This is a genomic window from Kitasatospora sp. NPDC096128 (assembly GCF_040303105.1).
Lineage (GTDB): Bacteria > Actinomycetota > Actinomycetes > Streptomycetales > Streptomycetaceae > Kitasatospora.
This window is the reverse complement of sequence record NZ_JBEOSP010000012.1, coordinates 167853-216426: the sequence shown is the minus strand read 5'-3', so window position 1 is coordinate 216426 and position 48574 is coordinate 167853. Positions and strand designations below refer to the sequence as shown.

General features: G+C 74.5%; 49 protein-coding genes and 1 pseudogene (1 of these 50 running past the window's edge). 19 read left to right on the top strand and 31 right to left on the bottom strand.

The window, feature by feature from the left end; genetic code table 11:
• Positions 1–237: 237 nt before the first annotated feature.
• A complete protein-coding gene (locus ABTY61_RS16600; protein WP_350505693.1) occupies positions 238–903 on the bottom strand; it encodes a DUF6629 family protein in 666 nt (221 codons plus the stop codon).
• Positions 904–912: 9 nt separating this feature from the next.
• The gene (locus ABTY61_RS16595) at positions 913–1842 is read right to left on the bottom strand and encodes a DMT family transporter (RefSeq protein WP_350505692.1); all 930 of its coding nucleotides are present in this window, start codon (positions 1840–1842) and stop codon (positions 913–915) included.
• Between the two features lie 264 nt (positions 1843–2106).
• On the opposite strand from ABTY61_RS16595, the gene ABTY61_RS16590 reads away from it, so the two are divergent.
• Positions 2107–2370, top strand: coding sequence for a dsRBD fold-containing protein (locus ABTY61_RS16590; RefSeq protein ID WP_188302898.1), 264 nt, complete (start codon positions 2107–2109; stop codon positions 2368–2370).
• A gap of 64 nt (positions 2371–2434) precedes the next feature.
• Here the strand turns inward: ABTY61_RS16590 and ABTY61_RS16585 are convergent, their stop codons facing one another.
• The 3 genes from ABTY61_RS16585 to ABTY61_RS16575 all read right to left on the bottom strand — a co-directional run bounded on the left by ABTY61_RS16585 (position 2435) and on the right by ABTY61_RS16575 (position 4626).
• Positions 2435–2962, bottom strand: a complete 528-nt coding sequence (locus tag ABTY61_RS16585; protein WP_350505691.1) for a hypothetical protein — start codon at positions 2960–2962, stop codon at positions 2435–2437.
• Positions 2963–3096: 134 nt separating this feature from the next.
• A complete protein-coding gene (locus ABTY61_RS16580) occupies positions 3097–3564 on the bottom strand; it encodes a hypothetical protein (protein ID WP_350505690.1) in 468 nt (155 codons plus the stop codon).
• Positions 3565–3753: 189 nt separating this feature from the next.
• Positions 3754–4626, bottom strand: a complete 873-nt coding sequence (locus tag ABTY61_RS16575; RefSeq protein WP_350505689.1) for an alpha/beta fold hydrolase — start codon at positions 4624–4626, stop codon at positions 3754–3756.
• 142 nt (positions 4627–4768) lie between these two features.
• On the opposite strand from ABTY61_RS16575, the gene ABTY61_RS16570 reads away from it, so the two are divergent.
• A complete protein-coding gene (locus ABTY61_RS16570) occupies positions 4769–5206 on the top strand; it encodes a MarR family transcriptional regulator (protein WP_350505704.1) in 438 nt (145 codons plus the stop codon).
• Here ABTY61_RS16570 and ABTY61_RS16565 read toward each other — a convergent pair.
• The gene (locus ABTY61_RS16565; protein WP_350505688.1) at positions 5203–6129 is read right to left on the bottom strand and encodes an AEC family transporter; all 927 of its coding nucleotides are present in this window, start codon (positions 6127–6129) and stop codon (positions 5203–5205) included. The two genes, ABTY61_RS16570 and ABTY61_RS16565, sit on opposite strands and share 4 nt — an antisense overlap.
• Positions 6130–6303: 174 nt before the next feature.
• Between ABTY61_RS16565 and ABTY61_RS16560 the strand changes: the two genes are divergently transcribed.
• Complete coding sequence (locus ABTY61_RS16560) at positions 6304–6762, top strand: HD domain-containing protein (RefSeq protein ID WP_350505687.1); 459 nt, start codon at positions 6304–6306, stop codon at positions 6760–6762.
• A gap of 200 nt (positions 6763–6962) precedes the next feature.
• Here the strand turns inward: ABTY61_RS16560 and ABTY61_RS16555 are convergent, their stop codons facing one another.
• Both ABTY61_RS16555 and ABTY61_RS16550 read right to left on the bottom strand, forming a co-directional pair.
• Entirely contained in the window at positions 6963–7337 is a 375-nt protein-coding gene (locus ABTY61_RS16555) for an aggregation-promoting factor C-terminal-like domain-containing protein (protein ID WP_350505686.1), read from the bottom strand.
• Positions 7338–7899: 562 nt separating this feature from the next.
• Positions 7900–9462, bottom strand: a complete 1563-nt coding sequence (locus ABTY61_RS16550) for a carboxyl transferase domain-containing protein (RefSeq protein ID WP_350505685.1) — start codon at positions 9460–9462, stop codon at positions 7900–7902.
• 291 nt (positions 9463–9753) lie between these two features.
• Between ABTY61_RS16550 and ABTY61_RS16545 the strand changes: the two genes are divergently transcribed.
• The 3 genes from ABTY61_RS16545 (at position 9754) to ABTY61_RS16535 (ending at position 11743) form a co-directional block, all read left to right on the top strand.
• A complete protein-coding gene (locus ABTY61_RS16545; RefSeq protein WP_502895330.1) occupies positions 9754–10146 on the top strand; it encodes a ribonuclease in 393 nt (130 codons plus the stop codon).
• Between the two features lie 188 nt (positions 10147–10334).
• A complete protein-coding gene (locus tag ABTY61_RS16540; protein ID WP_350505684.1) occupies positions 10335–11006 on the top strand; it encodes a TetR/AcrR family transcriptional regulator in 672 nt (223 codons plus the stop codon).
• 203 nt (positions 11007–11209) lie between these two features.
• Positions 11210–11743 (top strand): universal stress protein, encoded by a 534-nt coding sequence (locus ABTY61_RS16535; RefSeq protein WP_350505683.1) that lies wholly within the window; start codon positions 11210–11212, stop codon positions 11741–11743.
• Between the two features lie 72 nt (positions 11744–11815).
• Here the strand turns inward: ABTY61_RS16535 and ABTY61_RS16530 are convergent, their stop codons facing one another.
• Both ABTY61_RS16530 and ABTY61_RS16525 read right to left on the bottom strand, forming a co-directional pair.
• Positions 11816–12541, bottom strand: a complete 726-nt coding sequence (locus tag ABTY61_RS16530) for an alpha/beta hydrolase family protein (RefSeq protein WP_350505682.1) — start codon at positions 12539–12541, stop codon at positions 11816–11818.
• Between the two features lie 462 nt (positions 12542–13003).
• Positions 13004–13894 carry an IclR family transcriptional regulator gene (locus ABTY61_RS16525; RefSeq protein WP_350505681.1) on the bottom strand — a complete coding sequence of 297 codons (891 nt, stop codon included), beginning with the start codon at positions 13892–13894 and terminating at the stop codon, positions 13004–13006.
• Positions 13895–14220: 326 nt separating this feature from the next.
• On the opposite strand from ABTY61_RS16525, the gene ABTY61_RS16520 reads away from it, so the two are divergent.
• The 5 genes from ABTY61_RS16520 to ABTY61_RS16500 all read left to right on the top strand — a co-directional run bounded on the left by ABTY61_RS16520 (position 14221) and on the right by ABTY61_RS16500 (position 18258).
• Positions 14221–15543 (top strand): extracellular solute-binding protein, encoded by a 1323-nt coding sequence (locus ABTY61_RS16520; RefSeq protein ID WP_350505680.1) that lies wholly within the window; start codon positions 14221–14223, stop codon positions 15541–15543.
• 90 nt (positions 15544–15633) lie between these two features.
• The gene (locus ABTY61_RS16515; protein WP_350505679.1) at positions 15634–16611 is read left to right on the top strand and encodes a carbohydrate ABC transporter permease; all 978 of its coding nucleotides are present in this window, start codon (positions 15634–15636) and stop codon (positions 16609–16611) included.
• A complete protein-coding gene (locus ABTY61_RS16510) occupies positions 16608–17456 on the top strand; it encodes a carbohydrate ABC transporter permease (protein ID WP_350505678.1) in 849 nt (282 codons plus the stop codon). Before ABTY61_RS16515 ends, ABTY61_RS16510 begins: the two co-directional genes overlap by 4 nt.
• A 122-nt stretch (positions 17457–17578) precedes the next feature.
• Positions 17579–17869, top strand: coding sequence for a hypothetical protein (locus tag ABTY61_RS16505; protein ID WP_350505677.1), 291 nt, complete (start codon positions 17579–17581; stop codon positions 17867–17869).
• Positions 17866–18258, top strand: coding sequence for a PIN domain-containing protein (locus ABTY61_RS16500; protein WP_350505676.1), 393 nt, complete (start codon positions 17866–17868; stop codon positions 18256–18258). The genes ABTY61_RS16505 and ABTY61_RS16500 overlap by 4 nt, the downstream gene beginning before the upstream one ends.
• Before the next feature lie 113 nt (positions 18259–18371).
• On the opposite strand, the gene ABTY61_RS16495 is transcribed toward ABTY61_RS16500, so the two are convergent.
• Positions 18372–19016 (bottom strand): alpha-ketoglutarate-dependent dioxygenase AlkB, encoded by a 645-nt coding sequence (locus tag ABTY61_RS16495; RefSeq protein ID WP_350505675.1) that lies wholly within the window; start codon positions 19014–19016, stop codon positions 18372–18374.
• An 81-nt stretch (positions 19017–19097) separates the two neighbouring features.
• Between ABTY61_RS16495 and ABTY61_RS16490 the strand changes: the two genes are divergently transcribed.
• Both ABTY61_RS16490 and ABTY61_RS16485 read left to right on the top strand, forming a co-directional pair.
• The gene (locus ABTY61_RS16490; RefSeq protein WP_350505674.1) at positions 19098–19688 is read left to right on the top strand and encodes a hypothetical protein; all 591 of its coding nucleotides are present in this window, start codon (positions 19098–19100) and stop codon (positions 19686–19688) included.
• Between the two features lie 134 nt (positions 19689–19822).
• Positions 19823–20341, top strand: coding sequence for a universal stress protein (locus tag ABTY61_RS16485; RefSeq protein ID WP_350505673.1), 519 nt, complete (start codon positions 19823–19825; stop codon positions 20339–20341).
• A 32-nt stretch (positions 20342–20373) separates the two neighbouring features.
• On the opposite strand, the gene ABTY61_RS16480 is transcribed toward ABTY61_RS16485, so the two are convergent.
• The 13 genes and pseudogenes from ABTY61_RS16480 to ABTY61_RS16420 form a co-directional block, all read right to left on the bottom strand.
• Entirely contained in the window at positions 20374–22017 is a 1644-nt protein-coding gene (locus tag ABTY61_RS16480; protein ID WP_350505672.1) for an amidohydrolase, read from the bottom strand.
• On the bottom strand, positions 22014–22856 hold the full coding sequence (locus tag ABTY61_RS16475) for a PaaX family transcriptional regulator (protein ID WP_350505671.1): 843 nt from the start codon (positions 22854–22856) through the stop codon (positions 22014–22016). The genes ABTY61_RS16480 and ABTY61_RS16475 overlap by 4 nt, the downstream gene beginning before the upstream one ends.
• 86 nt (positions 22857–22942) lie before the next feature.
• Positions 22943–23695, bottom strand: a complete 753-nt coding sequence (locus tag ABTY61_RS16470; RefSeq protein ID WP_350505670.1) for a maleate cis-trans isomerase family protein — start codon at positions 23693–23695, stop codon at positions 22943–22945.
• 16 nt (positions 23696–23711) lie between these two features.
• The gene (locus tag ABTY61_RS16465; RefSeq protein ID WP_350505669.1) at positions 23712–24605 is read right to left on the bottom strand and encodes a fumarylacetoacetate hydrolase family protein; all 894 of its coding nucleotides are present in this window, start codon (positions 24603–24605) and stop codon (positions 23712–23714) included.
• Positions 24606–24620: 15 nt separating this feature from the next.
• On the bottom strand, positions 24621–25736 hold the full coding sequence (locus ABTY61_RS16460) for a cupin domain-containing protein (RefSeq protein ID WP_350505668.1): 1116 nt from the start codon (positions 25734–25736) through the stop codon (positions 24621–24623).
• A 47-nt stretch (positions 25737–25783) separates the two neighbouring features.
• Positions 25784–26755, bottom strand: coding sequence for a carbon-nitrogen hydrolase family protein (locus ABTY61_RS16455; protein WP_350505667.1), 972 nt, complete (start codon positions 26753–26755; stop codon positions 25784–25786).
• Positions 26756–26757: 2 nt separating this feature from the next.
• A complete protein-coding gene (locus ABTY61_RS16450) occupies positions 26758–29139 on the bottom strand; it encodes an oxidoreductase (protein WP_350505666.1) in 2382 nt (793 codons plus the stop codon).
• Positions 29136–29738 carry an acyl-CoA thioesterase gene (locus ABTY61_RS16445; RefSeq protein ID WP_502895332.1) on the bottom strand — a complete coding sequence of 201 codons (603 nt, stop codon included), beginning with the start codon at positions 29736–29738 and terminating at the stop codon, positions 29136–29138. The genes ABTY61_RS16450 and ABTY61_RS16445 overlap by 4 nt, the downstream gene beginning before the upstream one ends.
• Positions 29718–31316 (bottom strand): annotated as a pseudogene (locus tag ABTY61_RS16440) (AMP-binding protein); the annotation flags it as partial. The pseudogene ABTY61_RS16440 and the gene ABTY61_RS16445, both read right to left, overlap by 21 nt.
• 188 nt (positions 31317–31504) lie before the next feature.
• Entirely contained in the window at positions 31505–32611 is a 1107-nt protein-coding gene (locus ABTY61_RS16435) for a hypothetical protein (RefSeq protein ID WP_350505665.1), read from the bottom strand.
• Positions 32612–32755: 144 nt separating this feature from the next.
• Positions 32756–34075 carry a hypothetical protein gene (locus tag ABTY61_RS16430; protein WP_350505664.1) on the bottom strand — a complete coding sequence of 440 codons (1320 nt, stop codon included), beginning with the start codon at positions 34073–34075 and terminating at the stop codon, positions 32756–32758.
• A 116-nt stretch (positions 34076–34191) separates the two neighbouring features.
• Positions 34192–34689 carry a GNAT family N-acetyltransferase gene (locus ABTY61_RS16425; RefSeq protein WP_350505663.1) on the bottom strand — a complete coding sequence of 166 codons (498 nt, stop codon included), beginning with the start codon at positions 34687–34689 and terminating at the stop codon, positions 34192–34194.
• On the bottom strand, positions 34686–36032 hold the full coding sequence (locus ABTY61_RS16420; protein ID WP_350505662.1) for a DUF6271 family protein: 1347 nt from the start codon (positions 36030–36032) through the stop codon (positions 34686–34688). Before ABTY61_RS16420 ends, ABTY61_RS16425 begins: the two co-directional genes overlap by 4 nt.
• A 381-nt stretch (positions 36033–36413) precedes the next feature.
• Between ABTY61_RS16420 and ABTY61_RS16415 the strand changes: the two genes are divergently transcribed.
• The 6 genes from ABTY61_RS16415 to ABTY61_RS16390 all read left to right on the top strand — a co-directional run bounded on the left by ABTY61_RS16415 (position 36414) and on the right by ABTY61_RS16390 (position 42030).
• A complete protein-coding gene (locus ABTY61_RS16415) occupies positions 36414–37613 on the top strand; it encodes a peptidoglycan-binding protein (RefSeq protein ID WP_350505661.1) in 1200 nt (399 codons plus the stop codon).
• A gap of 251 nt (positions 37614–37864) precedes the next feature.
• Positions 37865–38875 carry an LLM class flavin-dependent oxidoreductase gene (locus tag ABTY61_RS16410; protein ID WP_350505660.1) on the top strand — a complete coding sequence of 337 codons (1011 nt, stop codon included), beginning with the start codon at positions 37865–37867 and terminating at the stop codon, positions 38873–38875.
• 658 nt (positions 38876–39533) lie between these two features.
• The gene (locus ABTY61_RS16405; protein ID WP_350505659.1) at positions 39534–39917 is read left to right on the top strand and encodes a hypothetical protein; all 384 of its coding nucleotides are present in this window, start codon (positions 39534–39536) and stop codon (positions 39915–39917) included.
• A gap of 94 nt (positions 39918–40011) precedes the next feature.
• Positions 40012–41091: a hypothetical protein gene (locus tag ABTY61_RS16400; RefSeq protein ID WP_350505658.1), complete on the top strand. Its 1080-nt coding sequence runs from the start codon at positions 40012–40014 to the stop codon at positions 41089–41091.
• An 82-nt stretch (positions 41092–41173) separates the two neighbouring features.
• Positions 41174–41569 (top strand): roadblock/LC7 domain-containing protein, encoded by a 396-nt coding sequence (locus tag ABTY61_RS16395; RefSeq protein WP_350505657.1) that lies wholly within the window; start codon positions 41174–41176, stop codon positions 41567–41569.
• Positions 41570–41655: 86 nt separating this feature from the next.
• Complete coding sequence (locus tag ABTY61_RS16390; protein ID WP_350505656.1) at positions 41656–42030, top strand: hypothetical protein; 375 nt, start codon at positions 41656–41658, stop codon at positions 42028–42030.
• Positions 42031–42114: 84 nt separating this feature from the next.
• Here the strand turns inward: ABTY61_RS16390 and ABTY61_RS16385 are convergent, their stop codons facing one another.
• The 7 genes from ABTY61_RS16385 to ABTY61_RS16355 all read right to left on the bottom strand — a co-directional run.
• Complete coding sequence (locus ABTY61_RS16385) at positions 42115–42576, bottom strand: DUF6188 family protein (protein ID WP_350505655.1); 462 nt, start codon at positions 42574–42576, stop codon at positions 42115–42117.
• Complete coding sequence (locus ABTY61_RS16380) at positions 42557–43732, bottom strand: NUDIX hydrolase (protein WP_350505654.1); 1176 nt, start codon at positions 43730–43732, stop codon at positions 42557–42559. The genes ABTY61_RS16385 and ABTY61_RS16380 overlap by 20 nt, the downstream gene beginning before the upstream one ends.
• 139 nt (positions 43733–43871) lie before the next feature.
• Positions 43872–44756, bottom strand: a complete 885-nt coding sequence (locus tag ABTY61_RS16375) for an SGNH/GDSL hydrolase family protein (protein WP_350505653.1) — start codon at positions 44754–44756, stop codon at positions 43872–43874.
• The gene (locus ABTY61_RS16370; RefSeq protein WP_350505652.1) at positions 44731–45954 is read right to left on the bottom strand and encodes a glycosyltransferase; all 1224 of its coding nucleotides are present in this window, start codon (positions 45952–45954) and stop codon (positions 44731–44733) included. The genes ABTY61_RS16375 and ABTY61_RS16370 overlap by 26 nt, the downstream gene beginning before the upstream one ends.
• A complete protein-coding gene (locus tag ABTY61_RS16365; protein WP_350505651.1) occupies positions 45951–47207 on the bottom strand; it encodes a glycosyltransferase family 4 protein in 1257 nt (418 codons plus the stop codon). The genes ABTY61_RS16370 and ABTY61_RS16365 overlap by 4 nt, the downstream gene beginning before the upstream one ends.
• Positions 47208–47318: 111 nt before the next feature.
• Positions 47319–47507 (bottom strand): YegP family protein, encoded by a 189-nt coding sequence (locus ABTY61_RS16360; protein WP_350505650.1) that lies wholly within the window; start codon positions 47505–47507, stop codon positions 47319–47321.
• 88 nt (positions 47508–47595) lie between these two features.
• Positions 47596–48574: the 3' portion of an amino acid permease gene (locus ABTY61_RS16355; RefSeq protein WP_502895331.1), read on the bottom strand. 452 nt of this gene lie beyond the right edge of the window; only the last 979 of its 1431 coding nucleotides appear in the window; the start codon falls outside the window, past its right edge; its stop codon occupies positions 47596–47598.

Here is a 48574-nt window from a genome sequence, read left to right as displayed (position 1 = left end):
CCGTTGGCGGTCTGAAAATCACCCGTCACGCCCCTCTCCGCACCCACCCCCTCCACCGCCCCCTCCCGCAGCGCGTCCCTCTCGCCTGGGGCGGGGGAGGGGGTGGGGGGTGGTTGGGGTGGGTGGGGTGGTGCGGGTTGGGGCGGGGGAGGGGGGGAGGGGGTGGTGCGGGTGGGTGAGGTGGTCTGGGGTGGTGCGGGGTGGGTTGGTGTGGGTTTTGGGGGTGGGGCTGCCTGGTCAGTGGCGGTTTGTGCGTGGGTGTCCGGTCCAGTGGAGGAGTAGGAGGCTGGCCAGGGCGGCGAGGGCGCACCAGGTGGAGACGAAGGCGAGCCGCCAGAGCAGGGCGCAGGCGAGGGCGCCCGCTGCGGTGAGGAGGCCGAGCTGGCGGAGGAGGCGGTCGGGGCTGAGGAGGAGGGAACCGACGGTGGTGATGAGGTAGCCGGTGAGCAGCAGGGCGGGGTGCGGGATGCCGATGGAGTAGTCGAGGGTGTGGCCGTGCGGGGCGGCGGTCACCGGGTGGGTGGCGAGGGCGGTGGCGAGCGGGATCGCCACGGTTGCGCCGAGTGCGGCGAGGAGGGCCAGGCGGCGGTGGGCGGGGGCGGTCGGGTGTCCGGGTTCGCGGGCCGCGTACCAGACCCCGGTGGGGACCAGGACGGGCAGGAGCGGCAGGGCGATCACGGCCCAGGTGGTGCGGGCCGTCGCGGCGAGGGCGGAGGGCAGCTCGTCGTCCGTGCCGAGCCAGACCAGGGCCTCCACGAGTTGGTGGATGCCCAGCACCAGGGGGAGTGCGGCGAGCAGGAGGCGGTTCGGGTGCCCGGACCGGTGGGCGCGGACCAGGCAGGCCACGCCGGTGCCCGCGACCACCGTGCCGACCACGGCGTCCGCCGGGGCGCTCCAGCACATCGGGGGGGCCTACTCGTCCCGGCGGTTCGGGTCGGCGTCGTCCGAGGAGGGGTCCTCCGGTGGTGACCCGATGCTCTCCAGGGTGTCGCGCACGCTCCCGGGCATGGCCGGATGCCGGCCGATCACGATCACCCCGATCACGATCGCCACCAGCCCGGCCGCCTGCCAGGCCAGCGCCCCCGGGGTGACCCGCAGCCGGTCGCCGAGGAAGCCGACCGCGCAGGCGATCCCGGACAGCGGCTGGGCCGCGGTCAGGGCCGGCAGGGACATCCGCAGCGGGGCGGCCTCGAAGGCGCTCTGCACCAGCAGCAGCCCGACCACGCCGGCCACCACCACCGCGTACGGCTGCCAGGTGCGCAGCACCGCCGTGAGCCCGTCGTGGTCGAGGCGCTGGGTGGTGGTGCGGGTGAGCGCGTCCTGCAAGCCGTAGAGCAGTCCGGCGGCGAGGGCGAGCAGGGTGGCTTCCTCGAACAGGGGCAGCCGTCGGGCGAGCGTGACCAGCAGCAGGGTCAGCCCGACCACCGTGCCGACCACCAGCCAGTGGCGCAGCTCCCCGGCGGGCGCACCGCCGCCGGTGGGCTGCCCGGCCACGATGAACGCCGTCACCCCCAGGCCGAGCAGCAGCACCCCGGCCCAGCCGGAGCGGCCGAGGGTCTGACGGGTCAGCACCCGGGAGAGCGCCATGGCGAAGATCAGGTTGGTCGCCAGCAGCGGCTCGACCAGGGACACCTCGCCCTGGTTGAGCGCGAGCGCGGAGAGGAGCAGGCCGCTGACCATGAACCCGGTGCCGAGCAGCCACTCCGGCATCCGCATCAGGTCCAGCAGCAGGCGCCAGTGCAGCAGGTCGGCACGGGGGGCCCGCTGCGCCGCGTGCTGCTGGAGGACGAAGCCGAGTCCCAGACAGCAGGCCGCGCTCAGAGCGAGGAGGAAGACCGCCACGGAGGGACCACCAGGTTGTCGCTGCCCCGCGCCGCGCCGGCGGTTCCGGGGAGGGACGGCGGTCGCGGCGCGCTTCCGTCAGCGTACCGCCGGGGCGGCGGCCGGGCCGATCGGGCGCGGCCGTGGGGGCTGGGAGCGGGGGGTGGCCGCCGGGCTTGCCGGTACGGGCGGGGCGGGCGCACGCTGGTGTGAGCGGCCGCCACGGGCCCACCGTCCGGGCGGCCCGGACCGGCGCGACGGGGGTCTGCGCCAGGAGGTGTGGCCATGCACAATCAGTGGGACGTGGAGCTCAGCTTCGACGAAGACGGCGTGCACACGGTGTGCGACGCCAGGTTGACGGGCGCCCGGGCGCCGGGCCTGAGCGCGCACGGTGAGGCCGAGAAGAGCGCGGAGGACCGTCCGCTCGCCAGGATCGGCGAGGAGGTCGCGGCCTCCCGGGCCCTGGAGGAACTGTCCCGCAAGCTGCGGGCCCAGGCCACCGGGGAGATCGAGGACGAGGGGCACCGCCCGGGCTACCTGATCTACTGAGATCCGGCGCGGGCGCCCGGGGCGGTGGCGCGGGAACGACCGCCCCGGGGCCGGTCCGGCCGGGTCAGCTCCAGGGGTCGGCCGGCTGGTCGTCGATCGCGGTCCAGAACCGGGTGCCCACGGGGAGGATGCCGGTCGCCCAGAGCGACCAGCCCTCGCCGTCGTGGAACTCGGCCATCCGCCAGTCCCCTCCGAAGGTGTCCGCGCACAGCCCGTCGGCGACGTCGCGGCTGGTCAGGTCCGAGCCCGCGGTCGGGCCGGTCGCGGCGACCTCGCCGCCCGCCCAGCTGTGGAAGCCGGTGGCCGGGATGCCGTCCGGGGCCGGGCGGCCGTCCACCCGGATGCAGAGCACCGGCAGTTCGGTGCCGGGGTCGGTGTCGCCGAGGTACGGGTTGCTGGCGCTGTCGGTGCCGACGTGCACCGAGCTGCCGCGCTGCTCCAGGACCGTCCAGGTCAGCCCCAGGTGCGCGCCCGGCGAGGCGGCGGGCGTCGGGGTCGGCACGTCCGCGGCGGACGCACCGTTCGGGGCGACGGTCAGGGCGGCGAGCGCGAGCACCGCCGCGGGGGCGAGGCGTCGGAGGAACACGGCCATGGCTGCTCCAGGGGAGAGGCGTGGGAGTGGGGCGGCTGCGCGGCGACAGTGTGCCAGCGCCAAGTGTCCTCTGGGGCAAGAGACTTGAACGGTGGGTCGGTTTCCGGCCGCCGAATGCCGTGATGCTCCGTGCGCTACCGGAGCGGCGCCTCGGCGCGGCACAGCCGCGCGGCGGCCGAGCGGACCGAGTCCTCCCAGGCGAGGTACCGCTCGCTCGGTCCGTCCGTCAGGAGGTCGATCAGGTACTCGGGCCCGATGGCGTCGAGGAACTCCGCCTCGGCCCCGGTGCCACCCTCCATGGCGAGGAGCCAGACCTCGCCCGCCACGGTGGCCGGGGTGAGCTCCCCGGCCACCAGCCGGCCCGCCAAGTGGTGGATCAGGCAGCGCTCGGCCGTCCGCTCGTCGGGCAGGGCCGTGCCGAGCTCGGCCAGCGCTTCGCGGAAGACCTCGCGGGTGCCGTCGCCCCGGGCCCGGCCGGCCAGGTCCCGCAGGGCGGGGGAGTCGAAGCCTTCGACCAGCAGGTGGGCGGCCGCCATCGGAAGGTCCGCGGGATCGACGCGTCCGGCGACGTACTGCCAGGTCAGGGTCTGCAACTGGTCCACCCCGACATTGTGCCGAAGGCCGTCAGGTGCGCCACCGCAGGGCCCGGATCACGTCGTCCGGATCGCTCGCACCGTCGGTGCCGCTGGCCACCTCGTGGGCGCCCCGGCCGCCACGCCCCACCACACCCCGTTGAACGCCTCCACCACGACAGCAGGAAGTCGGCCGGGTCTACTTCTGGTACGGGCGGGTCAGGTGCGGCCCTGGGTGAGGAAGGTGAGGACCTGGTGGTTGACGGTTTCGGCGGCGGCTGTCGGCAGGGTGTGGTGGGAGACGTCGGGCACGGTGGTGACGGTGGCGTGGGGGAGGGCTCGGCGGGTGGCTTCTGCGGTGCGGTGGGGGTCGTGGGTGCGGGAGCGGGCGGCGTAGAGGGCGAGTACCGGGGTGGTGAGGGTGCTGAGCCGGGCGGCGGTGGGGCGGGGGCCGGTGATGACGGGGGAGGCGGGGAAGTCGGCGTACCCGAGGGCGTAGACCTCGCGCCAGTCGGGGTCCGGTCCGGGGCCGGGTCCGGATTCCCAGTCGAGGTAGGAGCGGGCCCGGTCCGGGGTGCGGCGGGGGAGGAAGAGGGGGAGGACGCGCAGGAGGTAGCCGGGGCGGAAGCCGGTGAAGCACTGGGTGGGGTCGAGGAGGGCGAGACGGCTGACCCGGGCGGGGGCGTGGAGTGCGTACTCGAGGGCGGTCCAGGCCCCGTAGGAGTGGCCGCAGAGGTCGGCTTCGCGCACGCCGAGGCCGTCGAGGACGGCGTCCAGCCAGCCGAGCAGGCCGGGGACGTTGCCGAGCGGGGTGCCGTCGTGGACGCTGCGCCCGGGGTCGCCGATGAGGTCGACGGCGAGGACGCGGTGGCCGGCTCCGGCCCAGGCGCCGGCGTTGGCGAACCACATGGCGGAGGTGGCGCCGCCGCCGTGGAGGAGGACGAGGGGGCGGCCGTCGGCGGGGCCGCAGGCGTTGACGCGGGTGGTGCCGTGGGCGGTCCGGACGGTGAGGGCTTCGACCGGGACGGGCCAGCGGGCGAGGAGGGTGTCGTAGGCGGCGAGGAAGGGGGAGGTGGTGCTGAGGTCGGACATCATGGGCCTCCGGGGGGCGTGGTGTGATCGCGTGCGGGATCACCGGCAGATCACTCGCTGGACAAGTATCTCGCCGAACGAGAGAATAGTGGCACGGGAGTGTCCGAGGAAGGACGACAGGGTGTCCGAGCTTGAGCAGTCGATGAGGCTGGTCCACCTGCTGCGCGGTCTGACGGTCGAACTCGACCTGTTCGGGGCCGAGTTCGCGACCCGTAGCGGTCTGCACCCGACCGATCTGCGGGCGCTGATCCACCTGTTGGACGCGGCCCGCGCCGGGGAGGTGGTCACCCCGGGGCGGCTCGGCGAGGCGCTCCGGCTGAACTCGGCCGGGACCACCGGTCTGGTCGACCGGCTGGAGCGGCTCGGCCTGATCCGCCGTGAGCGCGATCCGCGGGACCGGCGGAAGGTGCGGCTGGTGGTGGAGCAGCGCGCGATGGAGCTGGGCGAGGGCTTCTTCGGCGGGCTGATCGGCGACCTGGTCGCGGAGATGGGCCGGTTCGACCCGGCGGAGCTGGCGACGGCCCGCCGCTTCCTGGAGGCGATGACCTCCGTGGTGGCCGCCGCCCGGCAGGATCCCTAGGCGGGGCGCAGGGTCCAGGCGATCGCGGAGAGGGTGCCCATCGAGACCAGCGTCGACCAGAGCACCGTGTCCCGGGCGAGGTCGGTGCCCTGCCCGTACTCGCGGGCGTAGGTGTAGACGTTCTGGGCGGTCGGCAGGGCGGAGAACAGCACCACGGTGAGCAGTTGGTGGGTGGGCAGGTGGAGCACCGGGCCGGCCATGATCAGGGCGACGAGCGGCTGGACCAGGGTCTTCACCGCGACGGTCAGTCCGACCTCGGCGCGCAGCGATCGGCCTTCGGCGGCCGGGCGGTTGTGCAGTGACATGCCGAGGGCGACCAGGGCGGTGGGCACTCCGGCGGCGCCCAGCAGGTCGGCGGAGTGGTGGAGTTCGGCGGGCAGCCGCAGGCCGGTCGCGGAGGCGACGGCGCCGAGGGCGGTGGCGATCAGGACCGGGTTGCGCAGCGGCAGGGTGAGCAGGGCCCGGCGGCCGGCCGCGCCGCTGTCCAGGACGGTCAGCACGGCGGGGGTGACCACCAGGATCTGGAAGAGGACCACCGGGCCGACGAAGGAGGCGTCGCCGATGACCTGCATGGTCACCGGTATGCCGAGGTTGGCGGAGTTGACGTACCCGGAGGCCATCGCGCCGATCGCCAGTTCGCCGCGCTTGCGGCGGAACAGCAGCCGTCCGGCGAGCAGCCCGAGGGCGGTGGCGACGGTGGTGCCGGCCGCGAAGGCGAGCATCGACGGGTTGGCGAAGCTCCCCAGCGGGGTGCGGGAGATCATCAGGAACAGCGCGGCCGGCATCGCGACGTGGAAGACGAAGCGGGTCAGCACCAGCTCCGCCTGCGGTCCGAGCAGTCCGGCGCGGGCGACGACGTACCCGACCGCGGTGAGAGCCCAGATCGGGGCGAAGGCGGACAGCAGCGGGTGGAGGTCGGGCATGGTTCCTCGGATCGCTCGGACGGGTCTGCCGGGTGCGGCGGGGATCGCCCGCCGGAGGGCCCCGGACCACGGGCACCGCCAGAACCCCCCGAGGGAGTAAACCAGTGGCCGTCGAGGTGTTGATCAAGGGGTCCGGGCCCGCGGCGGCGTCGGGGGCGGACCTACGATGAGCGGATGGAGGACCAGTACCTGAGCCTGTCCGAGGTCGAGGCCGTCGCGCGCCGCGCCCACCGGGGGCAGCTGGACAAGAACGGTCACCCGTACGCCGAGCACATCGCGGCGGTCGCCGGCGGGACGGCGGCGCGCGGCGGCAGCGAGGCGCAGATCGCGGCGGGCTGGCTGCACGACACCGTCGAGGACGACCGGCTGAGCCGGGAGTGGCTGGCGGGGGCCGCGCTGCCGGAGGCGACCAAGGCGATCGTGGACGCGCTCACCCGGCGGCCCGAGGAGCCGGTGGAGGCGTACACCGCGCGCATCCTGGCCACGCCGGGCGCGCTGCTGGTCAAGCGCGCGGACCTGGCGCACAACTCCGACCCGGCCCGGCTGGCCGCGCTGGACCGGGCGACCGCCGAGCGGTTGGCCGCCAAGTACGCGCGGATGCGGGAGCTGCTGGGGCTCACCGGGGAGCTCTGAGGGCGTGGCCGCGGCTCGCGGGGCCCGGGAGGAGGCCGGCAGCGTCGGGCGGGGGGGAACGCACGGGAGGGCCCGGGCCACGCGGATCGCGCGGGCCCGGGCCCTCCTGGGTCACCCCGGTGGTCCCTGTCCGACCCCCGGGGTGAGGGGGGAGTGGTCAGGAGACGGGTGGAAGTTCGGTACGCCGGTGGTCGGTCGGCTTAGTACCAGTGGTGGTTCTGCCAGAAGGCCCAGGCGGCGTTCGGGCTGCCGTAGCGGGTGTTCATGTAGTCCAGCGCCCACTTGATCTGGGTGGCCGGGTTGGTCTTCCAGTCCGCACCGGCGGAGGCCATCTTGGAGGCCGGCAGCGCCTGGCCCAGGCCGTACGAGCCCGAGCTCGGGTTGGTCGCCGTGACGTTCCAGCCGGACTCGTGGGAGATGATCTGGCTGAACGAGGCCAGCTGGTTCGCCGGGACGATCTGGGCGGCGATGGCCTGCGGGGAGGCGGTGGCGGCGTTCGCGGTGGCGGGCAGGACACCCGCGCCCAGGGCGGTCAGACCAGCGGCGCCGGCGAGAATCGCGGCGGAAGTGCGCATGCGGAGCTTGAAAGTGGGCATGTAGAACAGGACCTCAATCAGGTTGGGCCGAGTCGTGCCCCACCCAGGACCACGGGCCGGACAGGGGCCGTTGCGGTTGTGGGGCGCGACTCGGCGGTAAGCCGTCGACCGGCGGGACAGGAGCCGGTGCGGCTGGCGACGAGAGCCATTGTTGGCAGACCGGATCGGCCGTCGCCAAGACCCCCTTGTTACGACGCACCGTCGTACCCGCGGCGGTGGCCGTGGATTCGAAGGGCTGCCCGGACGGGGCCGATCGGACGGGCTCCGAGTCGGGCGGGTGCGGGTCGGGCGTCGGTCCGGCGGCGACCGGCCCGGGGGCCGGGCGGGCACCCCGGATCACTACTAGGGCTCGTCGTAGCGGCTTTTCGCCTGTGAGCGCACTCACCGTTTGAGGGCGGCGTCAGTCACCCGACGATCCGGTCACAGCACTTTGGGTACTGACGATCTGTGCCCGGCGCCACAGGAATCGGTCACGCTCCGCAGTGGTTTCCGAGCCCGGGGTGATCCGGAGGTCACCGACGGTCGTCAAAGCCGCCGGGGATCACCGAAGGTCGCCGAGTCGCCGGTGCCGGAGGGCCCGGGCGGCCAGCCGGTCCGCCTCGCCGGCGGTCGACAGCGAGCCGAGCGCCGCCGCGACCGCCGCGCCCAGCCGCTCGCAGAAGGCCGCCGGCTCCTCGGCGGCGTCCGGCAGCTCGGGGACCACCTCGTCCACCAGCCCGACCGCCGCCAGCCGCCCGGCGCCGATGCCCTGCGCCCGGGCCAGCTCGGCGGCGTGGGCGCCGTCCCGGTGCACGATCGCCGAGGCGCCCTCCGGCGGCAGCGGCGCCAGCCAGGCGTGCCCGGCGGCCAGTACCCGGTCGGCCGGGAGCAGCGCCAGCGCGCCGCCGCCGGAACCCTGGCCGAGCAGGACCGCGAGGACGGGGGTGCGCAGCGCGAGCAGGGTGGTCAGGCAGTGCGCGATCTCGACCGCGATCCCCTCCAGCTCGGCCCGGGCAGACAGCTCGGCGCCCGCCGTGTCCACCACGGTGACCAACGGCAGGCCCAGTTGCTCGGCCAGGCGGGCGCTGCGCCGGACGGCCCGCAGGTCGGCGGCGGTGAAGGGGCGCTCGGGCCCGGCGCCCTGCCGCTGCTGGCCGACGACCAGGGCGGGGCGGCCGCCGAGCACGGCGAGCGCGCGGACCAGGGCGCCCTCGCGGCCGCCGGGGGCATCCAGCAGCACCAGCTCCTCGGCGGTGCGGCGCAGCAGCTCACGGGTGCCGGGGCGGTCGGGGCGGCGGGTGCGGCGGACGGAGTCCCAGGGGTCCGGGGGCGTGGTCCCGGCGGGCTCCTCGGGGGTGCCCTTGCCGGGGAGAGGGGTGCCCCGGTGGAGGGGGGTGCCCTGATAAGGGGGAGGGGTGCTGCCGAGGACGGCGAGTGTGCGGCGGAGCAGCTCGCGCAGTTCCTGCGGCGGGACCACGGCGTCCACCAGCCCGTGCCCGGCCAGGGTCTCGGCCCGCTGGACGTCCGGCGGCAGCTCCACCCCGCGCAGTTCCTCGTAGACCCGGGGGCCGAGGAAGCCGAGCCGGGCGCCCGGCTCGGCGAAGACCAGCTGGCCGAGGGTGCCCCAGGAGGCGAAGACCCCGCCCATGGTCGGGTTGCGCAGGTAGGTGAGGTAGGGGAGGCCGGCCGCGCGGTGCGCCTGGACGGCGGCGGTGATCCGGAGCATGCAGAGGAAGGCCGCCGAGCCCTCCTGCATCCTGGTGCCGCCGGAGACCGGCAGGGCGATCAGCGGGAGGCGTTCGGCGGTGGCGCGTTCGACGGCCCGGGTGATCCGTTCGGCGGTGGCGACGCCGATGGAGCCGCCGAGGAAGCGGAACTCGGAGGCGATCAGGGCGACCGGCCGGCCGTCGATCAGGCCGAGGCCGGTGAGTACGGCCTCGTCCAGGCCGGTGCGGTCGCGGGCCCGGTCGAGCGAGGCGCGGTAGTCGGGGTCGGCGGGCGGGGCCGGTGTCGGTCCGTCCCAGCTCCGGAAGCCGCCCGGGTCGACCAGCAGGCCGATCAGCTGGTGGGCGGTCGGCGAGGCGCCCGCCCCCGTACTGGTGCCCGTGCCCGCGTGCCTGTCCATGTCCACCCCGTCAGAGATCGTTCCCGCCCGACCCGGTGCGCCACTCTATGCGGCGCGGACGGGGTGTTGTGGGAGGGCTGTGAAGGTGTGAGCGGGGCGACAGCGGCCCACGCGATCAGTTCGACGGCGGTCGACCCATGGACGGTCCGGGCGGTTCGTGGACGGCCCCGGAGGAGCGGCCTCCGGGGCCGACGTACGCATGAAGTCGCTGGTGGGACAAGTGAGTTACCCGCCGGTAAAAAGTTGATTCAGGCCTTCCGGAGTTGTCCGTGGCTCGCCACACTGATGGGCATGACTCGCACTCTACGCGCGTGGAAGACCCGCGCCGCCGCCATCACCGCCGTCGCCATGATGACCCTCGCTCCCGTCGCCGTCGCCACCGACGCGCACGCCGACGTGAGCGGCACCGTGTGCCTGACCGCGCTTCCGCCGGAGGCCACCGACACCCTGAACCTGATCGCCTCGGACGGGCCGTTCCCGTACTCGCAGGACGGCGTGGTGTTCCAGAACAGAGAGAGCGTCCTGCCCAGCCAGTCGTACGGGTACTACCACGAGTACACCGTCATCACCCCGGGCGCGCCGACGCGCGGTGCCCGGCGGATCATCACCGGCCAGCAGAGCCAGGAGGACTACTACACCGGCGACCACTACGCCACGTTCTCCCTGATCGACCAGACCTGCTGATCCGTCCCGGTGAGCCCGCGGCCCCGGCGGCTCCTCCCGCCGGGGCCGCGGGCTCACCGGGAGCGGTGTCACAGCTCGGACGCCCCCCAGCCGCCCACCGTCGGTTCGCCCCCACCCGCAGCACGCCCGGGCGCCGGCCGTCGGGCCGGTGAGCGCCCGGGCAGTCGCGCGGTTGCTAGGGTCTGCCCATGGCACCGAGCAGCGCGAACCCTCCGGGACGGCTCCGGCGCGACGCCCAGCGCAACCGCGACCTGCTGCTCGCCGCCGCCCGCGGGATGTTCTCCCGGCAGGGCCTCGACGTCCCGCTGGACCAGATCGCCAAGGAGGCCGGGGTCGGCAACGCCACCCTCTACCGGCACTTCCCGACCCGCGAGGCGCTGATCGCCGAGGTCTTCGCGGACGCCGGAGCCGGGCTCGCCGAAGCCGGGCGGGAGGCGCTCGCCGCCGAGGACGCCTGGACCGGCCTCGAGGAGTACTTCGGGCGGATCTTCGCGCTCGTCGCCGCCGACCGCGGCATCAACGACCTGGTCACCCAGGCCATCCCGAGCATCCCCGGCATGCTCGAGATCAGCCGCGGGCACGCCGTCACCGTCGGCGCCCTGATCGCCCGCGCCCAGGAGCAGGGCACCATGCGGCGCGACGTGGTCACCATGGACCTGCTCTTCCTGCTCGGCCCGCTCTGCCGCGCCCTGCCCGCCACCACCGAACTGCGCCCCGACCTCTGGCGCCGCTACCTCGCCCTGCTGCTGGACGGCTTCCGCACCCAGGCCACCCACCCGCTGCCCGTCCCGCCGATCGGCGAGGAGCACCTGGACCGGATGTTCGCCGACCTGTGGGAGGCGGAGGCCCCCGAGGCCTGACCGCGCCCTCCCTCCCCGGCCCTCCTGTCGGCATCAGGGACGCGTACGGAACACCGGGCGGCGCGTCAGAGCCGTGTCAACGGGCTCGGCCGGCCGTCGCGGACCGTTTTTGCTGGGGTGACGCGCCGCGGAGCGCGGCGCGGTGGAACGACAGCAGGCGCGGACGGGCGCGGACGACGCGGGCGGAGAGACGGGGGCGGGCCATGACGGACACGGGTGCGGACGGTGCCGACGACGGCCGGATCGTGGTCGGCGTCAGTGGCTCGCTCGGCAGTCTCGCCGCCCTGCACCGCGCGGTGGCCGAGGCCCGGCGGACGGACGCCGAGGTGCTCGCGGTGCTGTGCTGGACCCCGCCGGGCGAGGAGCTCGGCTACCGCCGCTCGGTCTGCCCGCCCGTGGTCGGCGCCGGTCGCGACGCCGCCGTCGCCCGGCTGCGGCGGGCACTCGACGAGGCCTTCGCCGGACGCCACGCCGGGGCCCGGCTGCGCTGCCAGGCCGTGCGCGGCGACACCGCCTACACCCTGGTGCGCTGCGCGGACCGGCCCGGGGACGTCCTGGTGCTCGGCGCGGGCCGGGAGCGGAGCCGCCTCTCCCGGCTGATCCGGCCGTCGGTCACCGCCTACTGCGTCCGGCACGCGACCTGCCCGGTGCTCACCGTGCCGCGCCCGGCGTTGCAGCGGGACCTGGAGGCGCTGGAGCGCGGCTCCGGGCTGCGCGACCTGGTCGCGGGCAACTAGCCTTCAGGACAAGGTGGTCGGGCGGCGACTCATCGGGGACGACCAGCAGGGACAGCCGCCCTCCCGGATCGTCTAGCGGAGCCCGGCCGCCCGGGCGAGGACGGCGGCGGTCTGCCGCCCGGCCGCCAGGGCGGCGGGGTCGGTGGCGGGCACGCAGCGGCGGGCCCCGGGGTCGTAGACGGTCATCACCACGCCGGCGTGGTCGGTGGGGAGTTCGAGCAGCTCGACCGTCGACATGTGCTTGGTCAGAGCAGCGCTCAGCTGGTGGGTCGGCTCGGCGGGCACCACCTCGTCGGCCGTGCCCAGCACCAGCAGGACGGGCACCGGGGACCGGCCCGCCGCCAGCTGCTCGAGCGGGCTGTCGCCGGTGGTGGTCGCCGGGCGGCCGTACGCGGAGGCGATGCCGACGGCGGCGGTGGGGCGCAGCTCGGCCGCGGTGTCCGGGTGGGTGGCCACCGCGACGGCCTCCCGGCCGCCGAGCGACCAGCCGGCCAGTACGAAGCGGTCCGGATCCCCGCCGTACCCGGCGGCGTTGCGCCGGGCGAAGGCCAGCGAGGCGAGCAGGTCGGCGCGGCCGCCGTCGGCCAGGTCGGGGCGCCAGTCCGGAACGAGGACCAACAGGCCCAGCCCGGCGGCCTCCTGGGCGAGGGTGTGCAGCACGTCGCGCTCGTCGGGGCCCGAGCCGTGCCAGAGCAGGACGACGGGGGCGGGCCCGGAGGTGGCGGTGGAGGTGGGGCGGTGGACGTCCAACAGCCGTCCGTCCGCGTACGGAACGGTCTCCGGTCGAGCGGTCGCCATGCCGGGTTCGCCTCCGATTGGGTTCGTGATCACGGGGCTGCTACTGTACTTCCTGTCGCGAGGGAGATGATCTCTCGTCAGGCGTCAGCGGTGCTACCAGAGCACGTCCTACTTTCAGTAGGAAGAGTCCGTGCGATCCGGGCCTGGCGCTCCAATGTCGGACGGGGTCCGGCGCCTTCACGGGTGCCGGGCCCCGTCCGCGTTCCTGGGCCGTGACCGGGTGGACCGGGGTGGGTCGCGGTGATCGGCCGTGGTTCGTCGCACGGTCGTTGAGCTGCTAGTATTCCTTCTGTCGCGAGGGAGTTGATTCCTCGTCAGGCGTCAGCGGTGCTACCAGAGCACGTCCTACTTTCAGTAGGAAGAGTCCGTGCGATCCGGGCCTGGCGCTCCAAAGTCGGACGGGGTCCGGCGCCTTCACGGGTGCCGGGCCCCGTCCGCGTTTCCGGCTGTGGGGGCGGGAGTTCAGGACGGCTGACGGTCGGAGCCCAGTTCGCGGGAGATCCGCAGGCCGGCCTGGGCGACGACCGGGCCGAGGGCGCGGACCCGGGCGGCCGTCATCCGGGAGGTGAGGCCGGAGACGGAGAGGGCCGCCGTCACCTCGCCGGTGTGGTCGAAGATCGGTGCGGCCACGCACCGCACCTCGGGCTCGTTCTCCCGGTCGTCGATCGAGTAGCCGCGGGCGCGGATCCGGGCGAGGTCGGCACGCAGCCGGGGCTCGTCCGCGATGGTCCAGGCGGTGACCGGGCGCAGTCCGGCCTCGACCACTTCGGTGACCGCCTCCTCGGGCAGCCAGGCGAGGATCGCCTTTCCGGTGGCGGTGCAGTAGGCGGGCGCCCGGCTGCCGACCCGGGAGGCCATCCGGACGTTGGTCTCGTCCTCGACCTTGTCCAGGTAGACGATGCCGGGTGCCTGCCAGACGGTCAGGTGGACGGTCTCACCGGCCTCGCGCTGGAGCCGGCGCAGGTGTTCGGCGGCGACGCTGCGCAGGTCGAGGGTGGTCAGGTAGGCCTGGCCGAGCCGGAGCGAGCCGTGGCCGAGGCGGAACCAGCCGGTCTCGCGGTCCCGTTCGAGCAGGTGCTCGTCGAGCAGCGGGCCGGCCAGCCGGAGCACGGTGCTCTTGTTGAGGCCCAGCGCGTCCGCGAGTTGGGCGAGCGGGACGCCGCGCCCGTCGCCGTGGTCCCGGACGTGGCCGAGGACGGCGAGCGCGCGGCGCAGCGAGGAGGACTGGTTGCGTTCGGTCGTCGGCTTCGACCCGGGCGCGGGAGCTGCCGCGGGCGCGGGCTCCGCTGAGGCCGACTCTGTCGGGGCCGACTCTGCTGCTGAGCTGGGCTTCTTGGGTGACGTCTCCGTCATGGGTCCGTTCCCTGGTCCGGTTCCGCTGGTGTTCCCCCGCGCGTCGGCGGCGGTTGTCAGAAACTACCCCTTCGGGTCCGGAACGGCGCATCCTCGATACAACGTTGTGCAGTGCAAAACTTCGTGAACGGCCTCTTGTTGGGGCCGATCGCCCCCGCCTAACGTCCCTGCCATCGAGCAGGCGGCGTCGCCCACCCGAGGCGCTGCGCCCTGCCGTCCACCCCACCACTCACCCACCATCGGCCCCGGTCAGGGCCTGCTTCGACGCGCCCGTCCCCGGCGGAGCACGTCTCGGCGGCAGCTGTCGGGAGGGGAGGTCTCCACCCATGCGACTCATGCCGCGACTCACCGGTCGGGCCGCCGCGGCCGTCGTGCTCGCCGCCGGCTGCCTCGCCGCCACCGCCTGCGCTCCGGGCACCGCCGCGCCGGTCGGCGACCGGGCCGCCGACGACCGCACCGGCACGCTCCAGGTGTGGCTGTACAACGAGGCGGGCAACGCGGCCAAGGAGGCCGTGGTGGCCAGGGCCGTCAACGAGTTCCACGCCTCCCACCAGGGCGTCACCGTCAAGGTCGGCTACATCGACACCGACGCTTCGGCCCGCGCCGCCAAGATGAAGGGAGCCTTCAACGACCCCAACAGCGCTCCCGACCTGGTCGAGTTCGGCAACACCGACCTGCCCGGCTACGTCGCCGCCGGCGGACTGGCGGAGATCGGCGCCGAGTTGGACAAGTGGCAGGACAAGGGGGACCTCGACCCGGCGATCGCGAAGACCGCGGTGGTCGACGGCAGGACCTACGGACTGCCGTGGTGGGTGGGCGTGCGCGCCCTGTACTACCGCACCGACCTGTTCACCGAGGCCGGGCTCAACCCGCCCGCCTCGTACGCCGAACTGGTCGAGGCCGGCCGGAGGATCCACGCCGCGCACCCGGACACCTACGGCATCGCGGTCGGCGGCAAGTACACCTACGGCGCGCTGCCGTTCGTCTGGGACGCGGGCGGTGACCTCGCCGCCGCGAACGGCTCCACCTTCAAGGCCGCCATCGACTCGCCCGCCGCGCAGGCCGGGATCAAGCGCTACACCGACCTGTTCGGCCCGGACGGCTGCCCCGCCCAGCAGTGCGCGGACCTGACGGGCGGCAAGACCGTCGACCTGTTCGCGGCCGGCAAGTCGGCGATGGCGATCCTGGTCAACTCCAACCGCAGCAAGGTGGACGCGGGCCCGGTCAAGGGCAAGTACGGCGTGGTGCCGCTGCCCGGGGAGAAGGCCGGCTCGATCGCCCCCGCCTTCGCGGGCGGTAACCATCTCGGGGTGATGAAGGCGGCCAAGCACCGCACGCTGGCGGTGGAGTTCGCCGAGCTGCTGGCGAGCCCGTCGTACCAGGAGCAGATGTACGACGCGATGGGCAACCTGCCGACGCTCAAGTCCGTCAGCGGCAGGGTCGGGGCGAAGGACGCCTTCCTGAAGCCGTTCACCGACACCATCGCGGCCGGCACCCGCTTCGTGCCGCTCGACCAGGCGTGGGCGCAGATCGACGCCCAGGCGGTGATCCCGACCATGCTGCAGCAGGTCGTCACCGGCAAGGCGGACGTGGCGAAGGCCTCCGCCGACGCCGCGGCGCAGATCAACTCGGCCTTCGCCGCGCGCTGACCCCGCGCATTGACGCCGTGCGTGCTGACCCGCCGCGCGCACGGACCCGCCGAGCGCACCGACCCGCCGAGCAGAGAGCAGGTCCCGCACGTGTCCGCATCCACCACGACCGCCCCGTCGGCGCCGGCCTCCCCGCAGCGGCGCCGTGGCGGCAGGGCGCCGGCCGCACCCCCGGGCGGCCGGCGCCGACGGCCCCCGCTGCTGCTCCTGCCGGCCGCGGTCATCCTGATCCCGCTGGTGGCCTACCCGATCTACCAGCTCGGCCTGTTGTCCGTGCTGGACTTCGGGCAGGCCCAGGCCTCCGGCGGCGCCCCGACCTCCTTCGTCGGCCTCGGCAACTACGCCAAGATCCTTGAGGACGGCCAGTTCTGGACGGTGCTGTTGCAGACGGTCGGCTTCGCCGCCTTCTGCGTGGTCGCCACGCTGGCCGTCGGCGCGACCCTCGCGGTGCTGCTGACCAGGGTCGGCCGCTGGCCGCGGCTGGTGCTGACCACGGCGGCGATGGCCGCCTGGGCGGCGCCCGCGATGACCGGTTCGACGGTGTGGAGCTTCCTGTTCGACACCAACCTCGGGCTGGTCAACCACACCCTGGTGCGGCTCGGGCTGAGCGGCTTCCACGAGTTCAACTGGTTCTACGACAAGTGGACGGCGTTCCTGATCGTCGGCGCCGTGGTGGTCTGGCACTCCTACCCGTTCGTGATGGTCACCCTCTACGCCGGCATCCGCGCGATCCCGGAGGAGGTCATGGAGGCCGCCGCCCTGGACGGCGCCGGCACCTGGACCACCTTCCGCCGGATCACCGCGCCGATGCTGCGGCCGATCCTGACCATCGTGGTGATCCAGTCGGTGATCTGGGACTTCAAGGTCTTCACCCAGATCTATGTGATGACCGAGGGCGGCGGCATCGCCGGCCAGAACCTGGTGCTCAACGTGTACGCGTACCAGAAGGCCTTCGCCTCCTCGCAGTACGGGCTGGGCGCGGCGATCGGCGTGATCATGCTGCTGGTCCTGGTGATCCCGACGGTCCTGTACATCCGCACCCTGCGACGGACGGGGAACGAACTGTGAACTCCCGTACGCGGTGGCGGCTCGCCGCGAACGCCGGCGCGGTGCTGCTGGCCGTGGTCACCGCCTTCCCGATCTTCTGGATGGCGCTCTCGGCCTTCAAGCCCAAGGGCGAGGTGCAGTCGCTCGACCCGAGGCCCTGGACCGCCCACCCGACGCTGGAGAGCTTCCGTCAGGTGCTCAGCGTGGACGGCTTCGGCCGGTACTTCGTGAACAGCCTGGTGGTCGCACTGTCGGTGGTGGTGCTGTCGGGGGTGGTGGTGTTCCTGGCGGCCGTGGCGGTGACCCGGTTCAGGTTCCGGTTCCGTACCACGATCATGGTGATGTTCCTGATCGCCCAGATGATCCCGGTCGAGGCGCTGACCATCCCGCTGTTCTTCATGTTCCGTGACGCCGGCCGGTTCGCGCCGGGCCTCGGGCTGAACACCCTGGCCTCGCTGGTGCTGGTGCAGTTGGCGTTCTCGCTGCCGTTCGGGATCTGGATGATGCGCGGCTTCGTCGCGGCCGTTCCGGTCTCGATCGAGGAGGCCGCCCAGATCGACGGGGCGAGCCGGACCCGCATCCTGTGGCGGATCCTGCTGCCGCTGGTGGCCCCGGGCCTCGCCGCGACCAGCGTGTTCTCCTTCATCGCGGCCTGGAACGACTTCGTCTTCGCGAAGACCTTCATCATCAGCGCCACCCAGAACCAGACGCTGCCCTCCGCGCTGCTGGTGTTCTTCAAGCCGGACGAGAACGACTGGGGCGGGATCATGGCGGCGTCCACGCTGATGACGGTGCCGGTGCTGGTGTTCTTCATCGCGGTGCAGCGCAAGCTGGTGTCCGGGCTGGCGGGCGCGGTCAAGGACTGATGCCGGGCGGCGCCCTGGTGAGCGCACGCCTCGGACTGCCCGGCAGGCGAGGCCGGGTGGCCTTTCCGAAGCCGGGGACAGATCGGTACACCGCTGGTACACCAGCGGTGTACGATCTCGCTATGGCTGATGCGACGATCAAGGTCTCCCCTGATACGCGTGACCGTTTGGCCGCCCTCGCTGTGGCCCGCGGCACCACGATCGGTGCCCAGGTGGCCCTGCTGGTGGAGGCGCAGCCCACGGCGGAGCAGATCGCGGAGCGCGTCGCCGAGGGCCGTCGGCTGTTGCGGGAGCATTTCGGGATGACCCTTTCCGACGCGGAGCTGGACGAGGGCCCGGACCTGCTGCAGCGGGTGTACGAGATCGCCGCGGCGGACGCCCGTGCCAAGGTCGCCCCCCGGCGCAGCGCGTGATCATCCTGGATTCCAGTGCCCTGTCCGCACTGGCTGCCGGTCATCCGCGTCTGCACCGGATCGTGGACTCCGCCCTGCAGAGCCCGTTCCAGCATCTGCTGGTCCCGGTGCTGTGCGTGGTCGAGGCGGAGGTCAAGGGCGAGGGCGCCGCGCACGCGGTGATGGCTCTGCCCGCGCTGGAGTTCGAGCCGCTGGACGCGAGCACCGCCGTGGTGGTGGCGACGATGGTCCGTGACGGCTACGGAGGTGCGGATCTGGCGCATGCGATCACCACGAGTCTGCCGACGCCGGTGCGGCCGCTACAGCACCTGATCCTGACGGCCCGCCCGGAGCTGTATCCGCCCGGGATCGCCACTGTGGACATCGACGACTCCCGCCTGGAGCCGTAGGCGCCGCGGGTCACCGCGAAGGGCATCGGCGGCCCGGCAATGGTCGGGCACCTCGTACGGCTCCCGGCGATCCGCCCCCCGGACGGCGGCCGGGGGAGCGGCAAACGGGCCGTTCAGGCGACCCCGTGCGGACGGAACTGGATGCTGATCCGCGGGCCGACCGGGCGGGCGGTCTTCGGGACGGCGTGCTCCCAGGTGCGCTGGCAGGAACCGCCCATCACCACGAGGTCCCCGTGGCCGAGCGGCCGGCGGACGACCGCGCCGCCGCCGGAGCGCGGCCGCAGGGCGAGGACGCGCGGCTCGCCCACGGACAGGATCGCCACCATGGTGTCCTCGCGGGCGCCGCGCCCGATCCGGTCGCCGTGCCAGGCCACGCTGTCCCGGCCGTCCCGGTAGTAGCACAGCCCGAGGGTGCGGAAGGGCTCGCCCAGCTCCGGCGCGTAGTGCCGGCTCAGTGCCGTCCGGGCCGCGCCGAGGACGGGGTGCGGCGGTTCGGCGTCGGCGGCGTAGGAGGCGAGCAACCGGGGGACGTCGACGGTGCGCTCGTACATCTCGCGCTGTTCGGCCCGCCAGGGGACGGTCGAAACCAGCTGTTCGAACAGCCGGTCGGCCCCGCACAGCCAGCCGGGCAGCACGTCCAGCCAGGCGCCGTCGCCGAGGGGCAGGCGCTGGACGCCGTCGAGCGGGCCGAGCCGGATGTCGGCGGCTTCGTCGAGTTCTTCGAACAGCGAGGGCTGGAGGTGGACGGTGCCGTGCATGGCTCCAGCGTACGCCGTGAATCGAACAGGTGCGCGAATACAAGCGTTGGGGTGGGGTCGGAGACGCCTTAGCCTGCCGGTATGGCGATCAACGGGTTCGGGGTCACCGAGTTCCAGCTCTTCCTGCTGCGCCGGATGGCCGACTACCACCCCGGGCTGGTCGAGGACGCGGTGCGGCGGCTCGGTGCCACCCGGGCCTCGATGCGGGAGGCGAACAGGCGCTGGCAGGCGATGGTCCGGGCGCCCCGGTTCCCGCGCGGCGCGGCCCGGTACGCCGCCGTCCTCGGGCCGCCGGAGGCGAGCCCGCCGCGGCGGATCGGCGACCTCGCCTGCACCGCCCGGCAGTGGGCGCTGCCGCTCTGGCCGGAGCTGCGCTTCGAGGTGCTGGTCGGGCCGGCCGGGATCGGCGCGCCGGTGCTGAACGAGTGGCTGGTCCGGGCGGCCGGTGCCCCCGTGCCCGAGCTGCGCACGGTCGCCGACCTGGAGCCGTGGGGCTGCGTGGTGGACGACGTGGGAGTGGCATTCCCGGGGGCCGTGCCGCGGGAGGGGAGCGCGCCGACCCGCTTCCGGCTGGACTTCGCGGCGCCCGGCGCGGACGGGCGGGTGGACTCCTGGACGGCCGACTTCACCTGGGGGCTGCTCCAGGAGGTCCGGCAAGGCGGGGCGGTCTGAGCCCGGCAGGGCGGTCCGGGCGGTGTCGATGCAAGGCGATATTCAGTGAATGCCTTTGATTTGTAGGCTCAGGCGGGAGTGTGGCAGCATAATCCCAGTCACTGAAGAGGCTTGAGATCGGAAAGCGAAGGATCATGTCGGACGGCGCCCGCGTCATCGTCGGAGTCAGCGGCTCCCTGCACAGCCTGACCGCCCTGCACCGGGCGGCGGAGGAGGCCCGGGCCCGACAGGCCGTCCTGGTCCCGGTGCTGGCCTGGACCCCGGTCGGCGGCGAGCGCAACTACCGCGCCCGGCCCTGCCCGCCGCTGCTCCGTGCCTGGCAGGATGCCGCCGGGGCCCGGCTGGAGAGCGCGCTCGGACAGGCCTTCGGCGGCCTGCCGATCGGCCTGCCGGTGCAGCCGCTGGTGATGCGCGGCGAGGCCGGACCGGTGCTGACCGAACTGGCCGACCGGCCCGGCGACCTGCTGGTGATCAGCGCCGGGCTGCACGGCTCGGCGCGCGGACGACTCCGCCGGCTGCTGCGCGGCTCGGTCGCCCGCTACTGCCTCGACCACGCCCGCGGCGGCGTGCTCGTCGTCCCGCCGTCCACCCTGCACGAGGACCTGCGCGCCCTGCACCGCGGCGTCGACCTGCGGGAGCTCATCGCGGCCTGACGAACCGTCAACTTCCGTGCACGGTAAGGCCGTCATCCTCCGTGCACGGTACATCCGTCGACCACCGTCCGGAGCGGCAGCAGACCGCGCAGCGCCGCCTCCGGGCAGTCCAGCGGGTCGACCGGCCACAGTGTCAGGTCGGCGAACGCCCCCGGCCGCAGGCTGCCGCGCTCGGCGCTCTCGCCGGTCAGCCGGGCCGCGTTCACGGTGTGCAGGGCGATCGCCTCGGCCCGCCCGATCGCGTGCTCGGCGCCGACCACCCCGGCCGTGGTGCCGCGGGTCGTCATGCCCCAGACCGACACCATCGCGCCGTAGGGGCCGACCGGGAAGTCCGATCCGGCCGAGAGCTGGGCTCCCTCGTCCAGCCACTCGCGCAGCGGGAACAGCGCGGCGGTGCGCTCCTCGCCCCAGGCGCGCTGCTGGGTGAGCGCGCCGTCGTGCAGCAGCGGATGCTGCACCGTCACCGGGATGCCCAGCGCGACCGCCCGGGCCCGCTGGTCGGCCCGGGCCAGCCCGCCGTGCTCGACCACCAGCGTGCCCGGCGGCAGGCCGGGGTGGCGCTTCACCACCTGCTCGAAGACGTCCAGCAGCACCCGCAGCCCGCGGTCGCCCCAGGCGTGCACGCCCACCCGCCAGCCCCGCCCGACCACTCGCTCCACCGCGGCGAGCAGTTGCTCCGGCTCCCAGAGCAACCGCCCGTGGTAGCAGGGCTGCCCCTGGTACGGCTGCTCCAGGGCGCCCGCCTCGAAGCCGCCGTCGATGCCGAACTTGACGCCCCACAGCCGCAGTCGGTCGTCGTCCCGGCCGTCCGCGCGCCAGCCGTCCATCCGGTCCAGCAGCGCGTCGACCTGTTCGGGGGTGCGCGCCGCGAAGCCGGAGACCAGCGCCCGGACCCGGACGGCGAGCGCGCCCTCGGCCCGGGCCGCGTCCAGGACGTCGAGGTCCTCGACCGGGACCAGGCAGTCGCGCACGGTCCCGATCCCGGTGGCCGCGTAGTCGGCGGAGGCCGCGCGCAGGCCCTCGATCCGCTCGGCGGGGGTCGGCCGGGGCAGCACCCGCTCGACGGGTTCGATCGCCCGGTTGATCAGCCGGCCGGTCAGCCGCCCCCGCTCGTCGCGCTCGATCACCCCGCCGTCCGGCGCCTCGCTGGACTCGTCGATCCCGGCCAGCCGCAGCGCCGCCGAGTTGAGCACCATGTTGTACGCGCCGCGGCGCACCAGTACCGGGTGGTCGGCGGTGGCGGCGTCCAGCTCCTCGGTGGTCGGCATCCGCTGCTCGGCGAGCAGCACCTCCTGCCAGTTGACCGTGGTGACGATCCACTGCCCGGCGGGGGTGTAGGCGGCGCGCTCGCGGATCAGCTCCAGGAACCCGGCGAGGTCCCGGGCCCGGTGGACCGGGACGCCGTGGACGCTGTGCCCGGCCAGGATCAGATGGGTGTGGGTGTCGTCGAAGGCGGGCAGCACGGTCGCCGTCGGGGCGTCCACCACCTCGGTGCCCGGCCCGACCAGGGCGTCCAGGCCGTCCGGCTCGGGGGCGAGGGCGGTGATCCGGCCGCCGGTGACGGCGATCGCCCGCTGCGGCGGCTCGCCCGGCACGAGGGTGTGCACGGCGGCGGCCCGGATCAGCAGGTCGGCCGGGGCAGGGGTGGGGGCGGGGGTCGGGCCCTGGGTGGTCATGGCAGCTCCTGGGGGTGGGACAGACCGGTGACCTTCTCGACGTACCGCAGGCTCGGTTCGGCGAGCCGACCGTGCACCTCGGTGAACACGGCGCGGGCCGGGACGGCGTTCCAGTCGGCGGGCAGCAGCGGCGCGGGCAGCCCCGGATCCAGGTACGGCAGCCGGCGCCACTGGGTGAGCATCGGCACGTACGCCCGGAAGGCCTCGACCGGGTCGATCCGCGCCGAGCCGCGCGACCGCTCGGCGACCGGGCGCCAGGCGTCGGTGAAGGCGGCGTACTGCGCCTCGATCGCCGGGAGGTCCCACCAGCCGGCCACCGCCGTACGGAGTTCGGCGAAGCCGGCGTACTCGGCGGAGAGGAAGAGGTGGACGTAGGCGCTCAGGCCGAGGCGCTCCAGCAGCCGGCGGGCGTCCGGCAGCAGCCGGGCGGGCGCCAGCCAGACGCCGGGGGCGGCGTTGCCGAAGCCGAGCCAGCTGAGCCGCGAGCGCAGCTGGTGGCGGTGGGCGCGTTCGGCCTCGGGCACCGAGAAGACCGCCACCACCCAGCCGTCGGCGAGTTCGGCGGGCTCCAGGCTGTGGAAGATCCGGCGGTCGCCCTCGTCGAACACCGGGTCCATCGCGGGGGCCAGCCGGTAGCCGGTGGCCGAGCGGCGCTCCTGGAGCAGGGTGCCGGCCTTCTTCAGCCGGGAGATGGCCGAGCGGACGGCCGGGCCGTCGACGTCCAGCTCGGCCATCAGGGCGATCAGGTCGGCGATCGATATCCAGCCGCCGAGGCGGCGGACGAACTCGCCGTAGACGGTGTTGATCAGGGAACTGGGCCGGGTCGTGCTCTCCGGCATGCGCGGGCCCTCCTCCCCGACGGCTGGTGATGATCATAGCGACGGCACTACTGCCGGGTGCGGGTCGGTCGTGGATCGGGCTCCGGTCACGCGTAGGCGCCGGAGAGCAGGTGCCCGGCGCCGGGGGCGACGGCGGGCAGGCCGAGGGCGCGCAGCAGCTGGTGGGTGGTGCAGATCGCGGCCGAGACCACCGGTTTGCCGAGCTGCTGCTCGGCCTCCGCGACGGCGGACAGCGAGGGCATCTGCACGCAGGCGGAGAGCACCACCGCGTCCGCGTCGGTGTGCGCCAGGCCCCTGGCGATCCCGGGCAGCCGGGCCGGGTCGTGGGCGGCCACGTCCAGGTTGTCGGCGATCTCCAGGGCCGCGTGGTCGAGCACCTCGATGCCCTCCCGGCCGAGGTAGTCGACCACCGTCGCGGCCAGCGGACGCAGGTACGGGGTGACCATCGCGACCTTCCTCGCGCCGAGCGTGTGCAGGCCCTCGACCAGGGCGCCGGCGCTGGTCACCACCGGCGCGGGCGCGCCGTTCTCGACGGTGCGGCGGTGCAGCCGCCGCTCGGCCTCGCGGTGGTAGCCGGGGCCGGTGGCCATCACCGCGACCAGGCAGGCGTAGCCGATCACGTCGACCCGGGCGTCCGAGAGCTCGGTGGCGCAGCGGTCGGACTCGCCGTCCATGGCGCGCAGTTGCTCGGGGGTGACCCTGGTCATCCGCATCCGGCTGGAGTGGAAGGTGAACCGTTCGGGGGCGACCGCCTCGCGGGCCCGCAGCAGGGCGGGCACCTCGGTCTCCATGGTGACGTTGGAGCTGGGGACGATCTGGCCGATCCGGTAGGTGGTCATCTGCGTCGGACTCCTCTCAGCGGGCGTCGATCACCGGGTTGGCGAGGGTGCCGATCCGCTCGATGGTGGCCTCGACCAGGTCCCCGGGCTGCAGGAACTGCGGCGGGACCATCCCGGCGCCCACCCCGGACGGGGAGCCGGTGGCGATGACGTCGCCGGGCTCCAGGGTCATGCCGGCGGAGATGTCGGCGATCAGCCGGGCGATGCCGAACAGCATGTGGCGGGTGTTGGAGTCCTGCCGCAGCTCGCCGTTGACCCGCAGCGAGAGGTCGAGCCGCTGGGGGTCGGGGATCTCGTCCGCGGTGACCACGACCGGGCCGAACGGCGCGTAGCTGTCCTGGCCCTTGGAGAAGAACCACTGCCCGCTGCGGCGCTGGTCGCGGGCGCTGATGTCGTTGACGATGCTGTAGCCGAACACGTGCCGCAGGGCGTCCGCCTCGCTCACCCGGAAGGCGGGCACGCCGATCACCACGGCGAGTTCGCACTCCCAGTCGAGCTGCTTGGTGAGGTCGGCGTTGTGCAGGATCGGCTGGCCGGGGCCGGTGACGGCGGTGGCGGGCTTGCCGAACAGCACCGGGCGGTCCGGGAGTTCGCGCTCGGTGTCCAGGGTGCGGTGCGACTCGGCCACGTGCTCCACGTAGTTGAGGCCGACGCCGACGATCTTCCCCGGGCGCAGCGGGGCGCACAGCGAGACCTCGGCGAGCGGCCGGGTCTCCGGCGCCCCGGCGGTCAGTTCCCGGGCGGTGGCCAGGGCCGGCTCCCCGGCCCGGATCAACCCCAGGAGGTCGGGCGGGAGTTCGGCCCCGGCCGCGGTGGCGAGGGCGGTCAGGTCGGCGACCCGGTCGGTGCCGGTGCGGGCGCCGAGGCGGGGGGTGGGGTCGCCGTCGGCGCGGTAGGTCAGCAGCTGCATCGGGGTGGGCTCCTGTTACGGGGTGGTGGGCTGGTGCCGGTCCGGGTGGGCCTCCTCGCGGTAGAGGCCGAGCGAGTGCATCACCGGGAAGTCGTTGAAGGAGAACAGGCAGGCGTCCTCGCCCTGGTCGAGGTTCGCGTGCTCGTGCCAGGCCCAGGCCGGGACCACGAAGATGTCGCCCTGCTGCCACTCGAAGCGCCGCCCGGCGACCACCGAGACGCCCCGGCCCTTGGCGGCGGTGTAGACCACCGAGCCGGTGTGCCGGTGGGCGTGCGTCGCCTGGCCGGGGCGGAGCAGCTGGAGGTGGGCGCTCATGGTGGGCATCACCGAGCCGCCGGTGACCGGGTTGGTGTACTCCATGATCACGCCGTCGTACGGGGATCCCTCGGTGGCGCGGGCGAGTCGGCACAGCGCGTGGTAGCTGGGCTCCCACGGCCAGCCGAGCAGCGGCGAGTACGGGCGGGTCCACTTCTCGACGCCGTACGGCAGCAGGTTGCCGCCGTAGCTGAGCAGCGAGGAGTTCGGGACCGGGCCGGGCCGCTGGTAGAGCTCCGGGTGGACTTCGTAGAAGTTGGCGTCGAGGGTGTTGACCAGCGGGATGTCCAGGCCGTCCTGCCAGATCACCGGGTTGTCCTCGGCCTCGTTGCCGTGCTCGTGCCAGGTGCTGTTGGGGGTGATCGCGAAGTCGCGCGGGCCGACCCGGAGCCTCTGCCCGTCCACGATCGTCCAGGCGCCGGCGCCCTCGTGGACGAAGCGCAGGGCGGAGGCCTGGTGGCGGTGGGCGGTCATCGCCTCGCCGGGCCCCATGATCTGCAGGCCGGTGTACAACAGGCCGACGGCGGCGCTGAGTTCGCGGCGTCCGGGGTTGACCAGCATCACCACCCGGCGGCCCGCGTCGTCGGCCTTCACCAGCGGGAGGGCCTTGCGGACCAGCGGGCGCAGGTCGGCGTAGCGCCAGAGCACCGGGACGGACTTCGGCTGGGGGTACCAGGGTTCGATCTCGTTCGCCACCGTCCACAGGGCGCCGGCCTCGTGTTTGGCCAACTCATCGTAGTAGGCGCGCAGTTCGGGGCTGTCGTTGACGCGGGCCCGGCCGATCCGGCCGTCGTCGTAGTCGCCTCGGTCGGTCATGTCTCCTCCTCGGTCACGGTTCCTGGTCGGTCAGGCTTCTTCGTCGGTCAGGCTTCCTCGTCGGTCAGCGTCAGGGGCCGCAGCGGGCGGTTGTCCACGTGCAGTCGGAAGACGTCGAAGCGGTTGTAGTGGCCGACGATGTCGTGCATCTGCTTGGGCTGGATGCACCGGCCGAGGTCGATCTCGGCGTAGACGATGCCCTCCTCGTCCACCAGCGGTTCGGTGACCGGCCGGCCGTCCGGCCCGAAGATGCCGGACAACGCGTTGCGCGGGCGGGCGAGTTGCTTGCGGACCTGCTGGTCGTCGCCGGCGATCAGGTCGATGATCTCGGGCGAGACGGTCGAGCAGGAGACCACGGTGAACAGCTTGCCCTCGAAGCAGTGGGCGGCGGCGCGCAGCGCGATCGCCTCCGCCATGTCGTAGTCCTCGGGGGCCACCGGCAGGGCGATGTAGCTCGCGGCATGGACGAGTTCGCCCTGGGCCAGCAGGGTGAAGCGGGCCAGGGTGTTGGTGTTCTCCCCGCAGGCCAGCGCGCCGAGCGGGCCGATGGCGGTGCGGTGCACCTTCAGTGAGCTGCCGTCGCCCTGGGTCCAGGTCAGCTTCTCCGCCCAGGTGGGCACCAGCTTGCGGTGCACTCCGAGGAGTTCGCCGTCCGAGCCGATGATCAGCAGGGTGTTGTGGAGCACGCCGAGGCTGTGCCGGCCGCGTTCGTTGACGCCGATCACCAGCACCACCCCGGCCTGCCGGGCGGCCGCGCGCAGGGTGTCCACGTACGGTCCGGGGACGTCCACGGCGGCGCGGTACAGCCGCTCGTACCAGGGCGAGCCCTGGACCGGGGTCATCGTCCAGTTCCAGTACGGGTAGCCGGGGACGAAGACCTCGGGGAAGACCACCAGTTCGGCGCCGTGCCCGGCCGCCTCCTGGATCAGGGCGACGGCCTTGTCCACGGTGGCGGCCGGGTCCAGGTAGACCGGGGCGGCCTGGACGGCGGCGGCGGTGAAGCGGGGCAGGTCCGGCATCGTCACTCCTTCGGCGGGGCGGTCGGGCGCCAGCGGCGGTGGACGGGCGGGGCGGCCTCGCGCAGCAGGTGCAGGCGCGGGGCGACCTTGTCGGCGCCCGGGCCTGGCGGCTTGCGGCGCCCGGCCAGCCAGGGCGCGGGCCAGGGGGCGCCGGGGCCGGTGTAGTCCTGGTCGGCGGCGGCGTGCAGGGTCCAGAAGGGGTCGTGCAGCTGGGCCCGGCCGATCGCGACCAGGTCGGCGCGGCCCGCCAGCAGCACGGAGTTGGCGTCGTCGTGGCCGGAGATCGCGCCGACCGCGATGGTCGGCAGGCCGGTGGCGGTGCGGACCAGCTCGGCGAAGGGCGTCTGGTAGCCGCGCCCGTACGGCGGCCGCTGGTGCGCCACCACCTCGCCGGTGGAGACGTCCACCGCGTCCGCACCGGCCTCGCCCAGTGCGCGGCAGATCGCCACCGCCTCGGCCTCGGTGGTGCCGCCGGGCGCCCAGTCGGCGGCCGAGATCCGGACCAGCAGCGGCCGCCCGGCGGGCCAGACGGCGCGTACGGCGGACAGCACCTCGACCGGCAGCCGCAGCCGGTGGGCGAGCGGGCCGCCGTAGCGGTCGGTGCGGCGGTTGGTGAGCGGGGAGAGGAAACCGGAGAGCAGGTGCCCGTGGCCGAACTGGAGCTCCAGCAGGTCGAACCCGGCCCGGGCGGCGCGCTCGGCGGAGGCCGCGAAGTCTGCCGTGACGGCCGCCAGTTGGACGTCGTTCGCCTCGTGCGGGACGGGGCTGCCGGTGTCCCAGGGCAGCGGCGAGGGGGCGAGCAGCGGCCAGCCGTCGGCGAGCGGGCGGCCGATGCCGTCCGGTCCGGGGGCGGCCGTCGCGCCCCGGCGGCCGGCGTGGGTGAGCTGGATGCCGACCGGGGTGTCACTCACCGCCGCCACCGCGCGCCGGAGTTCGGCCCAGGCGCCCTCCTGGCGGTCGGTCCACAGCCCGGGGCAGCGGTCGGTGGTCCGGCCCTCGGGGCTGACCGCCGTCATCCCGGCGATCACCAGTGCGGCGCCGCCGAGCGCGTGGGCGGTCAGCTGGGCCCGGTCGAAGGCGCTGGGCAGTGCGTCGGGGGAGCTGAAGGTCGCCAGCGGGGGCACCACGATCCGGTTGCGCAGCTCCAACGTGCCCAGTTTCAGCGGGCGGAACATCGGCGGCACCCCGGGCGAGCCGCCGGCGGCGGTGTCCACGGCGGCGGTGAACTCCGGGTCCCGGGCCCGCAGATTGCCGTAGGTGACCCGGCGGCTGCGGGTGAGCAGGTTGAAGGCGAACCGGTCGGCGTCCTGCCCGGTGCGGCGCCCCACCGTCTCGAACCACTCCAGGCTGGCCTGCGCGGCGCGCTGGGTGGACTCCACCACCGGTCGCCGCTCCGCCTCGTAGGCGGCCAACGCGCCCTCCAGGGTGGGCTGTTCGCTCAGCGCGGCGGCCAGGGCGAGGGCGTCCTCCAGGGCCAGCTTGGTGCCCGAGCCGATCGAGAAGTGCGCGGAGTGCGCGGCGTCGCCGAGCAGCACGGTGTTGCGGTGGCGCCAACCGGCGTTGCGGACGGTGGTGAAGCGGATCCAGCGGGAGGCGTTGGGGATCAGCCGGTGGCCGTCCAGGTGTCCGGCGAGCAGCTCCGCGCAGCGGTCCACGCTCGCCAGGTCGCTCGCTCCGCGCGCGAACTCCCGTGCGGCGAGGGCCTCGAAGCCCGCGCGGCGCCAGGCGTCGGCGGCGACCTCCACGATGAAGGTCGAGCGGGTGGCGCTGTACGGGTAGGCGTGTACCTGGAGGGTGCCGAAGTCGAACTCCTCGACGATGAAGGTGAAGGCCTCGAAGACCTTGTCGGTGGCGAGCCAGATGTAGCGGCAGTGCCGCTCGTCCAGCTCGGTGCGGAAGGCCTCGGGGTGGGCGGCCCGGGTGCCGGAGTGGATGCCGTCGGCGGCCACCACCAGGTCGTACTCGGCGGCGAGCCGGTCGGCCGGCGGGGCGGGCGTGCGGTAGCGCACGTCCACCGCCAGCTCGGCGCAGCGTTCTTGCAGGACGGCGCGCAGCCGGTTGCGGTCCAGGGCGGCGAAGCCGTGTCCGCCGCTGGTGCGGACCTGGCCGGCGTAGCGGATGTCGATGTCGCTCCAGCGGGCGAACTCGGCGCTGATCGCGGCGAAGACCCGCGGGTCGGCCTGGGCGATGCCGTCCAGGGTCTCGTCGGAGAAGACCACGCCGAAGCCGAACTCGTCGTCCCGGCCGTCGCGTTCGAACACGGTGATCTCACGCCCGGGGTCCAACTGCTTGGCCAGGGCGGCGAAGTAGAGCCCGCCGGGGCCGGCGCCGATCACCGCGATGCGGTGGGCTCCGGCCGTCCGCTGCCGCGACCCGGCCGTCACGCGACCACCTCCGGCTGTTGCGGACCGGCCTCGGTGAGCGCCCGGCGGACCGGGGCGGGCCAGGGCTCGGAACCCTTGACCCGCGGCGCGGAGTGCACCACCGACATCCGGCCGCTGGCGGCCAGCCCCTGCGGGCCGTGCACCTCGAAGGCGTAGTGCAGCGAGGAGCCGCCGACCCGGACCACCCGCAGCTCGGTGCGGACCACGTCCCCGAACCAGAGCCGCTCCCGGTAGTCGGCCTCGAAGTGCACCCGGGGGATCCGCCCGAACAGCTCGGCCAGTCCGAGCCTGCGCAGCAGCGCCGCCTCCGCGGCCTCGGCCCAGCGCTGCACGGCGGAGAAGTGGTAGTGCCCGGCGGCGTCGGTGTCCGACCACTCGACCCGGCGCTCGATGGTGATCGCGGCCGGGGCGGGCGCCGGGTCCTGGGGTGCGTCCTGGGGCACCGCGTCCTGCGGCTTCTCGTGCGCTGGTGCGACGTTCTGCGGTGCGACGTCCTGTGGGGTCACGTCCTGTGGGGTCACGTCCTGTGGGGTCACGTCCTGTGGGGTCACGTCCTGCGGGGTCACGGCGGCCCTTCTGCGCAGCTCGGCGCGGAGCAGCTTGCCGGTCGCGGTGCGCGGCAGCTCGGGGACGAACTCGACGGCGCGCGGGTACTTGTACGGCGCGATGGTGCACTTGACGTGCTCCTGGAGCTCCTTGACCGTCTCCGGGCCGGCCGAGGTGCCCTCGCGCAGCACCACGTACGCCTTGACCACCGTGCCGCGCCGCTCGTCCGGCGCGGCCACCACGGCGCAGTCGGCGACCGCCGGGTGGGCGGCGAGCGCCTGTTCCACCTCGGGGCCGGCGATGTTGTACCCGGCCGAGACGATCATGTCGTCGTTGCGGGCCTGGTACCAGAAGTAGCCGTCGCGGTCGCGGAGGTAGGTGTCCCCGGTGAGGTTCCAGCCGTCGCGGACGTACTCGCGCTGGCGCTCGTCGTCCAGGTAGCGGCAACCGGTCGGGCCCTTGACCGCGAGCAGTCCGGGTTCGCCGTCCGGCAGCGGGTTGCCCTGCCGGTCCAGGACCGCCGCCCGGTAGCCGGGGACGGGGCGGCCGGTGGAGCCGGGCCGGACGGCCTCGTCGGCGGCCGAGATGAACACGTGCAGCAGCTCGGTGGCGCCGATGCCGTCGATCAGCCGCCGGCCGGTGGCCGCGTGGAAGGCCTCCCAGACGGCGGCGGGCAGCGGCTCGCCGGCCGACACGCAGCGCCGTACGCCCGCCAGCCGGTCGGCCAGCCCGGCGGCCAGGATCGCCCGGTAGGCGGTGGGCGCGGTGAACAGCACGCTCACGCCGTGGCGGACGACCTGCTCGGCGAGCTGTTCGGGGGTGGCCTGCTCCAGCAGCAGGCTGGCGGCGCCGACCCGCAGCGGGAAGACCAGCAGGCCGCCGAGGCCGAAGGTGAAGCCGAGCGGCGGGGTGCCGGTGAAGAGGTCGTCGGGGGTCGGGCGGAGCACGTGGCGGGAGAAGGTGTCGGCGTTGGCCAGCACGTCCCGGTGGAAGTGCAGGGTGGCCTTGGGGCGGCCGGTGGTGCCGGAGGTGAAGGCGATCAGCGCGACGTCGTCGGCGGCGGTCGGTACGGCGGTGAAGCCGGGCCGCTGGGCGGCGCTGCGGGCGGTGAGGTCCTCGGGGCCGGGGCCGCCGAAGGAGAGTATCCGCAGGCCGGGGGTGTCGGCGAGGTCGAGCTCGGTGCGGAAGCGGTGGTCGCACAGGGCGAGGGTGGGGCGGGCGATCCGGGTCAGTTCGGTCAGCTCGGCCGCGCGGAGCAGCGGCATGGTGGTGACCACCACGCCGCCCGCTTTCAGTACTCCGAGCCAACAGGCGGCCAGCCAGGGCGTGTTGGGGCCGCGCAGCAGGACGCGGTTGCCGGTGGCCAGGCCCAGCTCCTCGGTGAGCAGGCGGGCTGTCCGGTCGGCGTGGTCGCGCAGTTCGCCGTAGCTCCACCGACTGGTGGGGGTGAGCAGGCAGCGGCGGTCGGGTCCGAGGCGGTCGATGGTGTCGTCGAGCAGGGCGGCCGCGCAGTTCAGGCGGTCGGGGTAGGCCAACTCCGGTAGTTCGAAGAGGAGTTCTGGCCACTGGTCGAAGGGCGGGAGATGGTCTCGGCAGAACGTGTCCACGTGCGCCGAGGGGGAGAGCTCCATGGGCGGGCACCTCGTCGTGCGAGCGGGAGTGAAGCCAGTATGGCGTGCTCGTGACGCCAGTCAAGAGAGCGATACACGCATTCGGGCGACGGGGGCGTGCGGTGCGGGGTCGCACGGGAAAAGCCCCGCGGGCCGGAGGGGCCCGCGGGGCTGATGGGGCCGGCGGGGGCGGTTCTGGGGGCTGGTGGTCAGCCCGCGGTGGCGTGGAAGGCGGCGTCCGGGGTCCGGCCGTCCTCGGCCTGCCGGGCGCGCTCGGCGAGCAGCCGGGCGAACGGGGTCAGGCCGGGCAGTGCGATCGCGGCGCCCGGGCCCGCGTAGTGCACGGACAGTAGCGTCGAGTCGACCCGGACCACCGTCTCCGCCGTCGAGTCGCCCCGGGTGCGGGCGGCGCTCTGGTCGCCGACCGGTGGGACGCCCGCCGGGGTCGCGTCGCCCCGGGCGTCGAGCAGGTCGAGCCGGGTGCCGAAGGCCCGCCCGGCCGCCTCGGCGGAGGCGAAGGTGACCACGGTGAACTGCACGGACGGCAGCGGGGTGGCGCTGAACGTCACGGTCGCGTAGGCGAGTTGCCGGTCGCAGGCGTCCGGGAGCAGGCAGGGCACGTCCGGCCCGCTGCCCGTCCCGGAGCGCGGCGCGCCCTCCACCCGCCAGCCGCCCGGCATCGCGGCCGTGTCCGGCAGCACGCTCTGCGCGCGGGACGGGTCGCGGATGGTCCGGGCGGCGTGGGCGAAGTCGGGCCCGGTGGGGCTCAGCAGCGGGCGCGAGCCGAGGTGGATCCCGAGCGCGACCAGTGCGGCGATCAGGACCAGGGCGAGGGTGACGAGGACGCCGGTGTTGCCGCGCCGGGCGGCCAGGGGCCGGGCGCCGCCGGTGGCCGGGTCGACCCGCAGCTGGACGGTGGTCGGGTCCGAACCCCGGCCGGTCCGTAGCTGGACGGTGCTCGGGCCCGCCGTCGGTCCGGTTCGCAGCTGGACGGTGCTCGGGCCCGCCGTCGGTCCGGTTCGCAGCTGGACGGTGGTCGGATCGGTCGGCCCGCCGAGCTCGGTGGTGGCCAGGTACTGCGCGAACCCCGGATCGGTGGCGAGCAGTCGGGTGACGGCTGCGGCCAGCTCGGCCCGCGCCCCAGGATGGTCCGGGCCGGCCTCGATCGCCGTGACCGCCCGCGCCCCCTCGGGCATCAGCCGCAGCCGGGCCCGTACCACCTCGGCCACCGCCTGCCCCGGGCCGCCGGGCGTGCCACGGGCCAGCCGTACCAGCGCCCCCACCACGCCCGGTACCAGTTCCCGGCCGTCCCCCATGGCAGCTCCCCCCCACCGTACGAGTCGTTGCCACCAGGCTCCCGGACGGGCGGCCGCGGCACACCCCCATCCGGTTGAACGGAGACGCAACTGCAACCGCTCCCGGACGTGGCGGGCACCCCGGCGGCCCACCGGCCCCGTCCGTCACGCGGAGGCCAGCTCCGCCATCACCGCCACCGGCAGGGCGGGGTTGGCGGCCGCCGCCCAGGTGGTGCGGGGGTCAGGGGAGGCCAGGCAGGCGGCCAGGGCGGCGGGGGAGGCGTTGGGGTGGGCGGCGATGGTGCGCAGGGCCTTGCCGGCCAGCGGCCGGAGCGCGGCGAGGCGCTCCAGCAGGGCGGCCGAGGTGCCGGGGTTGGTGGCGACGGCGGTCGCCACTCCGTGTCCGAACCGGTCGACCAGCGCGGAGAGTCGGGCGTTGTCAAGACCGGGGTGCGGGGCCACCGACTTGGCCACCCTGACGTCGGGGTCGGCGATCAGTCGGTCGCGGAGCTCGGCCGGCAGGTCACGGCGCTCGGCGACCAGCGCACGAACCTTGGGCTCCGGCGAGCCCGCGAGTGCGACGAGTTCGGCGGCGTCGGCGGCGGCGATCCGGGGGAGCAGGGTCGCGCCGATCTTGGTGACGGGGGCGATGCGGGCGAGCACGTCGAGCGGGACGCGCGGGTGGTGGGCGAGCGAACGCCGCACGCCGTAGCCGTCGTCCCCGGACAGCCGGTTCATCGGCGTCGCGTCGATCCCGGGGTTCTGCGCCAGGTTGGAGCGGACCCAGGGGATGTCGTCCTCCGCCAGCCGGTGGTACGTCTCGGCGGGCAGTCCGGGGTGGGTGGCGAGCGCCTGCCGGACCATCATGTGGTCGGCCACCAGTCGGGCGGCGGCCGCCCCCGGCGTCGCGGGGTTGCCCGCCGCCTGCTCGCGGACCGGCACCTCCGGATCGTCCAGCAGGGCGGTCAGCAGCTCTGCGGGCGCGGCCTCGTTCGCCGCGGCCCAGCGCCGCACCTTCGGCACGGGGTGGGCGGCCAGGCGTGCCAGCAGGCCCGGCCGGGTCGTGTTGATGGCCAGTTCGGCCACCACGTCGGTGTCCTCGTCGACGGCGAGGAGCTCGCCGGCCTCCTCCGGCAAGCCGTCGTAGGAGGCGAGCCGCTGCCGGAGGTAGGCGTCCGGGGACCGGGCCAACAGCCGTACCCAGGCCGGTTCCCCGCGGCCCTGCTCCAGCAGCGTGAGCGCCGGGTGCGGAAGGGTGAGCGGATCGACGTCCCCGGCGTGCAGCAGGCCGTTGCCGGCGAGCCGTAGCGCGGCGCCCTCGCACCGTTCGGCCAACTGCCGGACCTGCCCCGGGTCGAGGTCCGTCCGCTCCGCGAGCGCGCACGCCAACTCCTCGTCGGTGTCGGGGAGTCGAGCGAACAGCCGCCCGAGCAGCTCGGGCGGCAGTGCGGGGTTGCCGGCGACGGCGTGCAGCAGGGAGGGCATCCGCGCATTCTGCCCGCCGCCCGGCCGGGCCCGCTGCCGAATTTCGTGCGGGCCCGACCGGCCGCCGGCCCGGACCACCGCGATCGGGTGCGTGCCCGTCAGGGCGGCGCCGCGGGTCAGCGCACGGGTGCCGACATGTAGACGGCCCGCCGCCCGTAGCAGTCCGGCACCGCGACCTCCCGATGCGCCCGGTAGCCGAGCAGCCGCAGCAGGATGTCGGCGCCGCGCACCGCGACCATCGAGATCCGCTCGTACCCCGACTCCTCGGCCCGCTCCCGGAAGTGCCGCATGAATCCCAGGGCGACCTCCCGGCCGCGCAGCTCCTCGGCGATCACCAGGTCGTGCACGTGCAGGTTGGCCGAGGCGTACGCCGTCTCCTCCGGCCGGGTGAGGTCCGGGCAGCGCAGCGGCGGGTACGGCAGGCTCAGCAGGTAGCCGCGGACGACGCCCTGCTGCTCCAGCACGTAGCAGGTGTCCGGTGAGCTGCGGGCCCGGGACTGCAGCGCCTCCCGGCCCTCGGACAGGCCGTCGGCGGCGTAGGCGTCGTGTTCGAGGGCGACCACGGCGTCCCAGTCCCCGTCGGCCAGCCGCCGGATCCGGAGGTCCTCGCTCACCGGGTCGCCCCCTCCGCACCGGCGTCCGGGCCGGCCGGGCCGGTGTCCAGCCCCTGGGCGCGGGCGGCGGCCACCAGCGGCGCCCAGGCCTCCACCAGGACCGCCCAGCGCTCGGCGTCCTGCCGGGCCTCGTCCAGGAGCTGCCCGCGCCGCTCGGCCACCACGTCGGCGAGGTCGGCGTACTTGCCGCCCAGCTTGCGGTACGAGCGGTCCAGCACGTCCAGGCAGTGCTCGTTCCCGGACCGGTCCCAGTCGACGCTGCCGCGCACCAGGTCGAGGATCGGCTCGACCTTCAGCCCGTGCCGCTCGTCCAGCAGCCCGCGGCCGAGGTCGATCATGCCGCCGTAGACCGGGTACAGGTACAGCATCGAGAGCAGGAACTTGACGAACCGCATCTGGTAGCCGACGAAGCCGGCGCCGGTGCGGCGCTCGGGCGTGTAGTAGTTGACGATGTGGCGGTTGTGGACGACGCCGGGCAGCCGGGAGTGGACCATGGCGTGCAGCAGGGCGTAGTCGCTGCCGATGGTCTCGATCGAGGGCAGCAGCGGCAGCACCTCGTAGGCCCGGTGGTCCAGGGCGATGTTGCACATGTAGACGTCCCAGATGTCGGGCACGCCGAGGACGGACTCGTCGGTGCTGAACGGCTCGGAGCCGGCGCCCTTGAAGGAGACGTCCACCATCGCGTCCCGTTCCTCCTCCGACCACACCGGCGGGGTCCACAGCCGGACGATGTCGCGGTAGACGGCCGGGTCCAGCTCGTGGATCTCGCTGATGTCCACGTTGAGTTCGCCGATGAAGGAGCCGCTGACCAGCATCACCGGCTTGTCGGCGTCGGCCGGGTCGAGTTCGGAGCGGGACACCCCGGCCACCGCCTCGCCGGCCGGTCGGCCGATCGAGAGCAGCTCGTGGTGGATCGGGAAGACCTTCCGGCCGTCGACGACCTGGAAGTCGGCGTCGTCGTTGCGCAGGTGCGCCGAGGTGCAGTCGAGGGCGGCCGCGCCGAGGAAGAGCCGGTTGACGCAGGAGCCGTACGCGACGGCAGGCGGGAGCATCAGGTCGAGCAGCAGCCCGGGGTCGGCGGCGCCGGAGCGCTCGGCCACCCGGCGCAGGAACTCCCGCTGCCGCGCCTCGCCCAGGTGGTGGACGACCACGCCGGGGGTCGGCTCCAGCGCGGCCACGGCGCCCGCGTTCTCCGCGAACGCGACGGCGCCGGTGGTGTCGAGGATCAGGAGGTGCACCTCGACCCCGAAGTTCGCGACGGCGTAGGCCGCCTCCTCGGCGAGTTCCGCGATGGTCTCGGGGCAGGAACGCATGGTGGGCAGGGCGAGGCAGACTCTCTGCATGGCGGCGGCTCTCCGTCGGTTCGTCAGAATCGTTGCGGCAATGGCGATGTGAGGGCTGTGAGCGCACCACCGTGGACTAGACCACTTTCCAAGTCAACGATTGACAGGGCGGTCTCGGCGAGGTGGAATGCGCCCCCGCCCGGCGGCTTCCGGGGCCTCCGGGCTTTCCCCGGGCCCCCTTTCGGGCAGAACGGAGTACGGGGTCGGCGGCGCGCGCTGCGGGCCCCTGGCCCGCACGCCAGGACGAACTCCCCTCGATGATCCGAACGGCCGTGCGGATATGGGAGGTTCAACGCCGCAGATCCCACCGTCGGGGTCAATTCCCGACGCGTACCTGCCGATACCGGCAATGACGTCATTACGCCGTTCGGAGGAGCCAGCATGCCCGAACCGTGGCTGCCCGGTGCCGAGATCCACGACCTCGGCGACCACGCGCCGACCGACCACCAGTACCCGCCGAAGGCCATCGCCCACATCACCTGGGACCGCAACGCCACCGCCGCCGCACCGCAGGACTGGTGCTCCTACGAGGACCTCGTCGGGTACTTCACCGGCCCCGGCTCCGGCGACGCCCCGCACCTGGTCTGGGACCCGTTCAGCGGACGCACCGCACAGCTCTTCCCCGCCGACTCCCGCTCCAAGAGCCTCCTCAGCCCCGCCCAGAGCCCGACCCGCACCAACCGGGCCGGGCGGGTGGTGATCCAGATCGAGGCGGTGTTCTTCCCCTACTGCCGCCACCAGGGCACCGTCTACCCGCGGCTGGTCGACACCCCCTGCGCGGGCTGGGACCGGATCCACGCCTGGATCACCTCCTGGGGCGTGCCCGACCGGTGGCCGATGGGACGGCCGACCGACTTCTCCGAGCACCGCGACGAGCGGATCTGGGAGACCGCCGGCGGCTGGTACGCGCACGCCCACGTGCCGTTCAACGACCACGTCGACCCCGGGTCCTGGCCCGCCTTCACCGGCGGCTCCGGCTCGCCGTCCGGCCCGCCCTCCCAGCAGCACCCGGTGCCGCCCGCCGACCCGACCCCGGCCCGCTACCAGGTCACCGTCAACGGCCTGGCGTACGGCTACGGCGCCCAGGGCTACCAGGTGACCACCGTCGGCCGGGCGCTGGTCGCGGCCGGCTTCGGCAGCCACTACCGCTCCGGGCCCGGACCGACCTGGACGGACGCCGACACCGAGAACTACGCGGACTACCAGGCGAGCCTGGGCTACTCCGGGCAGGCGGCGGACGGCGTCCCGGGCGAGGGCTCGCTGCGCCGGCTGCTCGGCTACCTGCCCGGGCCGCGCACCGTCTCGCTCGCCCACGTCGTCGCGGCGGCGCGCACCGACCCGGGGGCGGAGCAGGGGCACCGGACGTACGGGGCCGAGGTGGCGATCGTCGAACAGGCCCTGGCGGACGAGGGGTTGCTCGAGCAGCGCTGGGTGGACGGGTCCTACGGGAGCCTCACCGTGACGGCGTACGCCGGGTGGCAGCGGCGCTGCGGGTACTCGGCGGGGGCCGCGGACGGGATCCCCGGGCGGGACTCGCTGCACCGGCTGGGCGCGGCGCAGGGGTTCGCGGTGACGGACTGAGGGGGTGGCGGCCTCCAGGGGATGAGCTGCTGCCGGGGGAGTCCGTCGGCCGGGTCGAGGCGCGGGACGTGCTCGCCCGGGAGCAGCCGAGGTCGCTTCCACCGTCGGATGCCCGACGAGGGGTGGGCGGGGGAGTCCGGGCACGTCGTCGGCCCGGCGGTCGGTGACGGCGCGCCCCGGCGCCCGCCCCGGCCTCCGCCCCGGCGCCGGCCCCCGGGGAATGCCCGGGGGCGGGCGGGCGTTGCCACCACGTGACCAGCGCTACGCGGCCCGCGACCAGGCTCTCCGTGCTCGACCGCTCCCGGACCAGACAGGGCGAGGAGCCGGCGCAGGCGCTGCGCGACACCGTGGCCTTCGCCCGTGAGGTCGAGCGGCTGGGTTACCACCGCTTCTGGGTCTCCGAGCACCACGGCGTGCCCGGGGTGGCCGGGTCGGCACCGACGGTCCTCGCCGCGGCGGTCGCGGCGGCCACCAGCCGGATCCGGGTCGGCACCGGTGGGGTGATGCTGCCCAATCACCAGCCGATGGTGGTGGCCGAGCAGTTCGGGGTGCTGGCGGCGCTGTTCCCCGGGCGGATCGACATGGGGCTCGGTCGCTCGGTGGGCTTCACCGACGGCGTCCGGCGGGCGCTCGGCCGGGAGAAGGACGCGGCCGACGACTTCGGCGGCCAGCTGGCCGAGCTGCTCGGCTACTTCGACGGCTCGCAGCAGGTTCACCGCGACGTCCACGCCCGCCCGGCCGAGGGCCTGCACGTGCCGGCCTTCGTCCTGGCCACCGGCGCGGGCGCCGACCTGGCCGCCGAGGCAGGCCTGCCGCTGGTCATCGCCGCCGCGCGCGGGGAGGAGCGGATGCTCGCCGCGATCGACGGCTACCGCAGCCGCTTCCGCCCCTCCGCGCAGGGCGCCGAGCCGTACCTGGTGGTCTCGGGCACGGTCGCGGTCGCGGAGACCGAGGAGCGGGCCCGCGAACTGCTCCTCCCGGAGGCCTGGGCCGGCGCCTACTCGCGCACCCACGGGGAGTTCCCGCCGCTGGCCCCGGCCGCCGAGATCCGGGCACGGAGGATGAGCGGCCGCGAGCGGGCCGCCTTCGAGCAGTCGCTCAAGGGCCATATCGCGGGCACCCCGGAGCAGGCCGCCGCCGAACTGGCCGCCCTGGTGGCCCGCACCGGCGCGGACGAGGTCCTGGTCGCCACCAGCACCTACGACCGCACCGCGCTGTACGACTCGTACCGGCTGCTGGCCGAGGCCGTCGGGCAGTACTGACCCGCTGCGGTTCGCGTCCGCCCCACCGTTGTGCGGCGGCCCGGGCGGATTTCTGACCAGGCCTGATGACCTGCTACTGTTCTTCTCGTCGAGGGGAGATGATCTTCCGAAACGAAGATTCCTCGAACATGCGTCAGCGGTGCTACCAGAGCACGTCCCACTTTCAGTGGGAAGAGTCCGTGCGATCCGGGCCTGGCGCTCCACCCGAAGGGGCCCGTTCCGTCCAGCGGAACGGGCCCCTTCGTCATGCCCGGTGCGTCATGCCCGGTGCGTTGTGTCCGGCTCGTCGCGCCCAGCTCGCCATGTTCGGCTCGTCAGGTCCGGCCGACCGGCCCGCCGTCGGGCGAGTCCTCTTATCGCACTTTCGCTCGCGAAACCCTGGGCTGCGGTCCGGTATCGGCCAAGGTCCCGTGCCAGGTGACCGATGAGTGACGGTCCGTAGTGGCCGACCGGCCAGCGGCTTTGCCGTGCGGGCAGGCCTGATGCAGCATCACACCTTGGCTGGAACTCGCCGCGCCTGGTGTGAATATGCCATTGGAATGTTCGTCATACGGAATCCGGCAGTAGCCTTCCGTGTCGAACCAGCCACTGCTGGTGGCGATCCGGCCGGAGTCGCGCTGCGCCCGGCCACCCAGACCCCCCCCTCGAAGGAGCCGGTGTGCCGGGTATCGACGAATGCCTCTCCGGAGCGATGGCGATCGCCGGAGCCCGCTCGGCGAGCCTGGTCGACTGGAGCAGCGGACTCGCCCTCGGCAGCCTGGGCGACAGCCCGGTCGGCGACCACGAGACCGCCGCAGCCGAGGCAACCGACTTGGTACGCGCGGCCGTTGAGAGCCAGACCTTCACCGTGGCGGAGAACCGGCGATCCCCGTTGGAGGACATCATCGTCACCGCGGGCCGGAGTTACCACCTGATCCGCTTCATCGACACCGTCTTCGACAGCCGCCTCGTCCTGCACCTCTGGCTCGACCGCGAGTCGGGCAACCTCGCCGTCGCCCGCTTCCGCCTCCAGGCCCTCGCCGAGGAACTGGTGCTGGGGTGAACACGAGGTCCGCACCGACCGTCGCAATCCGGCCGGCCGACCGCGCACCCGCCCCGCGCCCGGCCGGCCAGGACACCCCCCGGCGGTGGCCCGCATGACCGCCGCGCCGCCCCTGGCGGAACCGACCGGCCAGGTCGAGCCGACCGCCCCGAGGACCCCGGCCGAGGCCGTCGCCCTGCTCGCAGCCCGCCGCGCCACCGGCGCCCTGCGCGGCCCGCTCGGCATCCTCCACCTGGTCGACGGCCAGGTGGCCGCCGCCGAGTCCCCGCGCGCACCCGGCCTGGCCGACCTGCTCACCGGCTGCGGCCGGATCACCCCCGAGGAGTGGGCCGACCTCCTGCACCGCCACGGCCCGCAGGGGCGGGTCGGCGAGGTGCTGGTCGAACGGCAGCTGCTCACCCGCGGCGAACTCGAACTCGGCCACCTGGGAACGCTGTTCGACGCCGCCTACTTCGTCCTCGCCGACCGGGCCGGCGGCACCTGGCGGTTCGAGCCCGAGGCCCGGCACTGGCTGGGCCCGGTCGCGTCGGTCGACCCGGCACGGCTCGGCCGCGAGGTCGAGCGCCGACGCCGACTCCTCGACCGGATCTGGCCCTGGCCGCAGCTCGACACCGCGCCGGTGCGCCCGGTCGAGCACACCCGGCGCCCCTCGCACCGCCCACCCGGCCGCCGCCGGCGCGAACTGCTCGACCACGCCGACGGCCGAAGAACCCCGGCGGACCTGGCCCGGCTGCTCGGCCGCTCCGGCTTCGGCGTGACGGCGGACGTCCGCCGCCTGGCCGCCGCCGGACTGCTCGACGCCCCCCGGCACGCCGCGCCGCCCGCAGCACCCCCGCCCGCTGCGCCCCCGACTGCCGCACCCACGACGGCTGCGCCCGCCCGACCGGATGCCGTACCCGTCCAGGCGGCCGCCGTACCCGTCCGGCCCGGTGGCGGCCTGCACCGCAGGGTCCCCGGCGCCACCCTCCGCAACCTCCCGGGTGCGGGCCCCGCACCCGCCTGCGCCGTCACCACCGGCCCGGTAGCCCCCGTACCCGCCGGTCGCCCCGCAGTCCCCGCCCCCACGCGCTCCGACCGACCGCCCACCACGGCAGCGGCCCACCCGCTGACCGTCCCCGACCCGGACATCGCGCTGCTGACCCGGGTCCGAGACCTTCTGGAGGCCCGACTTTGAGCCACTCCCCGCCCGCGACCCCGTCGCCCCGGCCATGAGGCGGGCGCTCAAGCAGCGTGTCGGAAGGAGACAACTGATCGCCTTGGAGACCGAGCTGCTCGCCGAACTCCGCGCCGTCAAACGTCGCGTCCCGCACCTCGCGGGCGGCCTGGTGGCCAGCGTGGACGGCCTGCTGGTCGCACACGACACCCACGGGACCGAACCCTCGGGTCTGGCCGCGATGACGGCGGCCTCGCTCTCACTCGCCCAGCGGCTCGCCGACACCACCGGGCAGGGGGAGTTCCGCGAGTCGGTGGTGCGCGGTGAGCACGGCTACGTCGCCACCTACGCGGCCGGCGGCAGCTGCGTGCTGACCCTGCTGGCACTCCCGGAGGTCAACGTCGGCCGGCTCCACCTGGAGGCCCGCCGCTGCGCCCGGCACATCGCCGAGCTGCTCAACGACGCCCTGGTGCCCAAGGACCCGCGCGACGCGCTCTGACCCGCCCGGCCCCTGCCATCCGCCCGACCCGCCCGCCAACCACCATCACCCACCAATCGCCAACCGATCCACAGGAGTTGATCAGAATGACCGACGCAGCCGGCGCGCTCAAGCAGGCCATGACCGTCATCGAGGGCGCCATCGGCGCGGCCCTGGTGGACTACAACAGCGGCATGGCGCTCGCGACCCTCGACGGCCCCGGCGGCCTGGACCTCAACGTCGCCGCGGCCGGGAACACCGACGTGGTGCGCGCCAAGATGCGCACCATGGACATGCTCGGCCTCCAGGACGGCATCGAGGACATCCTCATCACGCTGAGCAGCCAGTACCACCTGATCCGCCCGCTCACCGGTCGCACCGGCAAGGGCCTGTTCCTCTACCTGGCGCTGGACAAGGGACGCGCCAACCTGGCGATGGCCCGCCACCAGCTCATCAAGATCGAGGCCGATCTGGAGGTCTGACCAGGCCCGGGCCCGACCCCGACCCGACCCCGGGGCCGGGCCGGGCCCCGGCCCCCGTGCCACGGACGAAGCCCCGGCGGCGGCTCACGCCCCGCCGGGTTCCGTCGCGCCCAGCCCCGTCGCGCCCAGCCCCGCCGCACCCAGCTCCGCCGCACCCGGCTCCGTCCACCGGACCTCCCCGCCGGCCAGCCCCGCGCACACCGCCCCCTCGGCGGTCAGCACGCTCCACGGCGCGAGCACCGCGTGCGGCGGGACGGACAGCGCACCGCCCTCCGCGAAGCCCAGCTCCAGGCCGCCGGCCTGGGTGATCCGGGCGGCGCCGACGGTCCGGCCGACCAGGGACAGCAGGGTGGGCGTCGGCCGGAAGGTCAGCGCAGGGAAGAAGTGCTCGACCTCCTCCGGCGCGGTGAACGACGGCGCCGCGAAGCGGAACTCGTGCGCCACCCGTACGGTCACCGGCCCGTCGAGCCGCAGGTCGAGCCGGACCCCACCGCTGACCGCTTCGACCCGACGGCCGGCCAGCACCTCAGTGATCGTGTTCTGCATGCCCCCAGTCTTCACCGGTTGACCGGTTCCCGACCACGGGACCGACCGGCCGTCCGCGCACCAGCTCGACCGGCCCGCCCGCCCGCTCCCGTGCCGCCAGCGCGGCCGCCACCCGGTCCCAGGACGGCCCGGACAGCAGCGCCCGCGCCTCGCCCGGGTCGCACAGCCGCCACTCCACCAGCTCCTGCTCCTGCAACGCGATCGTGCCGAGCAGTTCCTCGGTCACCGTGCCGCCGTCGTACACGTACACCAGCACGGCGGTGTCCCGGCCCGTCGCCGGATCGGCCCCGGGGCCGGCCGCCGTCCCCGGCTGCCAGTCCAGCGCCAGCAACCGCCCGGGCTCGACCTCCCAGCCCAGCTCCTCCCGGATCTCCCGGCGCGCCGCCGTGCGGGGCGTCTCCCGGTCCGCCTCCACCCCGCCGCCCGGCAGCGTCCAGTACGGCACCAGCCCGCGCGGCCCGTCCCACGGCTGCAGCCGCACCAGCAGCACCCGCCCGTCCCCGTCCGTGAACAGCGCCCGCGCCTTCGCCCGGATCCTCGGCCGGGTGGCGTAGTAGGTGCCCCGGTCCATCGGGGGCTCCGGCGGCCGCACCGCCGGCACCCCCAGCGCCGACCCGGGCACGGCGGCCAGCCCCGTGTACTCGGGGGCGGGCCCCTCGGCGGGCAGCACCCGCAGGGTGTGCCCGACCGGCCGGCTGTCCTCCAGCTCCAGCGGCCCGTCCGCCCGCGGCGCCCGCAGACAGGCCGTCACCCGCCGGGACAGCCGCGGCGGCAGGGCGCGCCCGGCCTCCTCCGCCGTCAGCCACACCCACCCGCCGACCTCCGCCGCGTCCGGCCGGATCGCGGCCACCTGCTCTGCCGTCAGCGGCTCGCCCCAGTACAGGTACGCCACGATCGGCGGCCGGGTCGGGGATATCGCCCAGTCGACGCACGCCAAGGGCCCCAGCCGGGGGGTGAACCCCAACTCCTCGGCGATCTCCCGCAACGCCGTCTCCCGCGGCGACCGGTCGGCGGGCTCCCACCCACCACCCGGCACCGCCACCGGATGCTTCCGGTCGTACGGCAGCCGCACCACCAACACCCGCCCGTCCCCGTCCGGAAACAACACCCCGGCCGCCGCCATAGTCTCCCGCCCCGTCACATCCGACGCCTGCACCCCGGCTCCTTCCACCGACTCGTCTCCCGGGGACGACATCCCCGCAGACCCGATGGTTCCCACCCCCCGACCGGCCCCCGCCGAGCGGCCCACCGCCCGGCGATGACGCAGCCCCACCCCCACCTCCGTCGAACCGCCGTCACCCGAGGGAGGCCAGGGCCTGGGCGGCCGCGCGGGCCATCTGTTCGTCGTGGCGTGCGCTCGATCCGCGCAGGCGGGCGGCGCCCTCCACGGCGGCGAGGGCGAGCAGGCCCGGCAGGAGGTCGGTGCTGCGGGCGGCGACCCAGCGGGTGCCGCGGGTGGCCATCCACCAGAGGTCGGCGGCGAGGCCGGGCGGTGGTTCGGCGGGTTCGGCGGCGGGTGGCGGGCCGAGGGGGTGTCCCCGGGTGGTGAGCAGTTCGTGGAACCGGCGGGCGATCAGGTGGTGCCCCTCGGTGCTGGGGTGGAGGCGGTCCACGCTGAGCAGCTGTCGCCGTTCGTACCAGGGGAGTTCGGCGATGTGCAGGTGTACCGCCCGGTGCCGGGCGGTGAGGGCGTGCACCACGGTGTTGACGGCGCGCATCCGTCGGGCGAGCGGCCGGGCGAGCGGGGCGGGCAGGCGGAGGAGGGTGCCGGGGTCGGGTAGGCAGGCGGTCAGCAGTACGGCGCCGTGGCCGGACAGTTCGCCGAGGGTGGCATCGAGTTCCAGGGTGGTGCGGCGGATGTCGAAGCCGGCCCGCAGGGTGTCGTTGCCGCCGACCAGGACCGCCGCCAGGTGGGGCCGGCGGGCCAGCGCCTTCGGTAGCTGACGTGTCGTCAAGTCGGCGGTCAGGGCGCCGCTGTACGCCAGGTTGGTGAACTCGACGGCCTGCTCCTCGGGCGCCAGTGACCGGGCGAGGACGGCGGCCCAGCCGCGCCACTGCTCGCCGACCTGGTCCCCGACGCCTTCCGTCAGCGAGTCGCCGAGGGCGACGAAGCGCAGCAGTTCGCCTGCCGCGGGTCGGTCCGCCGCCGTCCGGTCAGGCTCGGCGTCCAGCATGCTCATCCCAACCACCCTCCAGGGCATCGGAGTTCCGTACCTCTTCGGTCGCGTCCGTGCTCCGTGCTCCGTGTGCGGCCAGGAAGGCCGCCACCGCCGCGGGCCAGCCGTACCGTTCGGCCTGGGCCCGGGCGGCGGCCCGCCGGACGGCCTCCGGTCGGCGCAGCAACTCCGTGACGGCGGCGGCGAATCCGGCTCCGGTGTCGACGGCGGCCACCCCGGCGAGCCCGATCAGCCCGGGCAGCGCGGATGAGCGGCTGACCGCGACGGGGGTGCCGCAGGCCAGGGCCTCCAGCGCGGCCAGCCCGAAGGTCTCGACCGGGCCGGGGGCCAGCACCACGTCCGCACTGCCCAGCAGCGCGGCCAGCTCCGCGCGCCCGTTCAGGTGGCCGAGGAAGCGTACCGGCAGCCGCAGTCGCGCGGCCCGGGCGGCCAGCCGTTGCCGCAGCGGTCCGGTCCCGGCCACCACCAGGACGGCGGGCAGTCCGCGCGCACGCAGCCGGGCCAGCGCCTCGACGGCGCGCTCGGGCCGCTTCTCGGCGGAGAGTCGGGAGCAGAGCACCAGCAGCACGTCCTCGGGCGCCGCGTACCGGGCCCGTGCCGCCGCCCGTCCGGCCGCGGGCAGCGGACGCATCGCGGCCAGGTCGACCCCGAGCGGTGCCCGGACCAGGTTGGGCGCGCCGATCCGGCGGAACTCCGCCGCCGCCCAGTCGGTGGTGCAGAGCACCGAGTCGTAGGCGCGGGCCGTCGCGGTGTTGAGCCGGTCGGCGGCCGCGACGGCCAGCGGGCCGGGAGCGCCCCAGGTGCGCAGCAGCCCGGTGGTGCTCTCGTGCGAGACCATCACCGAGCGGACGCCGTGCCGCCGGGCCCAACCGCCGGTCCAGCGCAGGGTCGTACGGTCGGAGACCTCCAGCCGGTCAGGGCTGAGCCGGGTCAGTTCGGCGGCGACCGCGCGCCGGTCGGCGAGCAGCCGGTAGCCGCCGCTGCCCGGCAGCACCGGGCCGGGCAGGGTGACCACCAGGCCCTGCTCGGTCTCTTCCTCGGAGCGCCGCTCGCCGGGCACGATCAGCACCGGCCGGTGTCCGGCGGCCCGGTACCCGGCGCCCAGGTGGCGCAGTGCGGTGCGCAGGCCGCCGGAGACCGGGGTGACGAAGTTGGCGAGCCGCACGATGGTCAGCGGTCCGCGGCGGGGCAGGGGCGTCATGCCGGCAGCTCCTCCGGCAGGGCGGGCACCACCGGCACCGGTGGCGACACCGGCAGCACCGGTTCGACGGAAGCCGGAGCCACATCCGCCGCCACCGCCGCCCCCACCCCCCGGTGCTCCGCCAGCACCTCGGCGTAGTGCCGCAGCAGCAGGTCCCCGACCGCCTCCCAGGTCCGGGCGGCCACCTCGGCCCGCCCGGCGTGGCCGTACGCGGCCCGCCGGGCCGGGTCGGCGGCCAGTTCGGCGACCGCCCGGGCGACCGCCGCGCCGTCCCGGGGCGGTACCAGCAGTCCGGTGCGGTGGTGGGCGACCAGGTCGAGCGGGCCGCCGGCGGCCGGGCCGATCACGGGGACGCCGCTGGCCATCGCCTCCTGGATGGTCTGGCAGAAGGTCTCCAGCGGGCCGGTGTGCACGAACACGTCGAGCGTGGCGAAACATCGCGCGAGTTCCGCGCCGGTGCGGCGTCCGAGGAAGACCGCGCCGGGCATCGAGGCCTTGAGGCCGGGCGCCGAGGGGCCGTCCCCGACCACCACCACCCGCACCCCGGGCAGCGCGGACGCGGCGGCCAGCAGGTCGACCCGCTTCTCCGGCGCGAGCCGCCCGACGTAGCCGACCAGCACCTCCCCGCCGGGGGCGAGGGCCCGGTGCAGCGCCTCGTCCCGGTGCCGGGGGTGGAAGCGCACCGAGTCCACCCCGCGCGGCCACAGCTGGACCCGGGGCACCCCGTGCGCGGTGAGGTCCTGGGCGGCGGGGGTGGACGGCGCCAGCGTGCGTGCGGCGGCCCGGTGCACGGCCCGGATGCGCCGCCAGGCGGCGGCCTCGCCGAGCCCCCGTCCGGCCCGGTAGGCGTGGGCGTACCCGGCGAGGTCGGTCTGGTAGACGGCGACGGCGGGCACGCCGAGCCGCGCCGCGACCTGCATGCCGCGCGCACCCAGCACGAAGGGGCTGGCCAGGTGGACGAGGTCGGGCCGGTGCCCGGCGAGCGCGGCCGCCAACTGCCGGCTCGGCAGGGCGATCCGCACCTGCGGGTACCCGGGCAGCGGCATCGACGGGATCCGCACGACGGGGATCCGCTCCGCGTCGGCGCCGGAGCCGAAGGTCTGCGGCGGGCACTGGGAGCCCCGCGCCGGTGCGGGGGTGACGACGAGGGGCTGGTGGCCCCGGCGGAGCAGGTGCTCGGCCGTCCGCAGCACGCTGTGGGCGACTCCGTTGACCTCGGGAGGAAAGGATTCGGTGACGATGGCGACGCGCATGCCTGTGTTGTCTCCGCGCACGGCGTGCACCCGGCCAAAGGGATCTGTCGTACAAGCGAACGCGGGTCGGCGATTTGCACCGCCGACCCGCGTGTCGTCCCAGCTGCCGCCTCAGGCCGAGCCGGCCGTCTCCTTGAGCTCCGCGTACGGCGCGAGCTTGCGGATCGACTCGATGCTCCTCAGACAGTCGTCCTTGCTCTCCTGCGGGTCACCGGTCACCACGACGGACCCGTTGCTCGCCTTGAGCCGGAACCGGTGCATCCCGCTCTCGTCCGTGTACAGCTCGAACCTTCCAGCCATGCCCTCAACAGCCTTTCGCTCGATGGCCCCCTGGCACCGCAACCTAGGCCCCGTCCCGCCGGCCCGCCCGCCGACCGGGGCGTTCGGGTCAGGCGGCTTCGGGGGCGGCGGTGGTGTCGGTCGGTCGGGGCCGGCGGCCGGCCAGCCAGACGTAGACCAGGATGCCGGCGAACAGGAACAGCACGCCCTGGTAGACGGCGGCGTAGCCGGCGCCGGCCAGGAGCCAGATGGAGAAGGCGAAGGCGCCGAGGCCGAGGACGGCGTCGCGGACGAGGTGGGCGCTGCTGACCTTGTCGGTGGCGCCGCGGACCAGCCAGTACAGCTGGGCGGCGGTGGACAGCAGGTAGGGCACGACCGCGGTGAAGGTGGTGATCAGGACCAGCACGTCGAACGCGCCCTTGGCGCCGCTGGCGAAGTTGGCGATGGTCAGCACCGAGGCGAGCGCGACGCTGACGAGCACGCCGAAGGTCGGCACGCCGCGCTTCTCCTTCCCGAAGGCGGCCGGGAACAGCCCGTCCTTGGCGGCCGCGTACGGTGCCTGGGCGGCCAGCAGGGTCCAGCCGTTGAGCGCGCCGGTCATCGAGACCAGCGCGGCGACGGCGATCACGGTGCCGCCCCAGGTGCCGCCGAACATGGCGTTCACGGCGTCCGAGAACGGCGCGGTGGAGTCGACCAGTTGCTGGTGCGCGACGGTGCCGAACACGGCGAGGGTGCCCAGCAGGTAGACGACCGCGGCGCCGCTGGTGCCGAGGACGCTGGCCCGGCCGACGTTGCGCTCCGGGTCGCGGACCTGGCCGGCGCTCATCGCGGCCGACTCGACACCGACGTAGCTGAACATCAGGATCGCCGCGGCGGCCGTCATGCCGCCCGTCCAGCCCTGGCCGCCGGCGTCGAAGGGCCCGATGTTCTTCGGGTCGAAGAAGAACAGTCCGCCCACCGAGATCAGCAGCAGCGGGATGAACTTCAGTACGGTGGAGACGAGTTGGACCGCCCCGACGTACCGGGTGCCGGCCAGGTTGGCCAGCGCGGGCAGCCACTGGAGGGCCAGCGCGGCGATGATCTCCAGC

What these genes read in the sequence shown, in the direction of transcription:
- ABTY61_RS16600 (WP_350505693.1), bottom strand. Translation starts at nt 903, where the DNA reads ATGTGCTGGAGCGCCCCGGCGGACGCCGTGGTCGGCACGGTGGTCGCG.
- ABTY61_RS16590 (WP_188302898.1), top strand. Translation starts at nt 2,107, where the DNA reads ATGCACAATCAGTGGGACGTGGAGCTCAGCTTCGACGAAGACGGCGTG.
- ABTY61_RS16585 (WP_350505691.1), bottom strand. Translation starts at nt 2,962, where the DNA reads ATGGCCGTGTTCCTCCGACGCCTCGCCCCCGCGGCGGTGCTCGCGCTC.
- ABTY61_RS16575 (WP_350505689.1), bottom strand. Translation starts at nt 4,626, where the DNA reads ATGTCCGACCTCAGCACCACCTCCCCCTTCCTCGCCGCCTACGACACC.
- ABTY61_RS16570 (WP_350505704.1), top strand. Translation starts at nt 4,769, where the DNA reads ATGAGGCTGGTCCACCTGCTGCGCGGTCTGACGGTCGAACTCGACCTG.
- ABTY61_RS16565 (WP_350505688.1), bottom strand. Translation starts at nt 6,129, where the DNA reads ATGCCCGACCTCCACCCGCTGCTGTCCGCCTTCGCCCCGATCTGGGCT.
- ABTY61_RS16560 (WP_350505687.1), top strand. Translation starts at nt 6,304, where the DNA reads ATGGAGGACCAGTACCTGAGCCTGTCCGAGGTCGAGGCCGTCGCGCGC.
- ABTY61_RS16555 (WP_350505686.1), bottom strand. Translation starts at nt 7,337, where the DNA reads ATGCGCACTTCCGCCGCGATTCTCGCCGGCGCCGCTGGTCTGACCGCC.
- ABTY61_RS16550 (WP_350505685.1), bottom strand. Translation starts at nt 9,462, where the DNA reads ATGGACAGGCACGCGGGCACGGGCACCAGTACGGGGGCGGGCGCCTCG.
- ABTY61_RS16545 (WP_502895330.1), top strand. Translation starts at nt 9,754, where the DNA reads ATGACTCGCACTCTACGCGCGTGGAAGACCCGCGCCGCCGCCATCACC.
- ABTY61_RS16540 (WP_350505684.1), top strand. Translation starts at nt 10,335, where the DNA reads ATGGCACCGAGCAGCGCGAACCCTCCGGGACGGCTCCGGCGCGACGCC.
- ABTY61_RS16535 (WP_350505683.1), top strand. Translation starts at nt 11,210, where the DNA reads ATGACGGACACGGGTGCGGACGGTGCCGACGACGGCCGGATCGTGGTC.
- ABTY61_RS16530 (WP_350505682.1), bottom strand. Translation starts at nt 12,541, where the DNA reads ATGGCGACCGCTCGACCGGAGACCGTTCCGTACGCGGACGGACGGCTG.
- ABTY61_RS16525 (WP_350505681.1), bottom strand. Translation starts at nt 13,894, where the DNA reads ATGACGGAGACGTCACCCAAGAAGCCCAGCTCAGCAGCAGAGTCGGCC.
- ABTY61_RS16520 (WP_350505680.1), top strand. Translation starts at nt 14,221, where the DNA reads ATGCGACTCATGCCGCGACTCACCGGTCGGGCCGCCGCGGCCGTCGTG.
- ABTY61_RS16505 (WP_350505677.1), top strand. Translation starts at nt 17,579, where the DNA reads ATGGCTGATGCGACGATCAAGGTCTCCCCTGATACGCGTGACCGTTTG.
- ABTY61_RS16495 (WP_350505675.1), bottom strand. Translation starts at nt 19,016, where the DNA reads ATGCACGGCACCGTCCACCTCCAGCCCTCGCTGTTCGAAGAACTCGAC.
- ABTY61_RS16490 (WP_350505674.1), top strand. Translation starts at nt 19,098, where the DNA reads ATGGCGATCAACGGGTTCGGGGTCACCGAGTTCCAGCTCTTCCTGCTG.
- ABTY61_RS16485 (WP_350505673.1), top strand. Translation starts at nt 19,823, where the DNA reads ATGTCGGACGGCGCCCGCGTCATCGTCGGAGTCAGCGGCTCCCTGCAC.
- ABTY61_RS16480 (WP_350505672.1), bottom strand. Translation starts at nt 22,017, where the DNA reads ATGACCACCCAGGGCCCGACCCCCGCCCCCACCCCTGCCCCGGCCGAC.
- ABTY61_RS16475 (WP_350505671.1), bottom strand. Translation starts at nt 22,856, where the DNA reads ATGCCGGAGAGCACGACCCGGCCCAGTTCCCTGATCAACACCGTCTAC.
- ABTY61_RS16470 (WP_350505670.1), bottom strand. Translation starts at nt 23,695, where the DNA reads ATGACCACCTACCGGATCGGCCAGATCGTCCCCAGCTCCAACGTCACC.
- ABTY61_RS16465 (WP_350505669.1), bottom strand. Translation starts at nt 24,605, where the DNA reads ATGCAGCTGCTGACCTACCGCGCCGACGGCGACCCCACCCCCCGCCTC.
- ABTY61_RS16460 (WP_350505668.1), bottom strand. Translation starts at nt 25,736, where the DNA reads ATGACCGACCGAGGCGACTACGACGACGGCCGGATCGGCCGGGCCCGC.
- ABTY61_RS16455 (WP_350505667.1), bottom strand. Translation starts at nt 26,755, where the DNA reads ATGCCGGACCTGCCCCGCTTCACCGCCGCCGCCGTCCAGGCCGCCCCG.
- ABTY61_RS16435 (WP_350505665.1), bottom strand. Translation starts at nt 32,611, where the DNA reads ATGGGGGACGGCCGGGAACTGGTACCGGGCGTGGTGGGGGCGCTGGTA.
- ABTY61_RS16430 (WP_350505664.1), bottom strand. Translation starts at nt 34,075, where the DNA reads ATGCCCTCCCTGCTGCACGCCGTCGCCGGCAACCCCGCACTGCCGCCC.
- ABTY61_RS16420 (WP_350505662.1), bottom strand. Translation starts at nt 36,032, where the DNA reads ATGCAGAGAGTCTGCCTCGCCCTGCCCACCATGCGTTCCTGCCCCGAG.
- ABTY61_RS16415 (WP_350505661.1), top strand. Translation starts at nt 36,414, where the DNA reads ATGCCCGAACCGTGGCTGCCCGGTGCCGAGATCCACGACCTCGGCGAC.
- ABTY61_RS16400 (WP_350505658.1), top strand. Translation starts at nt 40,012, where the DNA reads ATGACCGCCGCGCCGCCCCTGGCGGAACCGACCGGCCAGGTCGAGCCG.
- ABTY61_RS16390 (WP_350505656.1), top strand. Translation starts at nt 41,656, where the DNA reads ATGACCGACGCAGCCGGCGCGCTCAAGCAGGCCATGACCGTCATCGAG.
- ABTY61_RS16385 (WP_350505655.1), bottom strand. Translation starts at nt 42,576, where the DNA reads ATGCAGAACACGATCACTGAGGTGCTGGCCGGCCGTCGGGTCGAAGCG.
- ABTY61_RS16375 (WP_350505653.1), bottom strand. Translation starts at nt 44,756, where the DNA reads ATGAGCATGCTGGACGCCGAGCCTGACCGGACGGCGGCGGACCGACCC.
- ABTY61_RS16370 (WP_350505652.1), bottom strand. Translation starts at nt 45,954, where the DNA reads ATGACGCCCCTGCCCCGCCGCGGACCGCTGACCATCGTGCGGCTCGCC.
- ABTY61_RS16365 (WP_350505651.1), bottom strand. Translation starts at nt 47,207, where the DNA reads ATGCGCGTCGCCATCGTCACCGAATCCTTTCCTCCCGAGGTCAACGGA.
- ABTY61_RS16360 (WP_350505650.1), bottom strand. Translation starts at nt 47,507, where the DNA reads ATGGCTGGAAGGTTCGAGCTGTACACGGACGAGAGCGGGATGCACCGG.